The organism is Nocardia sp. NPDC058114, assembly GCF_042884695.1.
Classification (GTDB): Bacteria; Actinomycetota; Actinomycetes; order Mycobacteriales; family Mycobacteriaceae; genus Nocardia.
Map to the genome: position 1 here is coordinate 515,802 of NZ_JBHVTK010000001.1, position 57,493 is coordinate 573,294.

Consider the following 57,493-nt stretch of genomic DNA (forward strand, 5'->3'; position numbering starts at 1 on the left):
CGAGAAGTTCCCGGCCTTGTCCCAGGAACAGCTGCTGCTGGTCATCCGGTGCGACAGCGACGTCGCCCCGGAATCGACGGGCAGGCAACTGGAGCGGTCACTGGCCCAGGTCGGCGCTGGTGGCAGCGCCGTCTCGGTGCCCGCGACCGCGGCGGTCGCGGCGCAACAGGCTGCCGCGGCGGGGCGCCGTGAACTGGCGATTCCACTGCATGTGGCGACTGGATGGAACGGTGCGATCGACGCGGGTCGCGACCTCACCCATCATTTCGATGAGTCGTCGGGCGAGCAGGGTTGCCGGACTCAGGTCGCCGGGCGCGGAGCCCAGGCGGCGGCGCTGCACGACGTCTCCGAAAGCGGTCTGAAACAGGCCGAGATGATCGGCATGCCGGTCCTTCTGATCATGTTGCTGGTCATCTTCGGCTCGTTGGCGGCCGCGGCACTGCCGCTGGTGATCGCGGGCGTCAGCTTGGCGGTCACCGGTGCGGCGATCTACCTGATCTCCCAACACGCGCTGATGTCTGTTTTCGCGGTGAACATGTCGTCGATGATCGGCCTCGGCGTCGCGGTGGATTACGCGCTGTTCGTCGTGGTGCGGTTCCGGGAGGAACTGCGAGGCGGAGCGAGCGTAGCGGAAGCTCGCGCCATCAGTATGCGCACGTCGGGGATGGCGGTGGTAGCCAGCGGCGCGACGGTTGTCGCGGCACTGAGCAGTGTGTTCATCATCGACAACGCGGCATTGCGTTCCATGGCGCTCGGCGCGGTGCTGGTGGTCTGCGTTGCTGTACTGGTGACTGTCACGTTGCTGCCTGTGCTGCTCGAGCTGCTCGCCACCCGGATCGGCCGAGTCAAGGCCGGCGCGGTCGAACGACCCCTGGAATCAACCTTCTGGTACCGCTGGACTGTCCGTGTCGTCGAACGACCGGTCATTGCGACGGTTCTCGCGCTCGGCGTTCTCGCGCTGCTCATCGCGCCGGTCTTGTCCTTGCGGATGGGCGATGACACCTTGCGTCAGCTGCCGGGGCAGAATTCGGCACGCCAGGCCGCTGAAACCGCGCACCGGCTGCTCGGGCCGGGTGCTGACGCGCCTGTCGTCATCACCCTGCAAGCCCGCGAGGGGGGTGCGGTCGATGCCGACACCGGACGACTGGCTGTTGCCCTGCGCGCTGACTCCTTGGTCGAATCGGCAGAGGTTATCGGCGCCGAAGGTGACATCCGTGTGCTGGCTGTCGTGCTGCGCGCCGACTACGAGAGCGATGCCGCGCGCGCCTTTGTGCGATCGCTGCGCTCCGAGATCGTTCCCGCCACCGGAATCGAGAGCACCGCACAGGTCGCTGTCGGTGGCGCCGGCGCCGGCGGCGTCGACCTGATCGATCTCGTTCGTGAGCGGCTGCCGATGGTGGCAGCTCTCGTGCTGGTGCTGTCGTATCTGCTGTTGGCCTTGCTGCTGCGCAGTCTGGTGCTTCCGCTCAAAGCGATTGTCACCAACATGCTCTCGGTGGGCGCGGGATTCGGTGTGATCGTCGCACTGTTCCAATGGGGCTGGTTGAAGGACCTGACCGGCATCGAGCCGCTGGGACACGTGCAGAGCCTGGCGCTACCGCTGGTCCTGGCTGTCGTTTTCGGCCTCTCGATGGACTACGAAGTGTTTCTGCTGTCTCGTATCCGGGAACGGTGGGAAGCCACCGGTGACGATCGGCGTGCGGTCGCCGAAGGCGTCGGGAGCACCGCCGGCGTCATCTCCAGCGCCGCGGTGATCATGATCGCGGTATTCGCCGCCTTCGGGGTGACCGGTATTCCGGTGGTGCAGCAGCTCGGCATCGCCTGCGCTGTCGCGGTCGCGGTCGACGCCACGATCACCCGGTTGATCCTCGTCCCCGCCACGATGACCATGCTCGGCCGCTGGAACTGGTACTTCCCGGCGCCGCTGCGCAAGATTCGGGTACTGCAGGAGGCATCGGAATGATCGGGGCGTTGGGCGGTGGGCTGACCATGCAGGGCGACACCCCGTTCGCCACGTGCTTCCTGCAGGCACTGGCGAACATCCTCGGCAAACGGGGTGTCGCCGAACCGCTGAGTGCACTCGGCCCGGCGCTCGGATTCGGGCGCCGGAGTGCGACTCGGCTCACCGGTGGCGAGCGCACGGTGGCCAACACCGCACGGGTGACCGGCTTGTCGCTGAACTCGCATCACCATACCGATTGGTCGGACGCGATCCGATTCGAGCGCGAGATCCTCGCTGCGGCAGGCGATCTGATCGTTGGGCTGGATTCGTTCGACATCCCGTCGCCGTATGAGAATCTCGAGCACCTCACCCATGCCGTTGTCGTGCTCGAACATCATGACGACTACGTGGTCGTTGCCGATGCCATGAACCATCCACAACCGCGGCGGATGAACCTGGCCGCCTACGCCGCGTCGCGGATGAGCGAGGCTGGAGCAGGCGTATCGATTGTCTGCTCCGGCCTCGACGGTCGGCCCGCTGATCAAGCCGAGATCATCGAGCTGCTGGCTACCGAAGTCGCGGCTCACCGCGGCGAACTCGGCATCGCCGCCGCTTTCGCGGTGGACGTGGAAGCTGGTGACGGCGTCGCCGATGTCGCCGATGTCGCCGCCGAACGGCTCGTGCTCGGGCAATTGGTCGGTGGCCTGGACCGGTCGTGGGCTCCCGATGTGGCCAAAGCATTGGCAGGACTGTCGCGACGCTGGTATCTGGCGCACACCATGGCCAGAGAGATCGCCTCGGGTAACGCGGCACCGCGCCCGGCGCGATTGGCTCGACTGCTCACCGAATTGCACGGTCGCGAAACGGCATTCAACGCCATGCTCACCGACTACCTGGCCGCTGACCGCATCCGCACGTGAGCTTCGCGCAAGTCGGCGTCGACCTGGTCCATCAACCGCAGTTCGAGCAGGTGCTGGCCCGCCACGGTCAGCGATTCCTGTACCGGGTCTTCACCGATACCGAACGCGCCTACTGCGCCGCACAAGGCACTGCGGGTACCGCGTCGCTGGCAGCCCGGTTCGCGGCGAAGGAGGCCACGTTCAAGGCGCTGGCCTCAGCGCTACCGACGCTGCGCTGGCGCGAGATCGAGACCGTCAGCCACGACGACGGCCGGCCGATGTTGCGGTTACACGAGCACACCAGGGCCGCAGCGCTGGCGCACGGGTGTGTCGGTGGCTCGGTCAGCCTCAGCCACGACGGCGACTACGCGATCGCGATGGTCGCCCTGCAATTCACCACCACGATCGACCCCCTCTGAACTACGAGAACCACAGGAGGACAGCGATGGAAGAACGCATCACTTCGCTCGTACTGGCCCACACTTCGCTCGGCGCGGCCGGGACCATCATCGGTACCGACACCGATCTGTGGGCGGCCGGCATGAGTTCGGTGCACAGCGTGAACGTCATGATGGCCGTCGAGGACGAATTCGACATCGAGTTTCCCGAAGCGCTGCTTTCCCGAGCGACATTCACCTCTGTCGCTTCGATCGCCGCCGCGGTGCGGACTCAGATCGACGACGACACGATGGTGTCGGCATGACGACCACGGTCGGTCGTGAGCCGATGACGATCGGCGACCCGATCAGGGTCGCGAAGACAGTTGCAGCACAGGTGCTTTCCGCACATGCCGCCACCGTCGACCGGGAAGCGGTGTTTCCCGCCGAATCCGTCGCGGCGATCCACGAGGCAGGATTGCTAGGCGCGGCCGTCGCACGTCGGTACGGCGGAGCAGAGCTGTCGCTGAACGAGCAAGTCGGCGTCGCGAAGGAACTGGGCCGCGGGTGCTCGGCATCGGCGATGGTGTGGGCGATGCACCAAGTCCAAATCGCCTGCATCGCACGCCACCACGGTGACGGTACCGAACTCGTCGCCACCCTGACCCGCTACGTCACCGACGGCACGCTCGTCGCCTCGATCACCTCCGAGGTCGGTGTGGGTGGTAGCTTGCGCACCTCGACGGCCGCGGTCGAATTCGACGGTGATCGCGCCGCGCTGAGGAAGAAAGCGCCCACCGTGTCCTACGGTGCGCACGCCGGTGCCTACCTGGTGACCGCACGCCGCCGTGCCGACGCGGACGCGGGTGACCAGGTGGCGGTTCTGGCCGATGCCTCGTCGAGCGAGCTCGTCCCGACCGGACCCGGGTGGAATCCGATGGGTATGCGCGGAACCTGTAGTCCTGCTTTTACTTTCAACGCCGTGGTTCCTGCTTCGCATGTGCTGCCCGCCGGGTTCGACACGATCGCGGCAGCCACGATGGTGCCCCATTCACACATCCTGTGGGCCGCGGTATGGATCGGCGTCGCCGCCGATGCCTTCAAACGCGCCCAAACCGCGGTCCGCAAACGCGGAACCACCGATGTGCGACTGGCCGATGCGGCCCGAATCCTGACCCAACTCGAAGCGTTGCTGGCCGATTCGGTCCGCCGGTATGCCCCGATCTGGGATGACCCAGCGGCGCTGGACACCCTCGGTGGGCCTGGGTTGACCATGCAATTCAACGACCTGAAGGTGCTCGTCTCCCGAGGATCGGTCGATGTCGTCGAACTCGCCCTCGAGATCTGCGGGATGGCCGGCTACGCCGAAGCGGGCCCGCTGTCAGTCGCTCGTCACCTGCGTGACCTGTACTCCGCACGGCTGATGATCGGCAACGAGCGGCTCATCGCCACCAATACCCAACTTGCCCTGCTGAAGCGAGGATGACCATGAGCATCGAAACCATCTCCCCGAACACCCTGCTGGCGTCCCCCGACGCCGTGCTGATCGCCTCGGAAACACCGGGTGTCAGCGTGACCAACCACGCCTTCGACACCATCATCTCCGGCATGCGCGCCGCGCTGCTCGAACTCGCCGCTCCCCAGCAGCCGACGCCACTGGCGGTGCCGCCGGTGATTTCGCGATCGCTGCTCGAACGTGTCGGCTATGTCGACACCTTCCCCGATCTGCTCGGCACCATCCACTCGTTCACCGGCTCGGCCAAGCGGTGGCGCGAGCTGGATGCCGCTCGGACGGCCGAGGCCGGCCACTGGCATGACGACCAGCAGATCAGCGATCTGTGCGTACTGCCTGCCACCTGCTATCACGTCTACCCGCTGTTCGAGGGCCAGGACCTCGACGCACCGACCGTGCTCACCGCCGAAGCACACTGCTATCGGCAGGAGGGCACTCACGAACTCGGTCGGCTGCGCAGCTTCCGGATGCGCGAATTCGTGCGTATCGCCGGTGCCGACGACTGCACCGCCTGGCGCGACGAATGGGTCCAGCGGCAGCGTGTTTGGCTGGAATCGTTGGGTCTCGAGGTGTCGGTGGTTCCCGCCAGTGATCCGTTCTTCGGCGCGGCGGGTCGACTGATGAGCGCCACACAGAAGGAACAGGAGCTCAAATACGAGCAGTGCGTCGCCGTCGGAGACGGACTCGTGCAAGCGGTCGCCAGTGCCAACTGCCACAAGGAGCACTTCGGCGAACCGTTCGACATCACCGTCGCCGGCGAACCTGCCCACACCGCCTGTGCGGCCTTCGGACTCGAACGGATCGCTCTCGCCTTGATCCACGCGCACGGCACCAACCCGTCGACCTGGCCTGCCGTCGTGCGCGCCGCGCTGCGACTGGACGCCGCGTGACCCACACAGAACTCGTCAACCGTCTCGTCGAAGTACTGCGCGAGGTCACCGACGGTGCGGTGCCCGCGAACGTCGACACCACCGGCCCTCAGAGCATCCGTGCGCTGAAGCTGACCAGCATGAAACTGCTGGCATTCATGGTCGAGCTCGAAGACACACTCGGCGTCGAGTGGGACGACGACATGGCTCCCGACACCACCGCGTCCTTCGACGCGCTCGCCGACTACATCCACACCCAACTACAGAAAGCTGGTGCGCGATGAGCGAATACCGGATCGCGCTGTTCACCGTCGAGTGCGCGCAGACCGGGGCAGCCATGGCGGAAATCGTGGCGCGCCACCCGGAGGTGAGGATGATCGTCACCTCCGACGTCACCCGCCCGGCCCGGGGAAGTGCCGCCCAACAGGCCGTCCAGCACATTCGCCGCTCCGGGCTCGGCTTCGCGGGCTACCTGCTGTCGTCGTTCCAGTTCTACAACGCATGGCTGAGCCTCGACAGGGTTCGCTCGGCGGTGACCGGTAGCGAACGCGACCGCCTCTCGGTGGCGGAACTGTGCGAGCGCAACGACCTGCGCCATGTTCATTCGCAGAATGTCAACGGCGCGGACGTGATCGAGGCGATGCGTGCCGAAGGCATCGATCTGATCGTCATCTACTGGTTCGACCAGATCCTGAAGCAGCGGGTCATCGATCTGCCTGCCCACGGCGTGGTCAACCTGCACGCAGCTCCGCTGCCGGTGTGCCGCGGGTTGTGGCCGGTGCTGTTCTCGGCCATCGAGAACGACCGAACCTTCGGAATCACCGCGCATCTGATCGAGGACGAACAGATCGACGCGGGCCCGATCATCGGCCAGTTGGCTGTCCCTGACGCGGGCCGGTCCGTCATCTATCAGGACGACGTCGTGAACCGCAGCGGAACCGAACTGCTCTCGGCCGTGCTCGCCGACCTACCGGGCGCGATCGCGGCGGGCAGACACCAGAGCGGCGGAAGTTACTTCTCCCATCCCGAGCGCGCACAGATCGCCGCGGGCTCGCAACGCGGCATCTCCTTGACCGCGTTGCGGGACACGCTCGCGGTCTATCGCAGCAAGGGCCCGCTCGACGCCGAGTTCACCGTCGTGCCCGGTGTCGCGGTGGATCCGGATCCGGTCACCAGGTGATGAACGGGAACGGTATGTCACGGTGGTTGACTGTGCTGTTGGCGATCACCTGCGGAGTGACTTCGTCCAACATCTATCTCACACAACCGTTGCTGCCGCAGATCGGCGCCGATCTGGGCGCGACGGCCGAGACCACGAGCCTTGTGCTCTCGGCAACTCAGATCGGCTATGCCCTCGGCATCTTGCTGCTGGTGCCGTTGGGTGACATCAGGGACCGACGGCCCCTGATCCTGACAATGATGGGACTGACGGGCGCCGCACTCGTCTGCTCCGCGTTGGCACCGTCGATCACGGCACTGGTGGTCGCGGGCTTCCTGGTCGGCCTGTTCACCCCGATCCCGCAAGTCGTGATCCCGCTGGCCGTGCTGCTCGGCGGCGACGCAGCGCGGGGCCGGACGGTCGGAATCCTGCAAGCAGGTCTGCTCATCGGCATCGTGTGCTCCCGCGCCTACGCGGGAGCTATGGCCGAATGGGTGGGCTGGCGCAGCGCATACTGGTGCTCGCTGGCGGCCATGATCGTGGTGACGGTACTGCTCCTGCGGGCGCTGCCCTCCACCGCACAATCGACCGAATCGTTGACCTATCCGCAGCTGATTCGCTCGATGGCCGTGCTGATTCGCAGGCCCGCCGTCGCGGGAATCTGCGTTTCGGGTGGCCTGGTCGGGATCGCCTTCGGCGCCTTCTGGAGCACGATCACCTTCGAGCTCCATTCCGAATTCGGGTTCGGCTCGGCGGCTTTGGGAGCCTTCGGAATGATCGCCGCGGTGAGTGCACTGGCTTCGCCGGTCGCCGGTCGCATCGCGGACCAGCACGGGGTTCGCCTGACCCAGACGGCTTTGATCAGCATGCTCGTCGTGGGCTGGCTCGTCATTGCGGGGCCACCTGGCTGGCCGGTAGTCGTCCTCGGCGCGATACTCATCGATGTCGGATTGTGGGGCAACCAAGTCGTGAATCAGGCCGCACTGTTCGGCGCGGCAGCCCGCGACCACAGCCGACTCAACACGCTGTACTTCTTCACTCGGTTCGCCGGTATCAGTGCCGGTTCGGCGCTGGGCCCGGCGTTGTGGGCTCAGTTCGGTTGGCACGCGGTGGTAGCGCTGGGGATCGGCGCGAGTGTGGTGGCCCTTGGTGTGTTCGCCGCCAGCACCCGAAACCCTTCCACGACTCGTCAGGAGGTACCCGCGTGACTACGGCCGAACAGCAGCAGTGCTCCGCTGACGATTTCCGGTTGGCGATGTCGCGATTTCCTTCGGGCGTCGTGGTCGTCACCGCCGAGGACGAGGACGGCATGCCTTACGGGTTCACCGCCAGTTCGTTGTGCTCGGTCTCGCTCGATCCGCCACTGTTGTTGGTTTGCCTTGCACGCAAGGCTCGCTCGTATCCCGTTTTCGCTCGGGTCGAGCGGTTCGCGATCAGTGTTCTCGCTGCGGACCAGGAGAACACCGCCCGCCGGTTCGCCGGCAGCCTGGGAGAGAAATTCACCGGTGGCGAACTCACACGCGCGCCTGGCGGTGCGTTGGTGGTCGGGGATGCGTTGGCTACCCTCGATTGCCGCGCAGTCAATCGACACGAGGCAGGTGACCATATGGTGTTGATCGGGCAGGTCACCGTTGCTCGAACCAACCCGATACCGGCTCCATTGGTCTATGTCGACCGTGGATTCCGCACTGTCGGCTGAGGCTCGGATCGCACGACGATGTGCCTTCCGTGGTCACGGGATTGCAGGTAGTCGGGTCGGGGGCCGTTGGTCGGAGGCGCTGAGGTCCGATAACGGTGCCTTTCCCAGTGGTCAGTCATTCTTCGTGGGAGTTCGGGCACGTCCCCGAATGCTGGCGCTGACCCGGCTCGGTCGACCTGGCTGATCGGCCGGTCGAGAGCCATCCGATAGGGAGTGCTTGCCCAAGGCGATCGCTACGCGTACCGCACGGTCGTATGTTGTCTTCCGAGATCGATCGCGCCGTCATCGGTGGCGACCGTCGCTTCGATGACGTCACCGTCGCGCAGGTACTTCGGGTTCTTGGCCTGGCGGTCGAAGAAGAGTTTCCACTTGATCTTGGGTGGCAGTATCGCGCCGATGATCTCCACCGGTTTTGGTGGAGCGCTGATCGCGGTTCCCACCGGAGTGCCGGTGAGCAGCAGATCGCCGGCACTCATCCGCTGGAATCGCGACAGCGCCCGCACGGTCTCGAGCGGTTGGTAGATCATGTCGGCCACGGTCATGTCCTGGCGCTTCTCACCGTTGACCCACAGCCGTAGCCGCAAGTCGACGAACCGGTCGAGTTCGCCTGCTTCCAGGAGGACCAGTGCCGGTCCCGTCGGGGTGAATGTCGGATACGACTTGCCCTCGTAGTACTGGGTCTGCGGCAATTGCACGTCGCGCGCGGAGATGTCGTTGGTGACGACGAGTCCCGCGATGTAGTCGCCGAGGTTGCCGGAGTCGATCTCGGTACCGACGGGCATTTCCCTGCCGAACACCAACCCGATTTCGACTTCGTAGTCCAGGAGCCGCACATGGCTCGGACGGACGACCTCGTCGTGGGGGCCACTGATCGATCCCGATGCCTTCCTGAAGAAGGTGAGCGGGACCGATCCGGGATCTCCGCCGGAATCCTTCACGTGGGAGGCGAAGTTCGTCATCTGGGCGACCACCCGGCACGGGACCGTGACCGGGGAGACCAACGAGAGTTCGTGCACTGGGACCGGATCGGTGGTTCGCGCCGCCTGGGTGATCGCGGAGCGGTCGGCGAGAAGTGCCGCGGTCGTGGTGGCGTCGGTGGCGATCCGGGCCGCGCCCGCAGAGGTCAGCAGCCACCAGCCGTCGATCGCACGGAGAACGGTGTGTGCCATGAACGCTACTTTCTTCTAGCCGATCAGCTGCTCATATACTGACGATATCATCACTTAAGACGCATGCATCAGTTGAGATCATCTGGAGGATAGCATCAACTATGAGATAGTGGTCATTTGTGTGATCGGTAATCGACTGGCTCGGTGTGGAGGGCACGATGGATGACGCTGGCGGCACCAATCGGCTGGAGCGGCGGAAAGCCCGGACTCGGGCAGCGCTCGTCGCGGCGGCGCAGGTCTTCATCGCGCAGGGCAGGCTCAACGTGCCCATTCTGGAGATCACCCAGGCCGCGGACGTCGGCATGGGGTCGTTCTACAACCATTTCTCGAGCCGGGAGCAACTCCTGCAGGTGGCAGTAGGGGAGGTGCTCGACCGGCTCGGTGGTGCGCTGGACGAACTGACGGCAGACCTCGAAGACCCGGCGCACGTCTTCGCGCAGAGCTTTCGTTTGGTGGGCAGGGTACATCGGCGTGAACCCACCGCCAGCAAGGTTCTGCTCGCGGAGGGACTGGTCTACGCCGGGTCGGACAGGGGTGTGGCCGCACGAGCACGCCGGGATATCGAGATAGGTATGCGCGCTGGTCGGTTCCGTGTGCGCGATGTCGAACTCGCGCTGGTGATCGTGTCGGGCGCCGCGCTGCGCCTCGGCCAGTTGTTGCACGAGCAGACGGACCGTGACGACGCCGCGGCCGTCGACCAGGTGACCGAAGACCTCCTGCGCATGCTCGGGCTCGGCGCGGAAGAGGCTCACGACATCAGTCGACGTGCCTTGCCGGAGATCTGAGTTCCGGCGGCACGTTCCGCGTCCGCCGCCGGGTCGTAGGTCGGTCCAAGTCGGCCCGGGCCGGGCGCGTGGGGAGCCCCGCGCCCGGCCCGGGTCAGACGTGGAGATCAGCCCGCGTTGACCGCCGCGGCCAGCCTGGGAAGCTGGCGAAGCGGGGCGTGGTGCTCGACTTCCATGCGCTGTTCGGCGTCGAAGATGTCGCTGAGACCCGGGGCGGGGTCGTGGGTTCCGGACTGCGGCAGGGTGGTCGCGCTGAACGGCCAGTCGGAGCCGAAGACGATGTGGTCACGCGTTGTCACGGCCGACACCGCCGACATCGCGGCATTGGAGGCACTGAGAGCCGTGTCGTAGAAGAATCGCGAGATCTGGGTCTTCGTGTCGAGCAGCGACGGCTTGCCCAGGCCCTCGGGCCAGTTCTCGCCGATGGCCGTCTCGGAGGCGACCCCGATCCGCCAGGACAGGAAAGGCAGGGTGCCGCCGGCGTGGGAGAGCTGGAACCGGATGTTGGGGTACCGCTGGGTGACGCCGGTCAGCATCATCATCGTCGCGGCCCTGGTGGTGTCGAAGGTGAACTCTTCGAGGAAGTCGGGCAGGGGCAGCTTCGGCTTGGCGTCGTCCGGGATAGCGGCTGGGTGGACAAAGACGTAGGCCTTGCGGTCGTTCAGCGCGATCATCAAGGGCTCGTAGAGCGGATCGCCCAGATAGGCGCCGTTGTAGGCGGACAGCAGGACGATGCCGTCGGCGTGCAGGACGTCGAGGGCGTAGATCGCCTCGGCGACCGAGGCGGCGATGTCCGGCATGGGCAGGACGGCGAAGGAACCGAAGCGGGTGGGGTGCTGCTTGGTGAGTCCGGCGACGTAGTCGTTGCAGTATCGGGCCATGTCGTTGGCTTCCTTGCCCGCGGGCAGGAAACCGACGCCGGGATCGGACACCGACAGGGCTTGCGCCTGGATGCCGTAGTAGTCCATGAATTCCAGCGCGGATTCGGGCGACCACTGGGGCGTGGGATAGCCGCCGATCGTGAAGTGCCCATGCGAGAGCAGTGCCGCGCGGTAGTCCGGTGGCAAGACGTGGGAATGCAGATCGATGCGGTAGGTACCGCTCGGAGCGGGCTGCTGGGCGCGGGCGGTTCCAGCCGCGCCGAACCGGGTCGACGTACCGAGGGGGAGAGCCGTGGCCGCGGCGACACCGAGCGTGCCTGCGACAGCTCCTCCCAGCATGCGGCGGCGGCTCACGCCGGCGCGCGATGGAGTATCGGATTCGTTCACGAGAATGTCCTTTCCTTCGGTTGTTTCGGTCGCATCGCGAAGTCCCGCTCGGCGCGGTCGGAGTCCGCCCGAACGGGGATGGGCTGCGGGGTGGGGAGTGCTCGATCGAGCTGATCGGGCGAAGCGATGCGCGAATCGCTGATGAAAGTATCAGATGCGATGCGATACGTGACTGAACCGGTCTTCTTGCACCGAGGTCGTTCCGCCGGAGGGTCTGGGCAGGGAGTGCGACCGGCATCATCGGCGGAGGCGCTCACTGCTGCTATAGACCGTCATAGATGATGACATGGTCAGTCAATTGCTGCCAGAGAATTCTCAGGCGATCCGCAGACCTCCGACAGGAAGCGTGTGCGCGACGTCACGCAACATGGAGCTTTGCGTCAGATATGATGATTTCATCATCGCCATGTTGGTGTGGCGATTGTGCCCGGGATCGTCTCCCCGGCCCGCCAGGGGGAATCTGGAGGAGAACTGATGAAGCTTCGAGAGCTGGATCCCGTCGACACCGGCAACGTGCCCGGTGGGAGTGTGCGGCGACGAATCGTGCGCGGCATCACTCTCGGCCTGGTCGTCTCGCTCGTGCTGGCGACGATCGGGATCGTGTCGGTCGAGCTGTATCTGCGGAACCGGATCGAGGGCTGCCTCGCGGCCGGCCTGCGAGACGACCTCGGCTCCTCGGTGGACGTGGATCTCGGTCCGCGACCGGTCGTATTCAGTCTGATCGACCGGCGGATTCCCGAGCTGACCGTGGATGGCGACGACGCGCAGTTCGGTCCGGCGGTCGGGATGGCGGTCCATGCGACACTGCATCAGGTCTCGATGGCGCAGGGCGGGGCTTCGGCCACCGTGGGCAGCTCCGAGGCGCGCGTCGACTGGAGCGCCGAGGCGATCCAGCGCACGCTGCACGGGCTGGCCGGGGAGGTGGGGATGTCCGCTGTCGACGGCACGGTCGATGTCACCGGGGTCATCGGCGTGGTGTCGGTGCGGCTGCGCCCCTACATCGAAGACGGGGTGATCCGCGTCGAGATCGTCTCTTCTCGCGGGGTCCCGCCGCAACTGGCGAACGAGATCGCCGACCTGCTCACGGAGAGCCTGCGCGACTATCCGCTCGGGCTTCGACCGGAGTCCGTGACCGTGGCCGACACGGGAATCCGGGTCGAACTCCGTGGCGGCGCCACCGAGCTCCCGGTATCCGGCGACACGTGCTGATCTTTTCATCAGGAATAGCTTGACCTGCCAAGAGCCGGTGCTCGATGATCGACGTGGTGGGTTGCGACGAAGTTGCCGAGCTGACGGTAGAGGAGTGGTTCCATGGCGATCACCGGTAGGAATCTTGCGAGGTGGCTGCGTCCCGGTGCTGTTGTCGCGGTGCTCGCGGCACTGCTGGCGACCATGTATCTGGGATACATCGTCGACCCGGAGAAGAACATGCACGACTTCCCGATCGGACTGGTCAACCTCGATGTCGGCGACACCGTCGGAGGTGAGCAGGTCAACGTCGGCGATCAGATCGCGGCCTCGATGGTTCAGCAGATCCCCGCCGACAAGGTCGCGCTGCGTGAGATGGGCCTGCCGGAGCTGCATCGGGCCATGCTCAACGGCGAGATCTACGGGGCGATCGTCATCCCGAGTGACTTCACCAAGCGTGTGTCGATCCTGGGCGCGGCCGGTGTCGTGCCCGGCGATGTCGATTGGCCCGTCATCACCGTCGAATCGAATCCGGCGGCGGGTGCCTACGCCACGCAGATCATGCTGCGCATCACCACTCAGGCGACGGACGCGGCGAACAAAGCGGTAGGCGCGCAACTGCTCGAGCGGGTGCAGAACCAGCTCCAGCCGACATCGGACGCACCCGCTACCCAGCTCTCCGGCGTGAGCCGGCTCGCCATGGCCGAGCCCGTCTCGGTGGTGGTCGTGCCCTTCCGTGAGCTCCCCGACGGCGCCGGTGGGGGACTGTCGGCGTTCTTCTACACCCTGCTGTTGCTGCTGGCCGGGTTCACCGGCGCGATGATCATCCACGCGATGGTGGACTCGGCACTGGGCTTCGCGCCGACCGAGTACGGGCCCTGGTACGTCCACTACCCGGCGACGCCGATCTCGCGCGTGCGGACGCTGCTGCTCAAATGGGGCATTCTGGTGGTCGTCGCGCCAGTGGTGTCCGGGATCTACCTGGCCGTCGCGACGATGCTGGGGATGTCGATCGAGCGTGCTCCGATGCTGTTCCTCTACGGCGTGCTCGCGATCGTGGCGGTCGGGATCACCGCGCTGTCCATCCTGGCGATCTTCGGTGCGGCCGGGATGCTCGTGAATCTCATCGTGTTCATCGTCCTCGGCCTGCCCTCCGCGGGCGGAACCGTGCCGATCGAGGCGACGCCGCGGGCCATGGCGTGGCTGTCGACCTTCGAACCGATGCACCAGATCTTCATCGCGGTGCGGGCGATCCTCTACTACGACGCCCGGGCGAGTTCGGGCCTGGCGCACGGCGTGGGGATGGCCCTGCTCGGCCTGCTGATCGGACTGGTCATCGGCCTGGCCGCGACGATCTTCTACGACCGGAAGGGGCTGGAACGCCGGGCTGTCCCGGCGGCCGGAAAGCAGTGAGTTCTGCGCGGACCGGCGCCGACCAGGACATGGTGGGCGCCGGTCCCGCGATCAGAAGGCGGCCTCGTCGAGATCCATGATGGCGGGATCGATATCCGCGATCACGGCACGGTCGGCACCGAGCCGGGGCAGCACGGTTCGGAGGAAGAAGGACGCCACCGCGATCTTGCCCGCGTAGAAGTCACGGTCCGATCCGGCGGACGGGAGTGCGGCCGAGGCGATTTCCGCGGCTACCAGCAGTCGCCACCCGATCAGCAGATCGCCGACCGCCAGCAGGAAACGGACCGATTCGAGCCCGACCTTGTACAGCTCCCGACTGTCGTTCGCGGCCGCGAGCAGGTGCTGGGTCAAGGTGGCGGTCATGGCCTGCACGTCGTCGAGCGCGGTCAGCAGAATTGCGCGTTCGACCTTGAACTCCGGGGTGCCGGATTCGGGCTGGGCGGTCGCCCGGACCTGGTCGGCGATATGGGCCAGGGCCACGCCGCGGTCGCGGGCGATCTTGCGGAAGAAGAAGTCCTGCGCCTGGATGGCGGTGGTGCCCTCGTAGAGGGAGTCGATCTTGGCGTCGCGGATGTACTGCTCGATCGGGTAGTCCTGCAGGAAGCCGGAGCCGCCGAAGGTCTGCAGCGAATCGGTCAGGTACTGGTAGGCGCGCTCGGAGCCGACACCTTTGACGATCGGCAGCAGCAGATCGTTGACCCGCGCGGCCAGCTCGGCGTCCGCGCCCGAGACATGCTGGGCGACTGCGGGATCCTGGTGGGCGGCGGTGTAGAGATAGATCGCGCGCAGGCCCTCCGCGTAGGCCTTCTGCAGCATCAGCGAGCGCCGGACATCCGGGTGGTGGCTGATGGTCACCTTCGGTGCGGTCTTGTCGGCGATCTGGGTCAGGTCGGTGCCCTGGACGCGAGTCTTGGCGTATTCCAGCGCGTTCAGGTAACCGGTCGACAGGGTCGCGATGGCCTTGGTGCCGACCATCATGCGCGCTTCCTCGATGACCTGGAACATCTGGGCGATGCCGTTGTGGACGTCGCCGACGAGCCAGCCCTTGGCGGGCACGCCGTGGCCGCCGAAGGTGAGCTCGCAGGTGGCCGAGGCCTTGAGCCCCATCTTGTGCTCGACATTGGTGACGAACACACCGTTGCGATCACCGAGTTCGCCGGTCTCGGAGTCGAAGTGGAACTTCGGCACCAGGAAAAGGCTCAACCCTTTGGTGCCGGGGCCGGCGCCTTCGGGGCGGGCCAGGACCTGGTGGATGATGTTGTCGGACAGATCGTCGGCATCGGCCGCGGTGATGAACCTCTTGACGCCCTCGATATGCCAGGAGCCGTCCTCCTGCTGGACCGCCTTGGTGCGGCCCGCGCCGACGTCGGAGCCCGCGTCGGGCTCCGTCAGGACCATGGTCGCGCCCCAGCTCTTCTCGACGGCGATCCTGGCCCAGCGGCGCTGGTCCTCGGTGCCGATGCGGTCGACGATATCGGACATACCGGGCCCGGTCAGGTACATGTACGCCGCCGGCTGGGCGCCCAGAATGAGCTCGCTGATCGCCCAGGCGAGCATGCGAGGCGCCGGAATACCGCCGATGGCCTCGGATTTCGCGATGCGCCACCATTCGCCGTCCTGCCACGCCCGTACCGAGCGCTTGAACGCCTCCGGTAGTCGCACGGTGTGGGTCGCGGGGTCGAATTGAGGTGGGTTGCGGTCGGTGTCGGCGAACGACGCGGCGGCGGGACCCTCGGCGATCCGCGCTGCTTCGACCAGCATCGTGCGCACGGTGTCGCCGTCGAGGTCGCTGAACGCGCCGCTGCCCAGCACGTCCGCCAGGCCGAAGACCTCGAGCAGATTGAACTCGAGGTCTCGGACATTGCTCTTGTAGTGGCCCACGGCCGAGTCCCTTCGACAGGCCGGTCGAGACGACCGGGAGTGAGGTGGAATGCGCGGATCCGATGCGCGCCGTGGGCCATTGTGGGTTCGCGCCGAAGCGCTACGCAACCGTAAGTTATTTTCGGCTAAGTAGATTCAATCTGAGAGCCGCTGGTACCAGATCATGAGATCGTCGTTCTCGCATTAAGTTGACCACCGCTAAGCTGATGAGCGAGTCAGTCGTGCAGGGCGATCCGGTCACCGATGGCGATCAACGCGCCCGCGAGATTCCGGTGGCCGAGGGCGCGCGGGTTGCGCACGGCGTCGATCACGACGGTGCCGATCGCCTGGACGAGGATGCGGGCCTGCGGGAGTGGCAGTTCGGCATGGGCCGTCTGCAACAGCCGGGCCCAGTTCAGGATGCCGTCGCGATGGATCCGGCGGTAGCGCGTGGCCTGCGGTTCCGGTAGGTGTCCGACCTCGCTGACGGTGGTACCGAGCAGGTCCGGCTGCTGGAGCGCGAATCCCACGAACGATTCCATCAGCAGATGTACCGCCTCGCGGGCGTCGCGGCCCTCGGCCAGTGCGCGGGAGGTGTAGAGGCCGATCCACTGCTCGTTGCGCACGATGATCTCGTTGAGCAGGTCGGCCTTGCTCGCGAAGTGGTGATACAGCGCGGGTCCGCTCACGCCGACGGCGGCGCCGATGTCTTCGATGCCCACCGCGGCATAGCCTCGCGTGTTGAACAGGCGCGCCGCCGCGCCGATGAGGCGCTCGGGCCGGGTGATTCGTTCGAACTCAGGGGACAGCGGCGGCGCCGGACGCGACGTGCGGGGCGAGGTCCCGCCCGGAGGCAATTCGGTGGCGAGGAGTCGCAGGATCGCGGCGTCGAGCACCGAGGTGAATGTCGTCGGCGGCAACTGCTGGCGGTGGTACGACGGGCTGACCGCCACCGAGAGAACGCACCAGCTCAGCAGCTCGACATCATGGTCGGATAGTTCTGGGCGCCGCGCGCGCACTGCCCGGCGCAGGTAGCCGGTCAATCGAACCGCCCGGATCAACACCGAAGAGCGGTGCGCGGCGGTGAGGTTGCGGAACTCGAGCTGCCACAGCCTCGGCAGCCCGCGCAGCTCGAGCGCGATGGCGACGAGTTCCTCGAAGACCCGATGCCCGCTCGCGTCCTGGACCGCGGCGGCCTCCAGCCGGGACACCGTCGCGTCCATGCCGGACATCAGGCAGTGGCCGAGCAACTCCTGCTTGTTGCGGAAATGGCGGTACAGCGCCGCCGAGGAGATCCCGACGGCGGTGGCGATCTCGGCCATGGACGTGCCGTGGTAGCCCGCCCGGGCGAAGGCGTCGGCGGCCGCGGTGAGGATCGTGGCGCGGCGGTCGCGTGGACGTCGGCGAATCGCGTGGCCGCCCGGGGTGCTGGTGCTCATCGTCTCCCAGTCTGGCGTACCGGGGCTGTGCCGTCGGGGGTGGCCACCGCATGGCCTCGTCGTCCGATGGCGGGCACGACCGGCCCCAGTGGGTGAACTCACAGTCATATGAATGTGTTGATCAAATATGATCAAAATATCAATGTTGCGATCATTGATAGGAGTGCTGTCCGGTGTTCGTGTCACAGCGCGGCGACAAGCGCGGGAAGTGAGAAGTAGTGCCTGACAGTGGTGTTCAGCCGCTTCACGATGAGCCGTTCGACGACGCGCCGCAGGGTGGGAAGGGGGTCGAATCCGGGCGGGCACCGGCTGCCGTGAGGATTCTGCTCGGGGCGTTCCGGTGGTATCACCGCCACGAAGTAGGGGGCGTGCTCGAACCGGCATCGGGGCCGGCGTTGTTCGTGGCCAACCACGGCTTCGGCGGTGTCTTCGATCTGAATGTCCTGGCCGCGCGATCGGCCTATGTCCGCATCGGGGATCCGCGACGGGCGGTCGTCCTGACGCATCACATGGTCTGGGCGATGGGGCTCGGCCCGTTGCTCGCCAAGATGGGGGCCGAGCCCGCGACCGGTGATAACGCCCTGGCGGCCCTCGCGCGTGGCGAGCATGTCCTCGTGTTTCCCGGGGGTGATGTCGACGCGTTCAAGTCGTGGGGCGAGCGCAACCGGATCATCTTCGACGGGCGGACCGGTTTCGCGCGGCTGGCGATCCAGGCGGGGGTGCCGATCGTTCCGGTGGTCACGTCGGGGGCGGGGGAGTCGCTGATCTGCCTGTCCGATGGTCGTGCGCTGGCGCGCTTGCTTCGCCTCGACAAGGCGCTGCGGCTCAAGCGGCTCCCGATCACGCTGTCGTTGCCGTGGGGGCTCACCGTCGGAATCGCGGGGTTGTTCCCCTACATCCCGCTGCCGACCAAGGTTCGGACCGCGGTGCTGCCTGCGATGGGGCCGGAGGGTGGGGAGTCGCCGGGGGAGTTCGCCGAGCGGGTGCGCCGGGTGATGCAGGACGAGATGGATCGCCAGACCGCGAACCGTGTCCTGATGCTCGGATGAGAACCGGTCAAACCACCAGTTCTGAGTATTTCATCAGAAACACTTGACGTGGATTCGATCGGAGGTGATGATATTATCAACTGCATTGGGAGGTACATCGTGACAAGCATCGACAAGGGAGTCGACACCGGGCGCACGGTCCAGGTCGGCAACCGCGAGATCTACTTCACCGAGTTCGGATCAGGACCCGCGGTCGTGCTGCTGCACGGCGGCGGCCCCGGCGCGACCGGGCTGTCGAACTACTCGCGCAATATCGAGGCGCTGGCGCAGCACTTCCGGGTGCTCGTGCTCGACATGCCGGGCTACGGACGGTCGTCGAAGTACGTCGACCAGTCCGATCCCTTCGGCGACCTGGCGCGTGTGCTCGGCGAGTTCCTCGACGCCTTGCAGATCGACTCGGCACACCTGATCGGCAACTCCTACGGCGGGGCGGCGGCGCTGCGGCTGGCGATGGACCGCCCCGGCAAGGTCGGCCGCCTGATCCTGATGGGCCCCGGCGGCGTCGGTTCCACGCGCGCCCTGCCGACCAAGGGTCTGCAGGAGCTCCTCGCGTACTACCCCGGCAGCGGCCCGAGCCGCGAGAAGATCATCCGCTTCATCCGTGAGTTCCTGGTGTACGACGGTGCGACGGTGCCGGACGAAGTGATCGAGGAGCGCTACCGGGCCAGCATCGACCCCGAGGTCGTCGCCAACCCGCCGCTGCGCCGGCCCTCGGGCCTGTTCGCTTTGCGCACGCTCTGGCGGATGGACTTCACCCGGGATTCGCGCCTGAGCGAGGTGGCGCACCCCACGTTGGTGGTGTGGGGCGAGGACGACAAGGTCAACCGGCCGTCCGGGGGCAGGATGCTCGCCGAGACCATGCCCAACTGCGACCTCTACCTGGTCGCGCGCACCGGGCACTGGGCGCAGTGGGAGCGGGCCGAACTGTTCAACACCCTCGCGATCGCGTACCTGAAGGCCGAGCGATGAGCGGCCTCGTACCCGGCGACGGGTCGGTCTTCGGGGCGGTGCACCTGGGCTACGTCGTTGTGGAGTCGGCGCGGCTGGGCGAGTGGCGTCGCTTCGGCGCCGACGCGATCGGCATGCACGCCGACGACGTCGACAGCTCCACGGTGCGGTTCCGCCTCGATGAGCACGCATGCCGTTTCCTGGTGGAGCAGGGTCCGCAGGAGGACGTGACGGCCGTCGGCTGGCAGGTCGACGATCACGAAACCTTCGACCGGATCATCGCGCGGGTGTCCGATCGTGGCGTGCCGATCGCCGAAGGCAGTGCCGAGGACGCGGCCCGTCGTGGCGTGGAGCGTCTGTGGCGGTTCGCCGGCCCCAAGGGGATCCGGCAGGAGATCTTCACCGTCCCGGTGACCACGCCCGAGCCGCTGCGCATGCTCAGCTCCGGGTGGGTGACCGGCGAAGCCGGCATGGGACATGTCGCGATCGTGTCGAGGGAACCGGAATCACTGCGGGGCTACTACGAGACGGTCTTCGACTCCCGGCTCAGCGACTACATCGACGAGAACGTCTCCGGCCTCAAGCTCAAGATCCGGTTCCTGCGGGTGAACGAGCGGCACCACTCGATCGCGATCGCCAACATCCGCGGTGTGAAGATCGATCCGATCCGAACCCGGGTGCAGCACATCAACATTCAGTCCGGTTCGCTCGACGACGTGCTGGCCGCCTATGGGCGGGTCACCGATCTCGGCTTCCGGATGGCCTGGTCGGTCGGCCAGCACACCAATGATCGTGAGCTGTCCTTCTACTGCGTCACCCCGTCCGGATTCGAACTCGAGGTCGGCTGGAATCCGATCGTGTTCGGTCCGGAACGCGAATCGACGTGGGAGCCGACCACCTACCAGGGCATCAGTATCTGGGGTCACACGCCGGTCGGCGAGACCGTGCTGGACAAGTTCACGCAGTTCCGGCAGGTCGTTCGGACCCTGCGGACCCCCGAGATCACTGTTCCCCAACTCACCGGAGGCATGGCGCGATGACATCGTTCGACTACGACGTGGTAGTCGTCGGACTGGGGCCCACCGGGCTGACCCTGGCGAACCTGCTAGGCCGTCGCGGCGTGCGGGTCCTGGTACTCGAGCGCGAACCGGAGTTCTACGGCTTGGCGCGGGCGGTGTACACCGACGACGAAGGCATGCGGATCTTCCAGACCGCCGGTGTCGCCGACGAAGCCTCGGCGCAGATGAACCTCGACTGCACCGTGCAGTGGGTGCGCCGCGACGGCTCGGTGCTCGCCCAGTTCAACCAGGTCTCGCGCCCGCTGGGCTGGCCGGTGGCCAACTTCCTGTACCAGCCCTACCTGGAGAACACGCTCGAGAACGCTCTCGAGCGCTACCCGCACGTGACGGTTCGCCGCGGCCGGGAAGTCCTCGGTTTCGATCAGGACGCCGACGGTGTGCTCGTGCGGCATGCCGAATGCCAGGGGACCGGGTACGGCAAACACGCCGCCGACACCGATGCGGCCACCTCGGAAGAGGTACGGGCGAAGTTCCTCGTCGGCTGCGATGGCGGCCGCAGCGTGGTCCGCACGCAGCTGGGTATCGATATGACCGGTACGAGCTACCCCGAACGCTGGCTCGTGGTCGATCTGCTCGCCAACGACGGTGTCGACGCGTTCCGGCATCTGCCGTACTTCAACTTCGTCTGTGATCCCGAGCTGCCGACGGTGTCGTGTCCGCAGCCTGGTGGGCATCACCGTTTCGAGTTCATGCTCAACGATGAGCAGAGCAAAGAGGAGATGGAGGACCCCGACCAGGTCCGCAGTCTCATCGCCCACTACGTCGATCCCGACGAAGTGACGGTGCTGCGCAAACTGGTCTACACCTTCAACGCCGTGGTCGCCGACCAGTGGCGTGAGGGACGCGTCCTGCTCGCCGGCGACGCCGCGCACATGACGCCCCAATTCATCGGCCAGGGCATGAACGCCGGTGTCCGCGACGCCGACAACCTGTCCTGGAAGCTCGGCGCCATCATCGGGCACGGTGCGAGTCTCGATCTCCTCGACACCTACGAGACCGAGCGGCGGCCCCACGCCAAGGCGATGATCGATCTGTCGGTGCTGAACAAGAGCCTCGTCTCGATCGACAACAAGCTCGCCGCGGGTGCCCGCGATATCGCCCTGGCCACCGCACTGAAGGTCCCCGGACTCAACACCTGGATCCGGGAGGCGAAGATGAAGCCGTCCCCGCGGTTCAAGCGCGGTGCCTACTTCGGGCTCCCGCGCAAGTTGACGCGCGGCGTCGAGGGCACGCTGGCACCGCAGCCGGAGATCCGCACCTTCGACGGCCGCCACCAGCGCCTCGACGAAGCGCTCGGCCTCGGCTTCGCCGTCGTCGGCTACGGTGTCGATCCGCGTGCGGGACTCAGTGTCGCCCAGCGCAATGCCCTGCAGATACTCGGCACGCAGTTCGTCACCGTGTACGCGACCGGTGGCCGTCCGCAGGGCGAGCCGGGCGAGGCCCGGGTCGCCGCCACCGACTACGCCGACGTCGAGGATTACACCGGGGACATGGCCCGGTGGTTCGCCAAAGCCGGTGTCGCCCAGGGCGGCACGGTCCTGCTCCGCCCGGACCGATACGTGTTCGGGATCAGTGCGAAATCCGACGCGAGCGAGCTGGTCACCGCGCTGCTGGCCCGCCTCGCCGTCACGCCCGCGATGTTGACCGCGAACCACAGCCCCCTGCGCGTCGTGGCGTCCGCCGCGCCGAGCCCCCTGGAGGAAGCCCGATGACCACGACCACCAGCGAACTGCCCGCCGTCCTCGCCGCCGCCGAGCGACTGGCGACCGCGACGCAGCTGGGCGTGCCCGTGGCCGCGGTGCGTGACCTGATCGGCGCCGACGACGTGGACCTGGCCTACGCGGTGCAGAGGCTGGGCACTCGCCGACGGATCGACGAGGGCGCCCGCGTCGTCGGGCACAAGATCGGATTGACCTCCACGGCGGTGCAACGTCAGCTCGGTGTCGATCAGCCCGACTTCGGCGTGCTCTTCGGCGACATGGACGCGGGCACGACGCCGCTGTCGCAGCGGCCGAGGCTGCTGCAGCCCAAGATCGAGGCCGAGCTGGCCTTCGTCCTCGGCGCCGACCTGACCGGTGACGACCTCGATCCCATCTCGGTGCGCGGCGCCATCGACTACGCCGCACCCGCACTCGAGATCGTGGACAGCCGAATCGCGGGCTGGGACATCACCTTCGGCGACACCGTGGCCGACAACGCCTCGAGCGGCTGGTTCGTGCTGGGCGAACAGCGGCTCTCCCTCGATGACTTCGAACCGCGTGAGATCACGATGGCCATGCGCATCGATGGCGAGATCGTCTCGCGCGGAAAAGGCGTGGACTGCCTCGGCGACCCACTGCTGGCGCTGGCCTGGCTCGCGCGCACCGCTCAGGCGCTGGGAGATCCGCTGCGCGCGGGCGAGATCGTGCTCTCCGGCGCGCTGGGGCCGATGGCGCCGCTGGTGCCCGGCGCGCGGGTCCACGCCGAACTGACTCAGCGTTCGGGGCCGCTTGGCACCGTCGACTTCACCCTGGAGGAACAGCGATGAGCCGCACCAAAGTCGCCGTCATCGGATCGGGCAATATCGGCACCGATCTGATGATCAAAGTCTTGCGCCTGTCCGACACACTCGAGATGGCCGCCATGGTCGGCATCGACCCGGATTCCGACGGGCTCGCCCGCGCCGGCCGGTTGGGTGTGCAGATCACCTCCGATGGTGTCGAGGGTTTGATCGGGCTACCGGATTTCGAAGACATCGAGATCGTTTTCGACGCCACCTCGGCGGGCGCGCACAAGGCCAACGCCGCCGCCCTCGCCCCCTTCGGCAAACGCCTGATCGATCTGACTCCCGCCGCGATCGGCCCGTTCGTCGTTCCGGCGGTGAACCTCGATGAGCATGTGGCGGCCGACAACGTCAACATGGTCACCTGCGGTGGTCAGGCGACGATTCCGGTGGTCGCTGCCATCGCCCGGGTCACCGCGGTGCCCTACGCCGAGATCGTCGCCTCGATCGCGTCGAAATCCGCGGGCCCCGGCACCCGAGCCAATATCGACGAGTTCACCGAGACCACCTCGACCGCGATCGCCGCGGTGGGCGGCGCCCAGCGCGGACGCGCGATCATCGTGCTCAACCCCGCGGAACCGCCGCTGATCATGCGCGACACCGTGTTCGCGCTCATCGACACCGCCGACGCCGAGGTCCACACGCGGATCAAGGAGTCGATCCTGGCCGTGGTGGCCGACGTCGCCGCGTATGTGCCGGGCTACCGGTTGAAGCAGGGTGTGCAGATCACGCCCGTCGAAGCCGGAGCTCCGCTGCGCACCCTGGTCGGCGACACTCCGGTCACCCACCAGGTCAGCGTGTTCCTCGAGGTCGAGGGTGCCGCGCACTACCTGCCGGCCTATGCCGGGAATCTCGACATCATGACCTCGGCCGCCGTGCGCGTCGCGGAGCGGATCGCGGCATCCACGAAGGAGAGTGTCCGATGAGCGCCGAAATCTTCCTGCAGGACGTCACTCTGCGCGATGGGATGCACGCACTGCGGCACCGCATCGATCCCGCCGGGGTGGCCCGGATCGCCGCCGCGCTCGATGCCGCGGGCGTGGACGCGATCGAGGTCGCCCACGGTGACGGGCTGCACGGCGGCAGCCTCAACTACGGGCCGGGCAGCCACACCGACTGGGAATGGCTCGAAGCCGCCGCGGGCGCGGTGCGGTTCGCCCGGCTGACGACCCTGCTCCTGCCCGGCATCGGCACCATCGAGGACCTGCGTCGCGCGTTCGATCTCGGCGTGCGCTCGGTGCGGGTGGCCACTCACTGCACCGAGGCGGACATCTCCGCCCAGCACATCGCCTACGCGCGCGAACTCGGCATGGACGTGTCCGGCTTCTTGATGATGAGTCACATGAACAGCCCGGAAGGTTTGGCCGACCAGGCGAAACTCATGGAATCCTATGGTGCGCACTGTGTCTACGTCACCGATTCCGGCGGGCGGCTCACCATGAACGGTGTCCGCGACCGAGTCCGTGCCTACCGGAATGTGCTCGAACCCGGCACCGAGATCGGCATCCACGCCCACCAGAACCTCTCACTGTCGGTGGCGAACAGTGTCGTCGCGGTGGAGGAGGGCGTGACCCGGGTGGACGCGTCCCTGGCCGGACTGGGCGCCGGGGCGGGCAACACTCCGCTCGAAGCGTTCGTCGCCGTCGCCGACCTGACCGGCTGGGAACACGGCGCGAACCTGGATCAGCTGACCGATGCGGCCGACGATCTGGTCCGGCCGCTGATGGACCGGCCCGTCCAGGTCGACCGCGAAACGCTGACGCTCGGCTACGCGGGTGTCTACTCGAGCTTCCTGCGCCATGCGGAGAACGCCTCGGCCACCTACGGCGTGGACGTGCGCACGCTGCTCACCGTCGCCGGTCGGCGAGGGCTTGTCGGCGGACAGGAAGACATGATCGCCGATATCGCGCTCGACCTGGTCGGTGATCACTGAGACTTCCGGCTCGCGCGGACCGGAAGGTGACGCGGTCCCGGCCTTTGTCACAGGAGGCCGGGACCGCCGTCCCCACGAGTCGGAACACGGGTGTGCCACGACCGCTGCCGATGTCAGGCGGTACGGCGGCCAGACCATCGCGACGCGCAAGGCGCGACGACGGCGTCAGTTCCTCGACGCGGCCACCCGCGTCTGCGCGGAGCGCGGCTGTTTCGGCTGCTCGCTCAGCGATATCTGTGCGTCGGCGTCGCTGTCGAAGCGGCAGTTCTACGAGGAATTCCACACTCTCGACGAGGTGCTCGTCGCGGCCTATGCCCGGATCCAGGACAGGGCGGCCGCCGCGGTGGCACGCGCGCTCGCGGACCAGACCGGACCCGTCGAACCGGTCGTCGCACTGCGCGCCGCCCTGATCGCCTATTTCGCCGCGATCGAGAGTGAGCCGTACGGCGCGAGGTTCGCCCTGCTCGAGGTGAGCGGTGTCGGTGAACTCGCACAGCAGCAGTGCCGCGCGCACGCCCACCGATGGGCGGGACACGTCCGGAGTTTCCTGGCGGCGAGAGGTTCACGTCCGGCCGACGACACCGTCGGGCTGCTGACCGCGACGGTCAACGCTGTCGCGCGCGAAGGCCTGTCGTGCGTCCCCGAGCTGCCGCCGTCGAGCCTGATCGAGCTCCTGACGAGTATGGCGATGCTGGTGGTTACCCGAGGGGCTTCGGCAGATCACGGGGCAGCGGATTCGTAGCCAGCCTCTCGGCGGCCTCCTTGGACATCCCGAACATGCGCAGCACCCGGCTGGTCACCTGATCGGTCAGCTCCCCGGCATCGGCGTCGGGCGTGCGATCCAGTAGCTGGAGCAGCCCGAGCAGCGCCCCACCAGCAGCCATCATGGCCATCTCGATATCCATCGGGTCGAACCTGCCCGCCTGCTGCGCGGCCGCGATATCGCGGCGCGCACGGGGAGCGAGGCCCTCGTCGCGAACGAGGATCGATGTGCCCGAGTGCAGGATCACGCGGACGCCTTCGGGAAAGTCGCGCTGCATGCGGCCCGTCATCCGGAAACTCACCGCGAACACCTCCGCCGGATCCTCGTATGCCGCGACCACGCCATCGCGTAGCACGCCGTAGGTGTTCAGCACCGCGCGGACGGCTTCCTCGAACAGCTCGTCCTTCGAGGAGAAATGGTTGTAGAACGACCCGAATCCGACATCGGCGGAATCGGTGATCTCCTGGATGCTGACCGCGGTCCGCCCCTCGGCCAGCAGTGCGGTCGCCGCGGCCAGCAGCGCGTTGCGCGTGCGTGCCCGTCGCCGGTCCACCCGATTCCGTGTGATGGGTTCGGCTGTCATCGAACCTTCCTCCGGCCTACGCTCGTGGACCGATCGCCCGTGCGATGCCACGGAAAGCTTGGCGCCGAATCGTGCTCCGAACCCGGTTCAGCACCGGCGTCGACGGTGCGATGGTCGGGGCGGCACCGAAACGGGGGAACAGGGTGAGTGCGTTGACGCGCTCGACGGCACGGCGCTGGGCGTCGTCGAAACCCGCGTAGGCGTCGAGGCCGCCGCCGAAGTAGAGCACCGCCGGATCGGGGGCGAACGGCCAGTCGCTGCCGTAGAGGACGTGGCCCGGCCGGGCGAACGACAGCAGGCTCGGCAGGGCCGACGCGCTCGAGGACAGCGCGGTGTCGAAATAGAACCCGGCGAACTCGTCGATCAGGTCGGCCGGGCTCACTCCGGTTTCGCTGAAGATGGTGAGCGCCAGCCGGTGGGCCGCGTAGGGGACGAAGCCGCCACCGTGCGACAGGATGAACTTGATGTTCGGGTACCGACGTCGAATCCCGTTGCGCACCAACAGGTAGGCGGCCCGGGTCGTGTCGAGGAGGAAGTCCGCGGCGAAGGGCAGGATTCCGGGAACCGACTCGCCGGGAAGATCCGCCGGGTGTACCAGAACGACCGCGCGACGGTCGTCGAGCGCGCGGAAGAGTTCGTCCTGGCCCTCGGCGCCGAGATAAACCCCGGCGGAGTTCCCGAGCAGCACCACTCCGTCGGCGCCGAGAGTATCGAGGGCTCGTTCGGCTTCCAGCCGGGACGCTCGCACGTCGGGCATGGGCAAGGTGGCCATGAATCCGAGCTGTCCCGGGTGGGCGGCCGAGATCTCGCAGGAGTAGTCGTTGAGGGCCTGGGCGAGCGTCGTGGCCTCGGCGGGATCGGTAAGGAAGGTGGTTCCGGGTGTCGACACCGACAGAATCGCCGAGCCGATCCTCGCAGTCGCCATCAGGCTCAGAGCCGAGTCCGGCGACCAGTCCGGCAGATCCCGGCCACCCGAGGCGGTGATGCCGTGGCGGCGCAGCGCGTCGCGATAGACCGGCGGGATCATGTGCTGATGCACGTCGATTCGGTCCGCGTTCATCGGGTCCTTCCGTTCATGGTGGAGAGATCTGCGGCCACACCATCGGCACTTATGTGATGATAGTATCAGTTACGACGACTCTCTAGCTATAGTGATGAAAATGTCAGCAGCTTCGCGCTGGGTGCGGGCTACTTCGTCAGCCCCAGCAGGGCGGCCGTGAGTCCGTAGTCGGGACCGAAGTCCTGCATGTTGCCGGTGCGGCAGCCGTCCGCGCGCATCTGGATCCGCTCGCAGAAGACGCTGATGATCTCGCCCGACAGGGCGGTTCCGATCAGCACGTTCTGGCGGAAGTACCTTCCGTCTTTGTCCATCGTGCGGTCGATGTTCTCCATGAGCAGCGGAGTGAGGTCAACGATCTCGGTGAGCGCGCCGGAGTTCGCACGTAGTTGGTTGGTGACATTGGTCAAACCGGCGAGTGAGGCGGCGAGCTCGTCCTGGTGCCCGGCGAATGCGATGCTGGTGTTGGCCAGGAAGGCGTTGAGCTGGTCCAGTGTTGCCTGCAGGCCGGGCGCCTGCTCGGCTAGCAGCCCCGACATGGCGGTCATCCGGTCGCTGAAGTCGCGCACCGACTGGTCGTTGTCGGCCAGCATCGTCGTGAGCTCGTTGAGCTTGATGATGATGTTGGCGATGGCGTCTTTGTTGTCGACACCGACCTTCAAAGCACCCGAGAGCGCGTCGAGGGTTTCGCGGATCTTCTGGCCGTTGCCGTTGAGCACCGGGTAGAGCGCCCGGCCTGAGAGCGGGCCGAGACCCTCCTGGCCTTCCTCGGGCTCGAGCGAGGCTGCGAACTGGTCGATGGTCTTGATCATCGTGTCCAGCTCGACCGGGGTCCTGGTCCGCGTGAGCGGCAGGTGATCGCCGGATTCGAGGGTGTCGCCGCCGGTGTAGGGCGGGGTGATCTCGATGTGGCGGTCGGTGACGATCGAGGGCGAGATGATCGCCGCGATGGCGTCTTTCGGGATCTCGATGCCTGCGTCAACGGTCATGTGGACCTCGACGTAGGTGCCCTTGGGGACGATCTTGTCGACCTTGCCGACCGCGAGGCCGAGGACCATGATCTCGTTGCCCTCGTACATGCCCGCGATGTTCTCGAAATCCGCGGTGATCTTGGTGGGAGGCGTCGATGTCGGCAGGGCGGAGCAACCGCCGAGGGTGAGGGCGGCTGCTCCGCCCGCGACGCACAGCCAGTGGAACCCGGCCTTCTTTCTGCCCAGCATGAACGGGTCCCTTCGCGCTCCAATAAATGATGATGCGATCACAAATGATAGAAGCATCGGCACGATCTGGTGATGAAATCATCAAATACGCCCGGAGCGTCGGGCTCGGATCGGGATGACTCCCGTCACTCTCGGTGCGGCGTCGTTGCAGTTTATAGAACTGACCATCATTATTGATGAAACAGTCATAAACTATCGCCCGGTCGGCGCGCTGCTCCATGCCCCGCACCGGCAGAAGGGACCGGGTTGAGATGTCGAACCTGCAGCGCGTAGTCGCCCTGCCTGTGATCGGAGTCATGTGCTCCGCGTCACTGTTGATCTCCGGGTGTGGAATCGGCGTACCGGGAGGATCGCGGGAGTCCGGTGCGAGCGGCACGGTCGCGACGTCGCCCCGGACGACGAGTCCCGTCGCGGCGGAGGTGGTCACCCCGGAAGACGCCGGTCATCGGTGGGCGGCCGCCGGTTCGGCCGTCCTGACCCCCGGGATCCAAGCGAACACGCACGGAGGCGGGCAGTGCACGACGAACTACGTGTTCGTCGACGACACCGACAGGGTCTACCTCGGCCAGTCCGCGCACTGCGCCGGAACGGGCGGATCCACCGAAACCGACGGATGTACGGCCACCGGTCAGCCGCTCGACACCGCGGTCGATTTCACCCGCCGTGGCTCACTCCGTTCCGACGGCACCACCATCGGCACCGGCCGGCTGGCCTACAGCAGCTGGCTGACGATGCGGCAACTCGGCGAAGCGGACCCGAATGCCTGCGCGTACAACGACTTCGCGCTGATCGAGATCGACCCCGGCCTCGTCGATCGGGTCAATCCGAGCGTGCCGTACTGGGGCGGTCCCACCGGTCTCAACATCACCGGCACGCCCGAGGGCGAACACGTCTACAGCTATGGCAACTCGAGAATCCGGGGTGGCCTCCCCGGGCTGTCGCCGCAGCGAGGTGAGAGCTTCGCCGATGACAGCTCACTCGGCGGGTGGACCCACGCCCTGAAATCGCCGACGCCCGGCATTCCGGGTGACAGCGGAAGCGCCTTCCTCGACGCCGAAGGACGAGCGGTGGGCACGCTCTCGACTGTGGGGCTCGGGTTGCCCATCATCAACAATGTCGGCGACATCAGCCGCGAACTCGCTTACGCACGAGCGCATTCCGGGATTTCCGGACTGCGCCTCGTGCTCGGAACCGAAGAGTTCGACCCGAACCGGTGACGCCTGTCCGCATCTGTCCCGGCCGGACCGAGTGTGGGTCTACTCGCCGGCCCCGAGGGGCAGATCGGGGTCGGCGGGCAGCTGGGGGAGTGGTCCGGAGCTGAGGCGCTGCGCGGTTCGCTTGTTCACGCCGAACATGCGCAGGGCTCGATATGCCATGTCGTCGGCGAGTGCCGCCGCGTCCGCATCCGGATCGGCGTCGAGCAGTTGCAGCAGTCCCAGCAGCGTTCCGCCCGCCGCCATGACGGCCAGATCGGGATCCATCGGTTCGAAGCGCCCTGCCTCCTGCGCGGCCACGATGTCCTGACGGGCACGGGGCGCGAGCCCCTCGTCGCGCAACATGACCCCCATGCCGGAATGCAGGACCACGCGCACCATCTCGGGAAGTCGGCGCTGTAGCCGTCCGGTCAGCCGGAAGCTGACCGCGAAGACCTCGGCCGGGTCGTCGTAGCGAGCCACGACCTGGTCGCGCATCGTGCTGTAGACGTTCAGCGCGGACCGCACGGCCTCGTCGAAGAGCTGTTCTTTGGAGTCGAAGTGGTTGTAGAAGGAGCCGAAACCGACGTCCGCGGCGTCGGTGATCTCCTTGATGCTGACCGATGACTTGCCCTCGGACAAGAACTTCCGCGCAGCGCCGAGCAGCGCATTGCGCGTGCGTTCCCGGCGACGATCGGTACGCGTGGGTGTGGTCTGCTCGGCTGTCATCTGCCCTCCACCTCGAGTTGCCGCAGCAATCATAACTGATCGGATATTCAGTACCGATGCGTGCGACTCGTGGCGTGGGTGTGGCGGTCGCTGTGGGCCCGGCGTCGCACCCACAGCGACCGACCGGCGCGAAGGGTCGGCTCAGCCGATGGCGCCGGACAGGACGGGCAGCATCTTCACGACCTGGGCTTCCCAGTACTTCCAGGCGTGGACACCCGAGGAAGGGAAGTCGTAGGTCACGGTGGTGGCGCCCAGTAACTTCATGCGTGTCTGGAACGACCGTGAGTTGGTCAGGGACAGCGTCTCGAGTGCCGAGCCCTCCGCGGCCTGCTTGCTCGGCTCCCCGGCCTCGGACGGCACGCCGTTGGCGGCCGACACCCACAGCTCGGTCCCGTTCCGGATGAGGCCGGGGGCGAGGAACATGGGATCCATCCACTGCCATTTGTCGGAGGTCGGCGAGCTGATCATGCACGAGATGTTGTACCCACCAGCCTTGGCCATGGCGGCCGAGATCGCTCCGCGCATGCCCGGAGCCGACGGGTTCAGATATCCGGACAGGGAAGCGGCATAGCTGAACTGGGCGGGATGATGAGCGGCGAGCGCGAACGCGGCGCTACCACCCATCGAGAGTCCGATGACACCGTTGCGGGTCGGGGACAGGCCGAGCCGTTCGTGCAGGGCGGCGGGCAGGACCCGGGTCAACAGTGTCTCCCAGGTGTAGGTGTAGGACTTTCCCGGCCCGGTGTCGGGTGCGGAATCACCGGCGATTTCGGATACGGCGCCCTCCGGAAGGTACGACGGGCGATCCCAATCCATATAGAAACTGGATTGTCCGCCGACCGGCAGCACGACATTGATGTTGTTCTCGGTCAGTGTCCTGGCGACCTCGGTTTCGATCTCCCAGCCGTTGAGGTCCTCACGTGCCCACATTCCGTCGAGGGCATAGACCACGCGCTGGGTGTTGCCGTCGGCCGCGCGGAATACGCGGGTCTTGACGGGGCCCATATCGGAGTCGACCCAGAAGTCGACGCCGACCGGATCGAACGCGGCGTTCGACCGAGGTGTCGATACGAGCAGAAACGTGAGCAAGGAGAACAGGGCAAGCCACAATGTCATTCGGGAGAGCGCTATCAACGCTTCGTCTCTTTTCATGGGTTGTCGGAGCCAGTTCGATACTGGTCACCGGGCGGAGGCTCAGCTCGAAGTGGAAGGCCACGGGCGCGCGGGGCCCACCGCGCGCCCGGCTTTCCGACCGCTACTTCGACTGCTGCTGGCTCTGCACCGACGGCTGGTTGATCGTGGTGTAGTACTGGACCGCGGCGTAGATCGCCACGGGCGCGGCGATGAGCAGCTGTCCCGCCAGCACGCCGAGGAAACCACCGGCCGCCACACCCGCGATGCAGCCCTGCACCTCGGACGGGAGTCCACTGAACATGGTCGCGAGCGCGCCGGTCAGTGTCGCGCCGGTCGCGCCGCCGATGACGCAACCGACCGCCGCGCCGCCGATTCCGCCGACCATGGCGCCGATCGAGGCGCCGAGTCCGATCGTGCTCGTCATGCGGGCCCAGGCGTCGCGCTCACGGTCGTAGTCGTTCTTCCAGGTGGCCTGCTCCTCGTAGGGCAGGGCGACCGGCTCATAGTGGGCCTTGTCCAGGGTGAACTGCGGAGTGAGCGTCGCAGTCCGCTCGTTGATCTCAGCTCCGATGGGGAAGACGAATTCGTCGACGCGGAACTTCAGTTCGGTGCCGGCGAGAACCTTGCCGTCCGGTGCCTTCACCTTCAGGGCGCCGTCCTCGACGACCAGGGAGCCCGCGTCGATCTGGACGAGCGTGGACGTGTCGGTCGTGGTCGTCGTGTAGTTCACGACGCCGAGGTCGTCGGCCGGGTCGGCGTAGGCCGTCCCGGTGCCGGTGGCCAGCGCGCCGATCAGGATCGCTGAGACGGCGGTGAAGTGCTTGATGCGCATTTCTGTTCCTTCTTCGTGGCGGAGATTTCCCGGGGAGGGTCTGGTGGGTCGGATCAGCCGAGCGCGGACAGCCAGTCGTGCAGCCAGGTGACGGCGGTGTGCCGGCCGTCGACGGGGTAGCTGCCGTAGGACATGTGCGTTCCGGATCCGTAGAAGTGCGCGAGCTGTCGCGCGCGTTCATCGCGGGCCTGGTCGGTGAGCTCGCCCTGTTCGTCGGCGGATCGCAGGGCGGTCAGCATTTCCGCTGCTCTGCTGCGGTAGCGGGGCAGATCGTCGGGGTGGTCGGCGGAAACTCCGGCCAGGGCGCCGGCGATGGCGATGACGAAGTCCTCGTCGTCGGTCGAGCAGTACAGATCGCCGACAGCGCAGATCGTGCGGACTCGAGCCGTGATCGAGCCGAACCCGTCGGGGCGCGGCCCCCGGACGCCGACGCCGCGGGCGGGCGGGCCGACCTGGGCATCGGCCCGCGACCGCTGGGGATCGGAGAGCAGGCCGACGGCCTGCACGCGATCCGGCGACACGACCCCGCCGCCTCTGCCGATCTCCGCCGCCAGATCACCGGCGGCGTCGGCACCCTGGCTGTAGCCGACCAGAGCGAAATCGGTGCCGGAGCAGCGGTCGGCGATGGTTCGCATCATCTCGCGCGCGGTGTCGACGGCGACCCGCTGCGAGGCGCCGTAGACCTTGCCCTCCCAGGGGAAGGCCGTCGCGGGATAGTCGACATAGGCGACCTGTTGGCTCGCGGGGAGGCCGTCGGTGACGCCGGCGAGCATGCCGGGGCCCGGGGTGTGCCGGGCTTCGCCGGTTTCCCAGGTGCCAGGGATCGCGATGACCGTGAGACCGGGGCAGCCCGGATCCGCGGCGGCGCTGCCCGTCACCGTGCCGGGCGCGGTCGTGAGCGCGATGGCCGCACCGGCCGCCAACGCGATGGCCGCGGTGTGCATGTTCGTCCGCACCGGTCTGGCTCCGTTCGTCTCGGGGAGGTCGGCAGGAGCGTGACCGGCGTCATCGGCGGAACTGCGCCCTGGTGGTATAAAACGTCACAGATGATCATCTGATCAGTCAATCGTCGTCAGAGAACTCTCAAGCAATCGGTAAACCTTCGACAGGAAGCGTTTCGACCGGCAGAGGAAGTGAATTCAGGTGCACGTAGCAACCACGGCGCGAACGGTGCGGCCGCGCGCCGTGGACGCCCGCGAGGGTTCCGCCGCCCCGGGTGCGAGCGGGATGGTGCTGGTCGTCGACGACGACGCCGACGTTCGTGAATCGCTGGAACGTGGTCTGCGTCTCAACGGCTTCGCGGTGTGTACCGCGGCCGACGGCGCGGCCGCGCTGGCGGTGACCCGCGAGCAGACGCCCGACGTGGTGGTGCTCGATATCGAGATGCCGGGACTGGACGGGTTGGCCTTCATCACCGCGCTGCGAGCACTCGGCAACGACGTGCCCATCTGTGTGGTGAGCGCTCGCACGCGGGTATCGGACCGGATCGAAGGGCTCGAGCTGGGCGCCGACGACTACCTGACCAAGCCGTTCGACTTCGTCGAATTGACCGCGCGGTTGCGTGCGCTGCTGCGCCGCCGCGGCAGTGGCTGGAGCACCGCGCAGGACTCGGTGACCATCGGGGTGTTGCGGGTCGAGTTCGCGGCGCTGCGGGTGACGGTCCGTGGCCGCGAGATTCCGCTGACACGGCGGGAATTCGAGCTGATCAGTGTCCTGGCCACCCATCACGGGGAGGTCGTGACCCGCGACCGGCTGCTGGAGACGGTGTGGGGTTACGACTTTCGGCCGCAGACCAATGTCGTGGATGTCGTCGTGGGGCACATTCGCCGCAAACTCGAAGAAGACGGCGTGCCCCGCCTCCTGCACACGGTGCGCGCTGTCGGGTTCGTCCTCCGGGAGGAAGGGCCGTGAGGGGGAATCTCTCGCTGCGAACGCGGGTCGCGGTGGCGGCGGCGACGGGAACGACGCTCGTTGTCGGCGCGCTCGCCGTCTTCCTGTTCGTCGCGATCGAGCGGAACAACATCAGGCACGTCGACGAGCAACTCGACATCATCACCGGCCTGGTCGAAGCGAATGTCGGTACCGCGCAACTGTTCATCGGCAGCGTGCGCGACGGCGGCGTCGCCGCCATCACCCTGCACCAGGACAGCGCCGTTCTCGCCAGCACGTCCACGCGACTGCCGGAGCTGCCCGAGGGGCACCAGACCCTGGTGCTCGACGATGCCGGCTACCGCGTCAAGACCATGATGGTGGAGCAGTCTCCGATCGGCCCGCACCTCGTGTCCGTTGCCGCGCCCCTGTCCGCGGCGGAATCGGTGACCCGGGAGCAGCGCCAGCACGTCCTGCTCGCCGGGGCGGCGGCGATCGCGGTGGCATCGGGATTGGGATGGCTACTCGGCGGCCGGGCGATCCGGCCACTGATCGACCTGACCCGCAGGATCGATGCCGGTGACGAATTGCCCGAGGCGAGAGGATGGTTCCGGGTGCGGGAAGCCGATCGACTCGCCGGTTCGGTCCGGTCGATGCTCGCGCGGATCGACTCCGCGCAGCAACGCACGATCTCGGCTCTCGAGACAGCGCGCACGTTCGCGAATACGGCCGCCCATGAGCTCCGAACCCCGCTCACCGCCATCCGCATGGACATCGAGATCGCGCGGGATGTCGAACTGGTGCCCGCCGAGCGCGCGCAGATCCTCGACGACGCGCTCCGCAAACACGGCCGGGTCGAATCGACGCTCGTGGCGCTGGAACTGCTCGCCGCCGGTGAACTGACATCGCGCCACAGCAGTGAACCGTCCGACGTGGTCGAGCTGGCCTACTCGGTCGTCGCGGACACGGCACGGACCCATCCGGAACTCCACCTGGCCGTCTCCGGCGAGCAACGAGCGGACTGCCACTGTTCCCCGGCCGGGATCCGCCTGATTCTCGACAACGCGATCACGAACGCGGTCCGCCACGGCCGCGCCACCCGAATCGAGATCTCCGTCCACCGAACCGGTGACGGATTCCTGCTGGCGGTCGACGACAACGGCACCGGATTGCCCGAGAACGAACGCGACGTGGTGTTCGGTCGATTCCGGCGGGGCTCCGGCGCGGCCCGCGAAGGATCGGGCCTCGGCCTCGCCCTGGTCGCGCAGCAGGCCGAACTACACGGCGGACGCGCGGAACTGATCACGAGCCCACTCGGCGGCCTACGGCTCGCCGTCGTCCTCGCCTGCTCCGATCCCCGAGGTGCCGACGGAGCTGAGATGTCCGACCGAGTCGAGTAGCGGGCATGACACTCTCACGACGCCACTTGACTGATGTTTGCATCGCATGTGATTCTCTCATCAACTGATGGGAGTGGGCAATGAAAGACCAGCTGGAACGGAAGGAATCGAACGCGCGACGAGCCGGCGCCGCCCGCTTCCGGCGCACACGGGGTGGTCGGACCCACACTCCGATCCGCCACGACCCTGCCGCGCGCCCGGCGAAATCGAATCCGCTGACCGGAATTCGCGCACGGGTGATGGCCATCGTGCTCATCCCGAGCATCGTGTTCGCTACTGCGGTGATCGTGGTAGGCCTGCACCTCATCGAGGAGAACCGGCAGAACCGGGCGTGGGCCGAACTCATCCTCCGAGTGGCGCCGCAGGCGGTGGACTTCAGTGAAGCCATGCTGCGGGAACGTCGATTCGCGATGGCTCGCGTCGCACGGCCGGAACTCGGCTCCGACGAGCTCAACGCCCAGCGCCTTCGCGTCGACGCCGCCGGCACGGCACTGCTGGAGGCCGCATCCTCACTCGGCGAACTCACCACCGGAGCGTTCGACGATTCCGCTCACCAGCTGCGTGACACGGTCCGCCGACTCGGCGCCGTGCGCGCGCGTACGGTCAGCGGTACCTCGACAGTCGACGAGGTGTACCAGGCCTACAGCCTGCTCACCGCGACCGGGACGATCGCGGTCGAGGCATTGGTCCCCAGAGCTCCCGACGTGGACAGCACTATCGCTTTGACCACGACCGCGACCTTGCTGCGCACAGCTGACGCCATCTCCGCGGTGCACGCACTCGTCGCGGCCGCAGACGCAGAGACCGCACTCGACCAGGCCGCCTTGCAAGCGTTCGCCACCAGGGTCGGCGCCTACCACGCCGACCTGGACTCACTGGCACACAAGGACGATCCCACTATCCGGCAGAGGCTCGTGCAACTGACCTCCAGCCCACAGTGGAGACAATTGGTCGAGTTCGAGAACGCCGTCGTGGCCAGAGGCGCTGCCCCCGCCCCGTCGGACCGCGACGACCCCACCGAGCCGCTGCCCACCGATTCCGCGGCGGCACAGCAGATTCTGGGACTGATGGTGAACGGCCTGTTGACGCTGTGGCGCACCAACTTCGCCGGTGTCCAACAGCGAGCGACCGACATCGCGGACAACGCCGTGCGCACCTCCGCCCTGACCATGCTCGCAGCGCTGATCATCGCCGCCGTGGCGTTCGTTCTGACCTCATGGTTGGCGAGTGGACTCATTCGACGACTCCGACGCCTTCGACTGCACACGTTGGCCGTCGCGGACACCGAGCTGCCTGCGATCATGTCCCGGATCGGTGCTGGTGAGGCGATCGATCTGACCTCGGCTCTACCTCCATCCGACTTCGGTGACGATGAAATCGGGCAGTTGGCACAGGCTTTCGACACCGCACAGCGCGCGGCGGTGTCCGCGGCGATGGCCGAAGCCCGGACCCGCGGCGCGGTCAACGCGATCTTCTTGAACCTCGCACACCGCAGCCAAGCCATGGCATCTCGCCAGCTGGAAGTTCTGGACGCCGCGGAAGCTCACGAGGAGGACCCGGACAAGATGGAGCTGCTGTTCGAACTCGACCATCTGGCCACTCGCGAACGTCGCAACGCCGAGAACCTGATCATTCTCGGCGGTGAACGTCCCGGACGGCAATGGCGATATCCGGTGCCGCTCAGCGACGTCGTGCAGGGGGCGATCACCGAGTCCAAGGACTACACGCGCGTCACACTCAACCGCTTCCCTGATGTCTCGGTCAACGGCGGCGTCGTCGCCGACACCATCCACTTGCTTGCCGAGCTGGTCGAGAACGCCACCTACTTCTCATCCACGACCGCACCCGTCACGGTCTCGGGCGGACTCGTCGAAGGTGGCGCCGTCGTCGAGGTCGCCGACCAAGGGAGGGGACTGTCCCCGCGGGAACTGAACCGAATCAATCGAATTCTCGACAGCGCACCGGATTTCGGCATCATGCACCTGTCCAGTGATGCGCGCATGGGGTTGATCGTGGTCTCGATCCTCGCCGGCCGCAACGAGATCAAGGTCCGACTCACCGAGTCGGACCACGGCGGAGTCACAGCGCACGTGTTCTTACCTCTCACCTTGCTCGATGACAGATCGCCTTCGGAGCTCGCCGGCGCCGGTGATGCACGCCCGCTGCTCCGGTAGGCATCACAGGCGCGCACGCGCGAGATGTGCCGACGGCTCGGTCCTGCTCGGATCCGGGACACGCCGACGCGCAGCCCCCGAGGCGCGGGAAGAGTGCCGCGGTCGATCGATTGCCGCAAGCGACGTTGTTGACCGGGTTGGTGTCGAGGACGTTGTGTAGGACGGCGATGTCGCGCATGGCTTCGGCGAGCTTGTTGCTGCCGATCCCGGTCGACGAGAGCGAAGTCGGACGTCTCCACGCCCAGTAAGTCGTTGGCGAGCTGGCCGGTCGTCGAGCGTGTGGATGGCGCCATGACGGGTCCGTAGCGAGTGATGGCCTCGCGCATTTCGGCGAGCAGTACGCTCAGTGACGCGTCACAGAGGACCAACTCGCCCACTAGGCCGCCCCTGGTCGTCGACTCTTCCCTGCTCGGGGTGGAGGCAGCTCGATGGTGGCGGGCGAGTTGACGGAGGGCTCCCGGAGGAGTCATCGACTAGTGCCATTTTTGTGCAATATGCGTGAAGAAATGTTGGTTCCCTGCCTGCGGCACGGGAGGCGTGGCAGACGGATCCAGGTCGCCATGGGTTGATTAGACCACCCGGCTGAGCGCGCGCAGGTCCGCGTCCAGCTTCCGGAACAACCAATACACGGCGACGAAGGCGAGCCCGCCGGCCGCGCACAGCCCCAGTACCGAATCGCGCACGAGCCACAGCTCCTCGGGTTCGAGAAAGCTGAATCCGGCCAGCACCCCGACCACCGGCACCGACGCCGTCACCGCGAGGTAGACCGTGGTCCTGCGGCGCAGCCAGCGCAAGTCGGCGGAGTCGCGCTCCGTCGTGCGCCCGTGGCGCAGGTAGCGGGGATAGACGCAGCGGACGAGATAGAACGTGGAAAGGAAGAAGGTGTAGGCGACCGAGATGGTGCCCGCCACCAGAACAGTCATCGCCGCATGGACCTGCAACCGCACCGGAAGATCGGTGAACCAGCGCAGCAGCAGCACGGCCGTCCCGGTGGCGAGAAGCGCGGACAGCAGGGTGTTGAGCGCACACAGGTCGCCCCACAGCAGTGTCCGTGACCGCACCCGCGCGAGCCTTGCCTCGTCGTAGCGTCTGCCCTTGCGCAAGCCGCGAAGAACCTCGAGCTGATCACGTGAAATGCAGACGTAGATGACAACGGCCAGCAGAAAGCCGCAGAGGATGCACACCATCACGCCCCTGTTGATCTGCGCGTTCGCGGCATCGGGCAGGCGCTCTCTGATCAGTTCCTGGGCGTGCACAGCCAGGTACAGCGTAGCCAGGCCGACACCGACCATCGATGACAGCCAGAGGGTGAGGGTGGGCCATCGCGACAGTCGCGTTCGCCAACTGTCCGGCGGCGGATCGACGAGGTCGCGGGCCCTCTTCTCGAGGCACAGGTCGAACTGCTGGGCCACCTCCGAACCGGACGAATAACGGTCCTCGCGGTCGGGCGACAGGCATTTCAGGAGCACGCGGCGCAGCGCCATGGGGCAATCCGGCGGAAGCTCCGACAAGAATGCCGCCTCTACCGGTCGGCGCCGCAATTCGAGCATGCGAGCCAGCGACGTCTCCGACTCGCCGGCGGAGGTCTCGTCGGGGAAGGGCCGCCGCCCCGTGAGCAATTCCCACAGCATGACGGCCAGCGCGAAGATGTCGCTGCGAGTGTCGAGATCGAAAGCGGTCGCGGGCAGGTCGGGATGGCAGGCTTCGAGCTGTTCGGGCGACATGTACGCCAGGGATCCGCCGAAGTAGGCCAGGGGGCTGGTGCCCTTGACGCGTTGGCTGAAGCTGACGTTGAAGTCGGCCAACTTCGGCACTCCCTCGGCGCTCAGCAGCACATTCGCAGGTTTGATATCTCGATGCAGCACCCCTCGCTCGGACGCGTGCTGCAGCGCGTCCGCGAGTCGGCGACCCAGCCAGGCGACGGTCTCCGGCCAGGTCAGTGCCGAGGTCCTGGTCCGGATCGCCGATTCGGTCGGCCGGACCTCACCCTTCGCGGCGAGGACCTCGTCGACGGCGTCGAGCAGCAGTTGCCCACCGTGGCGTTCCGGCGGCGTCGAGCGCCGCAACCGCAGCACGTCGAGCAGCGTCCCGCCCGGTAGGTACTGCATGTAGAGCAGCTTCAGCTGGCCGTCGGCGATGAGCCGCTGGTCGAAGATGCGCACGATGTATTCGTGGTCGAGCTGGGCGAGAGTCTGCGGTTCGATGCCGTGGTTGTGGGAGATCTTGACCGCGACGAGTCGCTGCATCGATTGTTGCCGAGCCAGATAGACCTGGGCGAAGGCGCCGGCGCCGATCCTCATCAGGAGGTCGAAGTCGTCGACGTGGTCGCCGACATCGACGGCGTCGAGCAGAACCTGCGCGCCGGGACGCGCGATGATCGTGCTGTGGTAGTCGCTCACGAGGTCGGGGCTGGTCGCCCCCGCGGTCACCGCATCCGCGGTGGGAGCCGCATCGGTTGCCTCCGATCCGCGGCGCACGGCATGGAATTCCTCGTAGACGAGCTCGGCGGGCAGCGGACCATCCCGCAGCTCGGCGAATTCCGCGCGGTATTCGATCAGTCGTTTGGGAAAGTGATACCGAAGCCAGCGGTATTCGAGGTCGATCTTGATCAGTTCGACCAGAACGGTGTGCCGCGCTGCGGGTTCCCTGGGTAGGAACGCCGAGAGGTCGGGTGGAGAACCGGACGCCCAAGCCTGCGAGAGTTCCGCCACGGCACTGGCGAGCGCGGTGCGGGTTCGTTCGGCTGCATCGACCAGGTCGATCGGCTCGGGCATCGGCAGCTCGAGATCAGCCTCGGGCGATCACAGAGCGGCTATACGCGATGCGGCCCAGTTGCCCCACGTCAGCTCCTTCCATCAAGACTCCCTTGCTCAAGGGTATCGCTCCGATTCGAGCAAATGGTGTGCCTCGGGTCCACTGCGCCGGCGGTGTAGCCGGACTGTTCTGTGCCATGCCGGTGGAAGTCCGTCCCCGGGGTGGCCGGCCGGTGCGAACTGTGTCCGCTCTGGTGAACCGGGCGCCAGTGAGCGGTCGTCGGCACCCGAGACCCTGGAATCGATGCTTGCGGGATTATTGCGATAGTGAGAAAGAGCGGTGGAACGGGTCGCCTTTCGTGCCGACTCAATTGGTCATAGTCCCAGTTTGCCGGAGGTATTGTCGCGCCATGCCGGTGGACCGAAGGTCGGTTTGCTGAAGGTGTGCTGTGTGTATCCTTTGCGCGTCTTGGTCGACAGAGGCGAGCGGGTGGCCGTTCGCCTCATGAGGGTCGGAGGTTTGTGCACACATGGTTTGGCATCGCTCGGTTCCGCGTCCGGCGGCACTCACGCCCGGCGCCGCGACGTCGCATTTCCGTCCCGAGCTGCTCGATGCATCGAGCCCGGAAGGGCTGCGTGATCTCGAAGCGCTGACGGCGTCGGGTTCGGTCAGTGCGGTGCACGACACGATCGAGGATCAGCTCGACGAACTGATCCGCTGCGAGGACCCTGCGGTCGCGCAGTCGACCGGCTCACTGGTGGCGTCCCGTCGTCGGATCTGTGACGGGACTCCGTTGTGGCAGTGGGGGACGTGGGTGTTCTATCCGTGGAACGGCAGTTTGGTACATGTGCTGCCGCGCAAGGTTTTCCAGCGGGTGCGGACAGATCGGAATCGCAACAAGATCGACCGAGTGCAGCAGCGAGTCCTGCGCGAGCGCCGGATCGGTGTGATCGGGCTGTCGGTGGGCAACAGCGCGGCTGTGACGCTGGCGATGGAAGGGGTCGGCGGATCGTTCCGATTGGCCGACTTCGACACCGTCGGGCTGTCGAATCTGAACCGGCTGCGGGCCGGGGTGGGCGATCTCGGGGTCTCCAAGGCCGTGCTGGCGGCGCGTCAGATGTTCGAGATCGACCCCTATCTCGATATCGAGGTGTTCACCGACGGGTTGACCGAGGAATCGATCGGGCCGTTCTTCGACGGGGCGGAGGGCACCCGTCCGCTGGATCTGCTGGTGGAGGAATGCGACACGGTATGGGCGAAAGTCGCTGCCCGTGAGTACGCGCGGCGCCGAGAGATCCCGGTACTGATGGACACCAACGATCGCGGCTTGCTGGATGTGGAGCGTTTCGATCGCGAACCCCATCGCCCGCTGTTCCACGGCCGCATCGGTGGGTCGACCTCGTCCGATGTCGCGGGGATGAACCGGGGCGAGCTGCTGGCTCTTCTGCTGGCAGTGGTCGACGAGCCGCGGCTGAGTCCGGCGATGCGCGACGCTGTCGGTGAGATCGGCCGAAGCCTGTGCAGCTGGCCGCAGCTCGCCTCCGGGGTGATGCTCGGCGGCGCCTTGGTGGCGGACACGGCTCGCCGGATCCTGCTCGGCGAGCTGATCCCGTCGGGGCGAACCTATATCGACCTCGACGAGCTGATCCCCGCGGTAGGCCCACAGATCGCTCCGGCATTCGTGCGGGCGATGGAGGAAGTCCGTTGACGATCGATCTGCGCAATGTGGAACTGGTCGGTCCGCGGCTGCGGTTGCGTGATCTCCGTGCCGGTGATCTGGGCGTCTATCAGCGGATCTTCACCGACCCGCACCTGACCCGATATATGGGCACCGACAGCATGGGCGTGCGGGCGGCCGCGACGTCGTTCGACGCCGCCCTGCGTTGCCGAGGCGAGACTCCGCGGCGCAAGTACACCTTGGCGATCACGGCGCCGGGCGAGGACACCATGGTCGGCACCATCGGCCTGCTGGTGGAGGATTTCGGCAGCAACGCGATGATCGGCGGTCTGGTCGTGGTTCCGGAGGGGGCGCTGCGCGCGGGCGGTATCGAGGCGGGGCGGCTGTTGGCGGCATTCGCCTTCGGGCCGCTCGGGATTCACCGAGTATGGGCGGGGCACCGCCACGATCATCCGGTGATGGACACGGTGATGTCGGGAGTGGGCTTGACGCCGGAGGCGCGGCTGCGCCAGCTGTACCGAACCCAGGGTCGGTGGCGCGACGTGTGCATCTATGCGGCTATACGGCCGGAATGGGCTGCGACGGCGACACCTGCCGAACGTCGAATCCTGGCGTTACGGCCAACCACGGCAAGGGAACACGCCACCGTGGGCCGGTGAAGTCGGTGCGGCAACCCTGCCGAATCGGGCTCCGGGCGCGCCACGGCGCGATAGCATCGCCGACTACAGGCCCCCGAATCGCCACCACCCGAATACGCGCAGCGGTCGGCGATGGGAGGGACACCACCGCCGACGAGAATCCGAAGTAGAGATCACAAATGGCAGTGCTGATCGACTCCGACTACTTCACGCCGGCGGACCGGCGGGAGGCGGTCACCGCAATCCTGCAGGAAGCCGATATCGGGGCCACCCTGCAGATGTGGGATTCGCCGGCCGAAGTGGTCAGCCGTCACCAGGCCTGGATGCTGGGTCCGATCGCGCTCACTCGCTCGGAGGTATCCGGTCATCAGGTCTGCCGAACCAGTCGGCATGAGCGAACCACGCCCAGCGACACCCTGACGGTGACCGTGCAGAACGGACAGGTTCGCAGGCACGAACAGTTCGGTGCGCAAACGCTGATCGAGCCCGGCGCCTGCGAAGTGATCGACCTGGCCACGACGTTCGCCTCCGGCTGGCACGGTCTCGGCGGAACGCTGTGCCTGCAGCTGTCCAGGGAGCGTCTCGGCATTTCCGCGGAAACGGTCGTCGCGGCGCACGGGCGACTGGCGGCGTCGCCGCTGTACCCGATGGTCACGGCGCAGATCCAGCATCTGGTCGGGATCGCCGACCAGCTCGAAACGGATCCGGCCGCTGCTTCCGTGGGTGAGTCGTGTCTGGAAATGGTTCGGGCGCTACTGATCTCGGCGGCCGGCCGGGGGCCGGGTGACGGCGCCGCCATCCCGGAGCAGCTGCTGATCGAGCAGATCCTCGGGTATGTGCGGACCCACCTGTCCGATTCGGACTTGAAGATCCCCGATATCGCCGCCGGCAACAACATCTCTGTGCGCCACCTGTACAAAGTCTGCGCACAGTCGGGTATCAGCCTCGAGCAGTGGATCATCGAACAACGCCTGGTCCGGGGCCGCGACATGCTGATCGACAGAGGCTATGCGCACCGGTCCATCGCGTCTGTGGCCGGCGCCGTGGGTTTCCGCGACGCCGCCCACTTCGCCCGGCGATTCCGCGAGGCATTCGGGATGACGCCCCGTGACTGGCGCCGCAGCGCCACCGATGTGGGCAACCCACCGAAGTAGCCGGAGTTCCGCGCCCGGATGCACGCACGTTTGTGCGTGCACAGTCAGTTGCCGTGCAGTCACAGCCTCCTTCGCAGGCCGATTCGCCGATACCTTTCGAATGTGGCTGCGCGAGACCGCATCAGGAGTACGAGGGTTCGCCGACGGGCACCCGCGCCGATGCGGTCCGCGCGGAGGGCATCGAGAGAAAGGGGAGACCATGTCCACGATCGGCAAAGCGATTCGGGCGGCAAGGATGGCCTCCGGGTTCACCCAGGCGGAGTTGGCCGACTGGATCGGAATCGCGGACGGAAACCAGATCAGCCGGTGGGAGCGCGATGTGGTGACACCCAGTGCCGACAATGTCGGCGAGTTGTCGAGAGTTCTGGGGGTGCGTCTCGACAACTCGGTCGGCGATGCCGTGACGTGCTGATCTGAATGCTGGTGTGTCGGCTCGATGCAGGTCGAGCCGACACACCAGCGAGGCTACGAAACGACCTGGGAGCTCAGGTAGTTCAGGAGGATCAGGACGTCGTCGCCGTAGTGGACGTGAGCCTCGGAGGCGTAGAAGTTGGCCATGTCCACGCCTTGGCGGGCCAGCTGGACGAGTTCGTCGATGGTGGCGGGGTCGGCGATGCTCAGCAGGGTTCGGGTGGTCGCGCGGAGGTCTGCTCGGAGCCCGGCGGCGACAGGGCCGAGCACGGAACCCGTGAGGTCGGCGCCGGTGGCGGCCAAGGTCGCCAGGTCGGTGGCGGCGGCGAGGGGGTCGTTGCGATCGAGGGATTCGACCGCACGCCACAGGATTTCCTGAATTCGGCCCACCCTGTCGGCGATGCTCAGAAAATCGATGGGCACGAGGGCGTCGGCGATGACGCTGACGGCTGCGGTCCAACCAGCGGGGTCGACGGCGGCGGCCGCGCGGATGACCTGGGCGACCAGGACTCGGTCCACACCCGCGGCGGCCTCGACCAACGGGGACAGGGCAACGTTCAGGGCATTCGCGGTCCGGTGCGCACCGCGAATGTCACCCGCCGCGATGAATTCCGAGAGGTGGGTGAGGTTGTCGAGAATGGTAGGCAGGTTCGCCGCGGTGGCGGTCCAGCCGGCGCCCATGGTGACAGCCTGAGCGATCAGGCTGCGGGGATCGACCGTGGCGGGGATGACATTCGCGATCGGTTCGGGATCACCGCTCAGGACCCGGCCCAACACAGCGAGGAATGGGGAGGTGCTGGCATCGAGGGAGCAGTACAGGTCGCCGTCGGTGCACAGGGTGCGAACCCGGTCTGTCAACGCACCGAAATCCCGGCTTCGCGTTCCGGCTATGCCGAGGCCGGGCTGCGGATTGCCCAGGGAGAGTGTGGTCTTCGGGTCGCGGTGTGGATCGGCCAGTAGTCCGACACCGACCACTCGATCGGCATCGATGGGGCCGTCGCCATTGCCGATCTCGGTGGCGAGATCGCCGATGCCGTCCGCGCCCTGGCTGTAGCCGGCGAGGATGACCCGCGTCGAGCGGCACAGGCCGCGCATCATCTGGTGCAAGCGGGATTCCAGCGTGCCCAGGGACTCCGCGTAGCTCAGACCCAGGTCGAAAGCGCTGGCGGCATAGGGCACATAGCGCACGGTGATGTCCCGGCCGAACTGCCGTTGCAGGCCATCGCCGACGGGCTGGAGCATCCCGACGGGCACCCCGGGATCGGCGCCCGGCGTGGTCTCCCAGGTCCCCGGCGCGAAGATTGCCGTGTACGGGGTGCAGGGCTGCGTGCTGGGTGTCTCCGCCCGCGCGACGCCGACCGCCGCGGTCCCGACCGCGACGACGGCGGCAACCAGCATCGCCGCGGCGGATCTCGACAACCTGTCCATCGTCCAATTCCTCTGTTGCCGAAGGGAATTCGTGACGTACGGCAGGTGCTGAGTTGCGCCGAACCGTCCGTCGGGGCCAATTCTCGCCACTCGCCGTCGGTTTCGCCGAGGTTTTCAGACACAGTTTCATTTCAGATTAGCTGCCGGGGGCCGCGCGGTGTGACGGTCGAGCCTTGGTCTGCGGCTTTCGCGTTGTGCGGTTTTCGGCATCATGCCCGGTCGTGGCGAGCGGGCTGCCAGGCGGTGACGGCCCAGATGACCACCACACTGATCGCGATGATCACGATGGACCACGCGGGATAGTAGGGCAGGGACAAGAAGTTCGCGATGATCACCAGTGCCGCGATGCCCACCGCCGCGTATCGCGCCCACGCGGTGCCCGACATCAGACCGATCGAGCAGACGATGGCGATCACGCCGAGGACGACATGAACCCAGCCCCAGGTGGTCGCGTCGAATTCGTAGACGTAGCTGAAGCCGGCGACATAGAACTCGTCCTCGGCGATCGCGGAGATGCCCTCGAGGATGGAGGCCGCCGCGGCGATGAACAGCATGATCGCCGCCAGCACGGAGATCCCCTCGGCAGCGGCTTGCCGCGCGAAAGGCTCTTCTTCGGGAACGGGACGATTTGCGGAAGGATTGCGCTCGGTCATGGCAAGCCCCTTGCTGCGGCGATATTCCGCCATCGCGGATCTCCGAGACTCCGACAGGTCGCAATGACAGGCAATCGCGTACTTCGGTAGGGACGGCGGATTGCGCGGCACGCCTCTGCGCAGCGCCGACTGAAGGGTGGTGCTCGCGATCGGAGTTCGATCGCCCACGATCCGTCTAGCTCGACACGCAGCGAGTTTACCGGAGACTCGCCGCTTGATGCGGCGATGTTTCAGGTTCGCAATCTGCGCTCGCGGCCTTCCTCGAACCCCGGCTGACTGACGTGGTGGCCACTCGTAATAGCGGTGGGCCGCCGGATCGGTGGCGCATGCAGGCCCGAAGCGCGACGACACCCCGGCTCGACCGAGACCGCCTGCCGAACGGCTCGATTGCCGGATGATTGCCGTTGCTGGTGGGGCGGGGACAAGTCGCGTGCGCGCCGGTCGGAGTGAACTCCCGAGTCCGGAAGCAAGCGAATCATGCGCGGCCGTTCCCGAGCATTGGAGGAGTTCACGGTATGACCTGGCCCAATTCGATTGTCCGGGTGGTGATTCCGTGGGCAACAGCGTCGTCTTCGGCGCACCCCGGACTCGGCCGTGGACCGCCGCGGTGGTGAAGGCGGAAGGGGTCGTTGTCGACCGCTCCGCTCGCGAATTCAACCGGGGTCGTGTCGCCGCATTCAGCGCGCATTCTCCTCGGATACCGGATCGGGTGCCTCCCCGCGAGCACGGGGAGACACCCGAAAACAGCTCTGCACGGCGGTCGCCACCGCCCGCAGAGCAGATGCAGACACTTGGAGACCTCTGCGATGACCACAGTAGATGTACTCGTCATTCTCGCGCGCCCCTATGGCGTCCGCCGATGACCGGGCCCACGATCACCCACGAAGTAGTTGTCGTCGGGGCGGGCTTCGGTGGGCTCACCATGGCCGCGCAGCTGAGACAGGCCGGGGTGCGCGACTTCCTGATCCTCGAAGAAGGACCGGAGGTCGGCGGGGTGTGGCGGGAGAACACCTATCCGGGCTGTTCCTGCGATGTGCCCGCGCACCTGTACTGCTTCGCCTTCGACCCTTATCGAGACGTGCGCGTGCGTTATCCGGATCAGCAGGCGATCTTGACCTACATGCGGGAGGTCACCGATCGCAACGGTCTGCGTGCGCATCTGCGCTGCGATACCGCCGTGATGGCCGCCGACTACAGCGACACCGACCGCACCTGGACACTGACCACGACCACCGGGGAGCGGATCCGCACCGACGCGGTCGTGTGGGCGCTCGGCCAACTGCATCGACCCGCGATTCCTCGGTTGCGGGGAGCGCGGACCTTCGCTGGCCGTGCGTTCCACTCCGCACGGTGGGATCACACCGCGGACCTGAGCGGGCAGATCGCCGTCGTCGGTACCGGTTCCTCAGCGGCGCAGATGATTCCCGAGCTGGCTCGCGTCGCGGCCGGTGTCACCGTGTATCAGCGTTCCCCGTCCTGGGTGCTGCCCAAGCCCGCCGCCTCGTTCGGTCCGCTGTCGCGGTGGGCGCTGACGCGTGTGCCCGGTCTGCACGACCTGTATCGGGCCGGGATCTACCACGCGGCTGATCTGGTTCTCGCGCCGATCATGCGCGCGGGGTGGTCGGCGGGACCGGCCGAACTCGTTGCGCGCGCCCACCTTCGGTGGCAGGTGCGCGATCGTGAACTGCGCGCGAAGCTCACACCGAACTACCGGATCGGGGAGAAACGGATCCTGCTCGACAGCGGATACTATCCGGCGCTGACCCGGCCACACGTCGAACTGGTCACCGACCGCATCGACCGGCTCGGCCCGGACGGGATCCGCACTGTCGACGGCACCGAGCGCCGCGCCGACGTCATCGTGTGGGCCACCGGGTTCCGTGCGCCGGAGTTCCTCGCCGGGGTGCGGATCCGTGGCCGTGGTGGAGTGGATCTGCACGACCGGTGGCGGCGCCGAGGTCGACCGGCCGCCTTCTACGGACTCGCGGTGCCCGGCTTTCCGAATCTCTACATGATCGCGGGGCCGCACTCGTTCACTCCGTCGAACAGCAACCCCGCGGTCAAGCAACACCAGGCCCGGTACATCACGCGCTGTCTGGCCCTCAGCGCGGACTGGGGTGCGCCGGTGGAGGTGACCGAGCGGGCGATGGCGCGCTACCTCGACCGTCTGGATCATGCTCTCGCCCGGACCATCTGGTGCGACGGTGCGGCGACGGCATGGTGGAAACGCGCGGACGGCACGGTCACCAATGCCTGGCCTGGAACCGTCAGCGAGTTCGAACACGAGATCGTCGGCAGCGGTCCAGCCGAGTCGTTCGCGAAGGTGGCCGCGATCACCGGAGCACGCGACGCCGATCGAGAGGTCGCGGAGCAGATCACCTGACCGCGCTGCGGCGGGCCTCGGCACTACCGGCCGAGGCCCGCCGAGGAGCGGCGCCGCACAGGGGGCGCTGCACCTCGTCGCCAGGTCACGGCGACGGGCGAGCGCCGACGCGTTCGGCTCAGGCCACCGGCGGGTGTTTGCGGGCGCCCATCGACTCGGCCGCGAACAGCAGCACCACCGCCGCGATGACCGCGAGGACGAAGCCCCAGAAGTTGAGCTCGGTGATGGAGCCGACGCCGATGAGGCTGGCGATCACGCCCGCGATCAGCGCCGCCACCATGCCGAGCACCAGGGTCATGCCCATGCTCATGTTCTCCTTACCCGGCTTGAGCACCCTGGCGAGCACGCCGACCACGGCGCCGATGATCAAGAATCCACAGATCTGAACAATCGCGTTCCACATCGCTCGAACCTCCACGTTGTGCCGATGGCCGGGGAGTGCCGGTCAAGTTCGATCATTTCTCCCCTTCGCCCGGAGAACCAGGGTCGTGTCCTCGGCGTTGTCGAAGCGTGTCCGCGCCGACGCCGGATCACCCCGTCGCCGTCGATGTTGCTCAGAACTGAGGATCCACCCGGCACTCGCTCGCGGACCGGCCCGCCGGGGCAGTGCCGTCGCCCTGATCGAAACGCCACTGTGTGATCGGACCCGCCTGCCGCCAGCGCAGGCCGCGCCCGTCCGGCACGGCTTCGTAGACGGCTTCCCGACCGCTGACGAGCTGCTCACCCACGCAATAGTCGTTGTATCCGGTGCCCGGCTGGACCGCCCCCGCGCTGAAGCGGCCGGTGGGCTCGGCGGCGGCGCCCGGATTGGCGACCGTGCTCGTCCGATGCGTCGATGCTCCGCGATCCCAGCGTGCGTCCCCGGCCTGCGATCGGCCGCAGGTGAAGGTCCAGCCACCGGCGACGACGGTGGCTCCCTGTGTGTACGGGGTGCCCGCCCACGAACAGCTGACAGCGGTGTCCGCGGACGCGGTTGCCGTCGAGAGCCCGAGCAAGCTCGCTACCGTGACAGCCGATGCCAGCGCCGCGACACCGAGACGCCGTCGAACGGTTCCTGAAATATCCTGATTGCCAACGGTTTCCATTCTTCGATGCTCCCGTCGGGACGGGTCGGGCACATCAGGTCCCGACCCGGAGCTTCAGCTCAGGGATTTCCCTCGGTCCAGGGTCGGCGCAGGCTCAGCAGCACGGTCCGAGGCGCGCGCTCGGGCGCGGGGTCGTGTCGCTGTTCGGCACTGCTGCCAGGAACGCGTCGAGGTCGACCCGGCGCCCACCCACCCACGTGCCGTTGACCCGGACGGTCTCGCCCAACGTGGCCGGGTCGACCTCGTAGGGGTCACCGGACAACTCGACGAAGTCGGCCAGCTTGCCGACCGTGATGGACCCGATCAGGTGATCGCGGCGCAGGGTGCGGGCGGCGTTGATCGTCTGCGCGCGGATCGCGTCATCGAGCGGAATCGCCTGATCGGCGCCGTGTACGGTGCCGGCGCGGGTGCGTCGGGAGGCGACGGTCTGGATGTTGACCAGCGGCGACGGTGGCGAGACCGGCCCGTCGTTGTGCAGGGACACGCACGCCCCCGAGGCCAGCGCGTCGGCGGTGGGCTGCCACCGGCTGCCGTGTTCGTGGTCGAAGATCGCGCCGTCGAGCAGATCGCCCCAGAAGTAGTACTGGAACGGTGACAGCGACACGTGCACGCCCAGCCGGGCCGCTCGGTCCATCTGCGCGCGGCTCGCTCCGCCCAGGTGCTCGATCCGCCACCGGTGATCGGTGCCGGTCAAGCCGTGGCGCTGCAACGCCGCCTCGTAAGCGTCCAGGGCCAGCTCGACGGCCAGATCGCCGTTGGAATGGAACGACATCTGCCAGCCCGCGGGCGCGGCCTTGTCCAGAATCTCGTCCAGCTGCGATCGGGTGTAGTTCAGCGAACCGGTGCCGCCCGCGGTCGCCGGGTCGATACCGGCGCGCCGAGTCGCCTCGGTATCGAGGTAGGGAAACGACGTCGCCGCACTGCCCACCCAGACCGCACCGTCGGTCCAGAGTTTGACGCCGGCCTTGCGCAGCATCTCGTCGCCGGCGGCGAAGGTCTCGGGCTCGGTGTAGGTGTCGGTGGTCGACATCTCCCACAGGTTGACCCGCAGCGGGCACGATGTGGTGGCGGCCAGTGTTTCGTAGTCGTGTGCGGTCTGCGGGTCGTAGGCCATGTCCGAGGTCGTGGTGTACCCGGCGCGCGACATCGCCGCGAAGAACCCGGCGCCGCTGAGCAGCGGGCTGGGCATCTCGGCGATCAACGGCGTCATGACCGCGGTGAGCACCGGCACTTCGAAGCCCTGACCGTCGAGCGAGCCGTCCGGATTGCGGCCGTAGTGACCGCCGTCGGGGTCCGGTGGCGGGTTGTCGGACCAGCCGTACCGCTCGATGAGCGCGGTGTCGAAGTAGATGCCGTGCGCGGAGTTGTCCAGGACCACGGCCACCCGATCACCGAAGATCGCGTCCAGGTCCGATGCTGTCGGTGCCGCGTGTTCCTGGAGCAGTGCGTCGAACCCGTTGAACACCAACGGCGTCGACGGGTCGGTCGCGGCGATGGCCGCTGTGAACACGGCCACCACATCGTCCCAGGTCGGCGCTACCCACGGGGTGATCTGCGCGATGGGTGGTTGGGTGAGGACCCCGCCCAGGAACGGATGCCCGTGCGGTTCGACGAACCCCGGCAGCAACGCTCGCGCGCCGGCATCGATGACCTCGGCGTCCGGGGCCACTGCGGACACGCACTCGGCCAGCGACCCGACCGCGACGATGCGTGAACCCGAGACCGCGACGGCGTCAGCGCGGGGGCGGTCCTCGTCCATGGTGATCACGGTGCCCGCGGTGAGAATGAAATCCGACACAGCCAACTCCCTCGCTTGTGGTGTTCGAGGCGGAGAAGAATTCGGCCGACCGTGGACACCGATTCGGCGGCAACAAAGGTCGGAAATGCTGCTGACCAGCCCAGGCTATTCCCTGAGGGCTACCGGCGGAGAGGGCGACACGCGTGTCCGATCGCAGATCGAGCGGGCCCGTTGGACGTCGGCGCCGTGTCGAGCCGAGCGGTCGCGTATGCCGGTTCCGGACACTTTTATTCGGCGGTTCGCCCTGGCTCCGGCAGCTCGGCGTAGAACTCGCGCAGTGCGGCCGTGACGCTCACGAGCACGCGGTGCGCGGCCGTCAGGTCGCTGTCGGGCAGGGCGGACAGCGCGTCGCGGGTGCGGGAACCGAGTGGTCCGAAGAATCCGGCGGCGACCGACATGCCGTGGTCGGTATAGGTCAGGTTGACCCGCCGTCGGTCCGCCGGATCGGGCACGCGGTCGAGGTGCCCGGATTCGATCATGCGCTCGACCAGGTAGGTGACGGCGGGCGCGGAGACGCCCATCAGCTTGCTCAACTGGCCCGCGCTCACCGGTGAGCCCTCGGCGTCGGCCGTGGCGACGTGCATCAGGGCGCGAAAATCGTTCGGGCGCAGATCGTTCGATCGCGCGAAGACATGACCGATCTGTTCGGAGATCGCGGTCAGCGCGCGCAGATCCCGGGCGATGCCGGTCTCGAGCGCTGTCCGGTCGGCGGCCGGGTTCGTGTCGGCGGTGTCGTCATCCACGCGCGGCCTCCTCTCTGTCCGACAGGCAGTTTAGCCGTCGGAGCCGCCGACATTGCCAATTAGTTAAGTTTCTGAAATAGTTTCGGCGTGATGCGAGTGAGTGACGGAAACGGTTGGGACCGGTTCGCCGGGCTGGTCACCGGTCGGCGATCGTGGGCGGTACTGCTCGCTGTCGTCGCGGCCGCCATGGCGGTGATGGCGCTGGCGGGGAGCAACGACAGCGCGGGCCAGGCCCCGGTGTCGTTGCCGCGATCGGCGGAATCCGCCCTGGCCGCCGAGGCCGCGGCACGGTTTCCCGATGCCGGAACCGCCGCCGCGATCATGGTGGCGACCCGCGACGACGGCGGTCCGCTGACACCGGCCGATCTCACGGCAGTGGACGCGGCGCTCACCCGCGCGGGTGGTTCGCCCACCGACGATCCCCGGGTGATGCTCGCTCCCGACGGGCGAGCCGCGCTCGCCCAGATTCCGGTGTCCGCACAGCTCAACGGCTTCGCGCTCACCGATCGGGTCGACGAACTGCGCGCCGCCGTCAGCACCGATCTACCCGATGCGCTGCGCGTGCAGATCACCGGCGGACCGGCCTTCGGCGCCGATATCGCCGACTCCTTCTCCGGTGCGAACTCGCTGCTGCTCATCGTCACCGCGATCGTGGTGATGGCCCTGCTCATCGTCACCTATCGCTCGCCGGTGTTGTGGCTGGTGCCGTTGACGGTGGTCGGGCTCGCCGACCGCGTCGCCACCAGTGTCGGCACGCTCCTGGCCCAGCTCACCGGACTCGCCTTCGACGGTTCGACGTCGGGCATCACCAGCGTGCTGGTCTTCGGGGCGGGAACGAACTACGCGCTGCTGTTGGTATCGCGGTATCGCGACGAACTGCATCGCCACACCGATCATCGAGTGGCGTTGCGCGCCGCGGTGCGCCATGCCGCGCCCGCCATCGTGGCCAGCAATGTCACCGTTGTGCTGGCTCTGCTGACGCTGTTGCTGGCGCTGCTCCCCAACACCCGCAGCCTCGGCGCGTTCGCCGCCGCCGGACTCGTGGTGGCGCTGATCTTCGTGCTCGCCGCGTTGCCGTCGGCGCTGGCACTGTGCGGTCGGCGGGTCTTCTGGCCGTTCGTGCCGAAGGCGGACGGTCGCGACGCGGCCGAGCAGGGCGTCTGGGCGGTCGTCGCGAAGCGGGTGGTGCGCCGCCCTGCCGTCGTGGCCGGGGCGGCCTCGGCGGTGCTGATCGTCTTCGTGACCGGGCTCGCGACCACCGATATCGGGCTCTCGCAGACCGAGCAGTTCCGCGTCGAGGCCGAGTCCGTCGACGGGCTCGACACGATGGCCGACCACTTCCCGTCCGGCTCGTCGGATCCCGCCGTGGTGATCGCGCGCAGCGAATCCACCACCCGGATCCAGTCGGCCCTCGACGGCGTACAGGGTATTTCGCGCGCCACCGCTACCGGTACTTCCGCCGACGGTGCGACACGGTGGTCGGTCGTTCTGGAGGCGCCGCCCGGCTCGGCGGAGGCGTTCACCACCATCGAGGCGATCAGGACGGCGGTCGGCACCGTCCCCGGCGCCGAGGCCCTCGTCGGCGGTACGGACGCCGAAGCGCTCGACATCCGCGACGCCGCCCGCCGTGACCAGGCGCTGGTCATTCCGCTGATCCTCGCCGTTGTGCTGCTGGTGTTGCTGGCACTGCTGCGCGCGGTGCCCGCCGCCGTGCTGCTCGTCGGCGTCACGGTGCTCAGCGCGCTCGCGGCGCTCGGTGCGGGCAGCTGGATCAGCGGCACGATCTTCGGCTTCCCCGCCCTGGACACGAATGTGCCGCTGTTCGGCTTCCTGTTCCTGGTCGCGCTGGGGGTGGACTACACGATCTTCCTGGTCACCAGGGCCCGCGAGGAAGCGGGCGCGCACGGCACCACCCAGGGCATGGTGCGCGCGGTCGCCTCGACCGGAGCCGTGATCACCAGCGCCGGTGTGGTGCTGGCCGCGGTGTTCTGTGTGCTCGGTGTGCTGCCGTTGATCACCCTGACCCAGTTGGGCATCGTGGTCGGGATCGGCATCCTGCTGGATACGTTCGTGGTGCGCACGCTGGTTGTCCCCGCGCTGTTCGCGCTGCTGGGCGACAAGGTGTGGTGGCCGGGATCGCTCGCGAAAGCCGAAGCGGCACAGCCTGCTTCGACCGAAGCGGTGGCCGTGGACTGAGCTCCGCGGTGAAATCGGTGGACTCCGCTGCGTCGTCGAACATTGCGCGGAAATCGGCGCAGGCGTGCGGGAGAATCGCGGAATGCGTATCCGAATCGTGGGGACACAGCTGCCGGGGTCGTCCTGTCGACCGCCCGGGATCGAGACGGCGTACTCGAACATTCATGTCGGCGTGCAGCGCAGGAACCGGCCACAGGAGCTGCTCGACCTACAGCGTGGTGACTCGGAAACCGTCACGTGGACGGTCGAGTGCACCGTCCACGAGACCGACGTCCGAGGGCCCTACGTCCAGGGCCGACCGGGGGAGCGGTTCCTCTACCTCAGCTGGGTCAGCGACGATGACACCGCAACGCTCACGATGTTCCGGCGCGCCAAACTGATGCTCGCCGACGTTCCCGCAGAGACGCTGGCGGCCGCGACCGAATCGGGCGTGCTCGAGGCTCGTCTCGGCCTCACGGACGCGACCGGAAACCCGTTGTGCGCGAGGGTGGAACCCGCGTCGATCCGCTGGGCTGCCGCGACCTGACCACAGCATCGACCCGCGGTGCTGGCGTGCGCCACACTCTGTCGGACCGCGGTGGCAGGATGCGAAGGGTGGGTGACAACTTCGAACGGATCGTCGATCTCGATGTGGCCGCGGCGGATGCCGAGGCGTCGGCGGAGGCGACGATCGACTGGATGGTGTCGCGGGGGTGGCTGCTGCGGGAGACCTCGGCGGACGCGATGTACAGCCTCCACGTCGACGAAGGGTATGTGGCAGGGCCCGCGTGGGCGGAGATCGCCGAGGATTGGGGCGCCGAGTGGATTCCCGCCCCGGTAGGGGTCATCGTCGGCCGCCACGCCCACTACGGCGGCCAGGGCGAGATCGCCCCGGCCGACGCGACGTGCCCGAGCTGCCGGGCAAGCACGGTGATCATCGACTACCCGCGGGCCTGGGAACCTGATCCCGCAGTGTGGCAACCGTTTTCGGACGCGATCGAAGGGTGGGAGCAGACGGGCACCGGTGCGGTGGCCTGCACCGCGTGCGGTACGGCCGGCGCGATCACCGACTGGCAATGGCCGTGGGGCTTCGCCCTCGGCGCCCTTGCCTTCGACTTCTGGGGCTGGCCACCGCTGACCGACGAATTCATCGCCGAGTTCACCGCCCGGCTCGGCCACCGCGTCGAGCACCACACCGGCAAGTTCTGAGCCGTGTTCGGTGCCGCGGGTCACAGTCGCCCGATCGCGGGCATTCCTCTCAGCACAGTGCGCACGATCTCACCGGTGGGGAGTGGCCCACGGTGAAAATTCGGCGCTCACTAGCATCGATGCAGCGGAAGTATCGATGAACCCAGAGGACGTGTGTTGACTACCGAACAACTTGATCGCTGGAACGCTCAGGAAGCTGCGGCGGAGGCGATGATTCCCATCATCGGGACGTTGTACCGCAGCAAGGGTGTGACGATTCTGCTGCACAGCCGGTCGCTGGTGAACAAGTCGGTGATCAGCATCCTGCGGACGCATCGGTTCGCGCGCCAGATCGGCGGCGAAGAGCTGTCGGTGGACGAGACCCTGCCGTTCCTCGAGGTGATCAGCCGGCTGGATCTGGGGCCGTGCAAGATCGACCTGGGCCAGCTGGTGATGGCGTTTCACGCCGACGAGCGGGGCCTGTCGGTCGAGGAGTTCACCACCTCGGTGCTGGCCGAGGTGAGCGACGGCAACAAGGCCGTGTCGCAGGGACCGCGTGATGTGGTGCTCTACGGGTTCGGGCGGATCGGGCGGCTGGTCACCCGGCTGCTGATCGAGAAGGCCGGGTCGGGCAACGGGCTGAGCCTGCGCGCGGTGGTGGTGCGCAAGGGCGGCGACGACGACCTGGCCAAGCGGGCGTCGCTGCTGCGGCGCGACTCGGTGCACGGGCACTTCAACGGCACGATCAAGGTCGACACCGACAACGACACGATCACCGCGAACGGTAACGTCATCAAGTTCATCTACAGCGATGACCCGACGACGATCGACTACACCGCCTACGGCATCGACAACGCGATCCTGATCGACAACACCGGTCGCTGGCGTGACCGCGAGGGCCTGGCGCAGCACCTGCGTCCCGGCATCGCGAAGGTCGTGCTCACCGCGCCCGGCAAGGGTGACGTGCCCAACATCGTGCACGGCGTCAACCACCGCGACCTGGACCTGTCGCAGCAGATCTTCTCCTGCGCCTCCTGCACGACCAACGCGATCGTGCCGCCGCTCAAGGCCATGGACGACGAGTTCGGCATCGTGCGTGGACACGTGGAGACGGTGCACTCGTTCACCAACGACCAGAACCTGCTGGACAACTACCACAAGGCCGATCGGCGCGGTCGTTCCGCGCCGTTCAACCTGGTGCTCACCGAGACCGGCGCCGCCTCCGCGGTGGCCAAGGCGATGCCGGACTTCAAAGCCAAGATCACCGGCAACTCGATCCGCGTTCCCACCCCGGACGTCTCCGTCGCGATCCTGAACCTG

General features: G+C 67.1%; 52 protein-coding genes (2 of these 52 only partly in view). 34 read left to right on the plus strand and 18 right to left on the minus strand.

All coding sequences use genetic code 11. From position 1 onward, the window contains the following. The 10 genes in view from ACFVVI_RS02305 to ACFVVI_RS02350 are tightly spaced (at most 26 nt apart) and all read left to right on the plus strand, a layout consistent with a single transcriptional unit that may run on beyond the window. A protein-coding gene (locus tag ACFVVI_RS02305; protein WP_387442597.1) for an MMPL family transporter crosses the window boundary here: on the plus strand, positions 1-1,963 show its 3' portion. The gene continues 170 nt to the left of window position 1, outside the view; only the last 1,963 of its 2,133 coding nucleotides appear in the window; the start codon falls outside the window, past its left edge; it ends in the stop codon at positions 1,961-1,963. Next, positions 1,960-2,862: a hypothetical protein gene (locus ACFVVI_RS02310; protein ID WP_387442598.1), complete on the plus strand. Its 903-nt coding sequence runs from the start codon at positions 1,960-1,962 to the stop codon at positions 2,860-2,862. The genes ACFVVI_RS02305 and ACFVVI_RS02310 overlap by 4 nt, the downstream gene beginning before the upstream one ends. Then, positions 2,859-3,260, plus strand: coding sequence for a holo-ACP synthase (gene acpS, locus ACFVVI_RS02315; protein ID WP_378988749.1), 402 nt, complete (start codon positions 2,859-2,861; stop codon positions 3,258-3,260). Before ACFVVI_RS02310 ends, acpS begins: the two co-directional genes overlap by 4 nt. Positions 3,261-3,286: 26 nt before the next feature. After that, a complete protein-coding gene (locus ACFVVI_RS02320; protein ID WP_387442600.1) occupies positions 3,287-3,544 on the plus strand; it encodes an acyl carrier protein in 258 nt (85 codons plus the stop codon). Continuing rightward, positions 3,541-4,704 (plus strand): acyl-CoA dehydrogenase family protein, encoded by a 1,164-nt coding sequence (locus ACFVVI_RS02325; RefSeq protein WP_387442602.1) that lies wholly within the window; start codon positions 3,541-3,543, stop codon positions 4,702-4,704. The genes ACFVVI_RS02320 and ACFVVI_RS02325 overlap by 4 nt, the downstream gene beginning before the upstream one ends. Positions 4,705-4,706: 2 nt before the next feature. Next, entirely contained in the window at positions 4,707-5,621 is a 915-nt protein-coding gene (locus ACFVVI_RS02330; protein WP_387442604.1) for a hypothetical protein, read from the plus strand. After that, positions 5,618-5,884, plus strand: a complete 267-nt coding sequence (locus ACFVVI_RS02335) for a hypothetical protein (protein ID WP_387442606.1) — start codon at positions 5,618-5,620, stop codon at positions 5,882-5,884. The genes ACFVVI_RS02330 and ACFVVI_RS02335 overlap by 4 nt, the downstream gene beginning before the upstream one ends. Beyond that, positions 5,881-6,780: a formyltransferase family protein gene (locus ACFVVI_RS02340; RefSeq protein ID WP_387442608.1), complete on the plus strand. Its 900-nt coding sequence runs from the start codon at positions 5,881-5,883 to the stop codon at positions 6,778-6,780. Before ACFVVI_RS02335 ends, ACFVVI_RS02340 begins: the two co-directional genes overlap by 4 nt. 14 nt (positions 6,781-6,794) lie before the next feature. Further along, positions 6,795-7,967, plus strand: coding sequence for an MFS transporter (locus ACFVVI_RS02345; protein WP_387442611.1), 1,173 nt, complete (start codon positions 6,795-6,797; stop codon positions 7,965-7,967). Beyond that, positions 7,964-8,458 (plus strand): flavin reductase family protein, encoded by a 495-nt coding sequence (locus tag ACFVVI_RS02350; protein ID WP_387442613.1) that lies wholly within the window; start codon positions 7,964-7,966, stop codon positions 8,456-8,458. Before ACFVVI_RS02345 ends, ACFVVI_RS02350 begins: the two co-directional genes overlap by 4 nt. A 233-nt stretch (positions 8,459-8,691) precedes the next feature. Here the strand turns inward: ACFVVI_RS02350 and ACFVVI_RS02355 are convergent, their stop codons facing one another. Beyond that, complete coding sequence (locus tag ACFVVI_RS02355) at positions 8,692-9,627, minus strand: fumarylacetoacetate hydrolase family protein (RefSeq protein WP_378988766.1); 936 nt, start codon at positions 9,625-9,627, stop codon at positions 8,692-8,694. 158 nt (positions 9,628-9,785) lie between these two features. On the opposite strand from ACFVVI_RS02355, the gene ACFVVI_RS02360 reads away from it, so the two are divergent. After that, a complete protein-coding gene (locus ACFVVI_RS02360) occupies positions 9,786-10,412 on the plus strand; it encodes a TetR/AcrR family transcriptional regulator (protein WP_387442616.1) in 627 nt (208 codons plus the stop codon). A gap of 107 nt (positions 10,413-10,519) precedes the next feature. On the opposite strand, the gene ACFVVI_RS02365 is transcribed toward ACFVVI_RS02360, so the two are convergent. Then, positions 10,520-11,680, minus strand: coding sequence for an amidohydrolase family protein (locus tag ACFVVI_RS02365; RefSeq protein WP_387442618.1), 1,161 nt, complete (start codon positions 11,678-11,680; stop codon positions 10,520-10,522). Positions 11,681-12,154: 474 nt separating this feature from the next. Here ACFVVI_RS02365 and ACFVVI_RS02370 point away from each other — a divergent pair, with 474 nt between their 5' ends. Then, positions 12,155-12,889: a DUF2993 domain-containing protein gene (locus ACFVVI_RS02370; RefSeq protein ID WP_387442620.1), complete on the plus strand. Its 735-nt coding sequence runs from the start codon at positions 12,155-12,157 to the stop codon at positions 12,887-12,889. 102 nt (positions 12,890-12,991) lie between these two features. Continuing rightward, positions 12,992-14,281 carry a YhgE/Pip domain-containing protein gene (locus ACFVVI_RS02375; protein ID WP_387442622.1) on the plus strand — a complete coding sequence of 430 codons (1,290 nt, stop codon included), beginning with the start codon at positions 12,992-12,994 and terminating at the stop codon, positions 14,279-14,281. A 51-nt stretch (positions 14,282-14,332) separates the two neighbouring features. Here ACFVVI_RS02375 and ACFVVI_RS02380 read toward each other — a convergent pair whose 3' ends face one another. Together ACFVVI_RS02380 and ACFVVI_RS02385 are read right to left on the minus strand one after the other, a co-directional pair. Continuing rightward, entirely contained in the window at positions 14,333-16,162 is a 1,830-nt protein-coding gene (locus tag ACFVVI_RS02380) for an acyl-CoA dehydrogenase (RefSeq protein WP_387442624.1), read from the minus strand. A 215-nt stretch (positions 16,163-16,377) separates the two neighbouring features. Further along, positions 16,378-17,580 carry a TetR/AcrR family transcriptional regulator gene (locus ACFVVI_RS02385; protein WP_387442626.1) on the minus strand — a complete coding sequence of 401 codons (1,203 nt, stop codon included), beginning with the start codon at positions 17,578-17,580 and terminating at the stop codon, positions 16,378-16,380. A 368-nt stretch (positions 17,581-17,948) separates the two neighbouring features. On the opposite strand from ACFVVI_RS02385, the gene ACFVVI_RS02390 reads away from it, so the two are divergent. From ACFVVI_RS02390 to ACFVVI_RS02425, 8 genes are all read left to right on the plus strand, one after another. Beyond that, positions 17,949-18,629 carry a lysophospholipid acyltransferase family protein gene (locus ACFVVI_RS02390; RefSeq protein WP_387442627.1) on the plus strand — a complete coding sequence of 227 codons (681 nt, stop codon included), beginning with the start codon at positions 17,949-17,951 and terminating at the stop codon, positions 18,627-18,629. Positions 18,630-18,737: 108 nt separating this feature from the next. Further along, positions 18,738-19,598, plus strand: a complete 861-nt coding sequence (locus ACFVVI_RS02395; protein ID WP_387444433.1) for an alpha/beta fold hydrolase — start codon at positions 18,738-18,740, stop codon at positions 19,596-19,598. Continuing rightward, a complete protein-coding gene (locus ACFVVI_RS02400; protein WP_378988780.1) occupies positions 19,595-20,617 on the plus strand; it encodes a VOC family protein in 1,023 nt (340 codons plus the stop codon). Before ACFVVI_RS02395 ends, ACFVVI_RS02400 begins: the two co-directional genes overlap by 4 nt. Beyond that, a complete protein-coding gene (locus ACFVVI_RS02405) occupies positions 20,614-22,368 on the plus strand; it encodes a bifunctional 3-(3-hydroxy-phenyl)propionate/3-hydroxycinnamic acid hydroxylase (RefSeq protein WP_387442629.1) in 1,755 nt (584 codons plus the stop codon). The genes ACFVVI_RS02400 and ACFVVI_RS02405 overlap by 4 nt, the downstream gene beginning before the upstream one ends. Further along, positions 22,365-23,183, plus strand: coding sequence for a 2-keto-4-pentenoate hydratase (locus ACFVVI_RS02410; protein WP_378988784.1), 819 nt, complete (start codon positions 22,365-22,367; stop codon positions 23,181-23,183). The genes ACFVVI_RS02405 and ACFVVI_RS02410 overlap by 4 nt, the downstream gene beginning before the upstream one ends. Then, positions 23,180-24,124: an acetaldehyde dehydrogenase (acetylating) gene (locus ACFVVI_RS02415; RefSeq protein WP_387442631.1), complete on the plus strand. Its 945-nt coding sequence runs from the start codon at positions 23,180-23,182 to the stop codon at positions 24,122-24,124. The genes ACFVVI_RS02410 and ACFVVI_RS02415 overlap by 4 nt, the downstream gene beginning before the upstream one ends. Further along, positions 24,121-25,131, plus strand: coding sequence for a 4-hydroxy-2-oxovalerate aldolase (gene dmpG / locus ACFVVI_RS02420; protein ID WP_378871398.1), 1,011 nt, complete (start codon positions 24,121-24,123; stop codon positions 25,129-25,131). The genes ACFVVI_RS02415 and dmpG overlap by 4 nt, the downstream gene beginning before the upstream one ends. Next, on the plus strand, positions 25,121-25,873 hold the full coding sequence (locus tag ACFVVI_RS02425) for a TetR/AcrR family transcriptional regulator (RefSeq protein ID WP_387442634.1): 753 nt from the start codon (positions 25,121-25,123) through the stop codon (positions 25,871-25,873). Before dmpG ends, ACFVVI_RS02425 begins: the two co-directional genes overlap by 11 nt. Here ACFVVI_RS02425 and ACFVVI_RS02430 read toward each other — a convergent pair. The 3 genes from ACFVVI_RS02430 to ACFVVI_RS02440 form a co-directional block, all read right to left on the minus strand. Continuing rightward, positions 25,830-26,477, minus strand: coding sequence for a TetR/AcrR family transcriptional regulator (locus tag ACFVVI_RS02430; protein ID WP_387442637.1), 648 nt, complete (start codon positions 26,475-26,477; stop codon positions 25,830-25,832). The two genes, ACFVVI_RS02425 and ACFVVI_RS02430, sit on opposite strands and share 44 nt — an antisense overlap. Before the next feature lie 16 nt (positions 26,478-26,493). Next, positions 26,494-27,537 carry an amidohydrolase family protein gene (locus ACFVVI_RS02435; protein WP_387442638.1) on the minus strand — a complete coding sequence of 348 codons (1,044 nt, stop codon included), beginning with the start codon at positions 27,535-27,537 and terminating at the stop codon, positions 26,494-26,496. Positions 27,538-27,665: 128 nt separating this feature from the next. Next, positions 27,666-28,754 carry an MlaD family protein gene (locus tag ACFVVI_RS02440; RefSeq protein WP_387442641.1) on the minus strand — a complete coding sequence of 363 codons (1,089 nt, stop codon included), beginning with the start codon at positions 28,752-28,754 and terminating at the stop codon, positions 27,666-27,668. 251 nt (positions 28,755-29,005) lie between these two features. Here ACFVVI_RS02440 and ACFVVI_RS02445 point away from each other — a divergent pair, with 251 nt between their 5' ends. Next, entirely contained in the window at positions 29,006-29,971 is a 966-nt protein-coding gene (locus ACFVVI_RS02445; protein ID WP_387442644.1) for a hypothetical protein, read from the plus strand. Positions 29,972-30,010: 39 nt separating this feature from the next. Here the strand turns inward: ACFVVI_RS02445 and ACFVVI_RS02450 are convergent, their stop codons facing one another. The 4 genes from ACFVVI_RS02450 to ACFVVI_RS02465 form a co-directional block, all read right to left on the minus strand. Next, on the minus strand, positions 30,011-30,676 hold the full coding sequence (locus ACFVVI_RS02450) for a TetR/AcrR family transcriptional regulator (RefSeq protein WP_378871194.1): 666 nt from the start codon (positions 30,674-30,676) through the stop codon (positions 30,011-30,013). A gap of 141 nt (positions 30,677-30,817) precedes the next feature. Further along, positions 30,818-31,792 (minus strand): alpha/beta hydrolase, encoded by a 975-nt coding sequence (locus ACFVVI_RS02455; protein WP_387442647.1) that lies wholly within the window; start codon positions 31,790-31,792, stop codon positions 30,818-30,820. Between the two features lie 139 nt (positions 31,793-31,931). Beyond that, positions 31,932-32,642: a hypothetical protein gene (locus ACFVVI_RS02460; protein ID WP_378871200.1), complete on the minus strand. Its 711-nt coding sequence runs from the start codon at positions 32,640-32,642 to the stop codon at positions 31,932-31,934. A 53-nt stretch (positions 32,643-32,695) separates the two neighbouring features. Further along, positions 32,696-33,598, minus strand: coding sequence for a cutinase family protein (locus tag ACFVVI_RS02465; RefSeq protein WP_387442648.1), 903 nt, complete (start codon positions 33,596-33,598; stop codon positions 32,696-32,698). A gap of 271 nt (positions 33,599-33,869) precedes the next feature. On the opposite strand from ACFVVI_RS02465, the gene ACFVVI_RS02470 reads away from it, so the two are divergent. The 3 genes from ACFVVI_RS02470 (at position 33,870) to ACFVVI_RS02480 (ending at position 38,085) form a co-directional block, all read left to right on the plus strand. After that, positions 33,870-34,553, plus strand: a complete 684-nt coding sequence (locus ACFVVI_RS02470) for a response regulator transcription factor (protein WP_378989128.1) — start codon at positions 33,870-33,872, stop codon at positions 34,551-34,553. Continuing rightward, a complete protein-coding gene (locus ACFVVI_RS02475) occupies positions 34,550-35,911 on the plus strand; it encodes a sensor histidine kinase (protein WP_387442650.1) in 1,362 nt (453 codons plus the stop codon). Before ACFVVI_RS02470 ends, ACFVVI_RS02475 begins: the two co-directional genes overlap by 4 nt. 80 nt (positions 35,912-35,991) lie before the next feature. Then, positions 35,992-38,085 (plus strand): nitrate- and nitrite sensing domain-containing protein, encoded by a 2,094-nt coding sequence (locus ACFVVI_RS02480; protein ID WP_387442652.1) that lies wholly within the window; start codon positions 35,992-35,994, stop codon positions 38,083-38,085. Positions 38,086-38,654: 569 nt separating this feature from the next. Here ACFVVI_RS02480 and ACFVVI_RS02485 read toward each other — a convergent pair. Then, positions 38,655-40,859 (minus strand): serine/threonine-protein kinase, encoded by a 2,205-nt coding sequence (locus tag ACFVVI_RS02485; protein WP_387442653.1) that lies wholly within the window; start codon positions 40,857-40,859, stop codon positions 38,655-38,657. Positions 40,860-41,368: 509 nt separating this feature from the next. Between ACFVVI_RS02485 and ACFVVI_RS02490 the strand changes: the two genes are divergently transcribed. From ACFVVI_RS02490 to ACFVVI_RS02505, 4 genes are all read left to right on the plus strand, one after another. After that, positions 41,369-42,547 carry a ThiF family adenylyltransferase gene (locus ACFVVI_RS02490; RefSeq protein WP_387442655.1) on the plus strand — a complete coding sequence of 393 codons (1,179 nt, stop codon included), beginning with the start codon at positions 41,369-41,371 and terminating at the stop codon, positions 42,545-42,547. Then, entirely contained in the window at positions 42,544-43,176 is a 633-nt protein-coding gene (locus tag ACFVVI_RS02495; protein WP_387442657.1) for a GNAT family N-acetyltransferase, read from the plus strand. Before ACFVVI_RS02490 ends, ACFVVI_RS02495 begins: the two co-directional genes overlap by 4 nt. 158 nt (positions 43,177-43,334) lie before the next feature. Continuing rightward, entirely contained in the window at positions 43,335-44,309 is a 975-nt protein-coding gene (locus ACFVVI_RS02500) for a helix-turn-helix domain-containing protein (protein ID WP_378988839.1), read from the plus strand. Positions 44,310-44,508: 199 nt separating this feature from the next. Beyond that, positions 44,509-44,721 carry a helix-turn-helix domain-containing protein gene (locus tag ACFVVI_RS02505; RefSeq protein ID WP_378988841.1) on the plus strand — a complete coding sequence of 71 codons (213 nt, stop codon included), beginning with the start codon at positions 44,509-44,511 and terminating at the stop codon, positions 44,719-44,721. Positions 44,722-44,774: 53 nt separating this feature from the next. On the opposite strand, the gene ACFVVI_RS02510 is transcribed toward ACFVVI_RS02505, so the two are convergent. Then, a complete protein-coding gene (locus ACFVVI_RS02510) occupies positions 44,775-46,148 on the minus strand; it encodes a cutinase family protein (protein ID WP_387442660.1) in 1,374 nt (457 codons plus the stop codon). 209 nt (positions 46,149-46,357) lie between these two features. Next, positions 46,358-46,801, minus strand: coding sequence for an acetyltransferase (locus ACFVVI_RS02515; protein ID WP_378626797.1), 444 nt, complete (start codon positions 46,799-46,801; stop codon positions 46,358-46,360). Positions 46,802-47,660: 859 nt separating this feature from the next. On the opposite strand from ACFVVI_RS02515, the gene ACFVVI_RS02520 reads away from it, so the two are divergent. Then, positions 47,661-49,184: a flavin-containing monooxygenase gene (locus tag ACFVVI_RS02520; RefSeq protein ID WP_387442662.1), complete on the plus strand. Its 1,524-nt coding sequence runs from the start codon at positions 47,661-47,663 to the stop codon at positions 49,182-49,184. Positions 49,185-49,302: 118 nt separating this feature from the next. Here the strand turns inward: ACFVVI_RS02520 and ACFVVI_RS02525 are convergent, their stop codons facing one another. The 4 genes from ACFVVI_RS02525 to ACFVVI_RS02540 form a co-directional block, all read right to left on the minus strand. Then, a complete protein-coding gene (locus ACFVVI_RS02525; RefSeq protein ID WP_378988847.1) occupies positions 49,303-49,587 on the minus strand; it encodes a GlsB/YeaQ/YmgE family stress response membrane protein in 285 nt (94 codons plus the stop codon). Positions 49,588-49,738: 151 nt separating this feature from the next. Further along, a complete protein-coding gene (locus ACFVVI_RS02530) occupies positions 49,739-50,179 on the minus strand; it encodes a hypothetical protein (protein ID WP_387442664.1) in 441 nt (146 codons plus the stop codon). Positions 50,180-50,363: 184 nt separating this feature from the next. Next, positions 50,364-52,067 (minus strand): amidohydrolase, encoded by a 1,704-nt coding sequence (locus ACFVVI_RS02535; RefSeq protein WP_387442666.1) that lies wholly within the window; start codon positions 52,065-52,067, stop codon positions 50,364-50,366. Positions 52,068-52,294: 227 nt separating this feature from the next. Beyond that, the gene (locus ACFVVI_RS02540; protein WP_387442669.1) at positions 52,295-52,810 is read right to left on the minus strand and encodes a MarR family winged helix-turn-helix transcriptional regulator; all 516 of its coding nucleotides are present in this window, start codon (positions 52,808-52,810) and stop codon (positions 52,295-52,297) included. 90 nt (positions 52,811-52,900) lie between these two features. Here ACFVVI_RS02540 and ACFVVI_RS02545 point away from each other — a divergent pair, with 90 nt between their 5' ends. The 4 genes from ACFVVI_RS02545 to ACFVVI_RS02560 all read left to right on the plus strand — a co-directional run. Continuing rightward, positions 52,901-55,006 carry an MMPL family transporter gene (locus ACFVVI_RS02545; protein WP_387442672.1) on the plus strand — a complete coding sequence of 702 codons (2,106 nt, stop codon included), beginning with the start codon at positions 52,901-52,903 and terminating at the stop codon, positions 55,004-55,006. Between the two features lie 82 nt (positions 55,007-55,088). Continuing rightward, positions 55,089-55,532, plus strand: coding sequence for a DUF5990 family protein (locus ACFVVI_RS02550; protein ID WP_387442675.1), 444 nt, complete (start codon positions 55,089-55,091; stop codon positions 55,530-55,532). A gap of 59 nt (positions 55,533-55,591) precedes the next feature. Then, entirely contained in the window at positions 55,592-56,194 is a 603-nt protein-coding gene (locus ACFVVI_RS02555; protein WP_387442678.1) for a hypothetical protein, read from the plus strand. A gap of 210 nt (positions 56,195-56,404) precedes the next feature. Further along, on the plus strand, positions 56,405-57,493 hold the 5' portion of the coding sequence (locus ACFVVI_RS02560; RefSeq protein ID WP_387444435.1) for a glyceraldehyde-3-phosphate dehydrogenase. Its footprint extends 330 nt past the window's final position; 1,089 of the gene's 1,419 nt are visible here — the first part of the coding sequence; the start codon lies at positions 56,405-56,407; its stop codon lies beyond the right edge, outside the window.

Coding starts and splice junctions, on each gene's coding strand:
- ACFVVI_RS02310 (WP_387442598.1), top strand. CDS start 1,960: ATGATCGGGGCGTTGGGCGGTGGGCTGACCATGCAGGGCGACACCCCG.
- ACFVVI_RS02320 (WP_387442600.1), top strand. CDS start 3,287: ATGGAAGAACGCATCACTTCGCTCGTACTGGCCCACACTTCGCTCGGC.
- ACFVVI_RS02325 (WP_387442602.1), top strand. CDS start 3,541: ATGACGACCACGGTCGGTCGTGAGCCGATGACGATCGGCGACCCGATC.
- ACFVVI_RS02330 (WP_387442604.1), top strand. CDS start 4,707: ATGAGCATCGAAACCATCTCCCCGAACACCCTGCTGGCGTCCCCCGAC.
- ACFVVI_RS02340 (WP_387442608.1), top strand. CDS start 5,881: ATGAGCGAATACCGGATCGCGCTGTTCACCGTCGAGTGCGCGCAGACC.
- ACFVVI_RS02345 (WP_387442611.1), top strand. CDS start 6,795: ATGTCACGGTGGTTGACTGTGCTGTTGGCGATCACCTGCGGAGTGACT.
- ACFVVI_RS02355 (WP_378988766.1), bottom strand. CDS start 9,627: ATGGCACACACCGTTCTCCGTGCGATCGACGGCTGGTGGCTGCTGACC.
- ACFVVI_RS02360 (WP_387442616.1), top strand. CDS start 9,786: ATGGATGACGCTGGCGGCACCAATCGGCTGGAGCGGCGGAAAGCCCGG.
- ACFVVI_RS02370 (WP_387442620.1), top strand. CDS start 12,155: ATGAAGCTTCGAGAGCTGGATCCCGTCGACACCGGCAACGTGCCCGGT.
- ACFVVI_RS02375 (WP_387442622.1), top strand. CDS start 12,992: ATGGCGATCACCGGTAGGAATCTTGCGAGGTGGCTGCGTCCCGGTGCT.
- ACFVVI_RS02385 (WP_387442626.1), bottom strand. CDS start 17,580: ATGAGCACCAGCACCCCGGGCGGCCACGCGATTCGCCGACGTCCACGC.
- ACFVVI_RS02400 (WP_378988780.1), top strand. CDS start 19,595: ATGAGCGGCCTCGTACCCGGCGACGGGTCGGTCTTCGGGGCGGTGCAC.
- ACFVVI_RS02405 (WP_387442629.1), top strand. CDS start 20,614: ATGACATCGTTCGACTACGACGTGGTAGTCGTCGGACTGGGGCCCACC.
- ACFVVI_RS02410 (WP_378988784.1), top strand. CDS start 22,365: ATGACCACGACCACCAGCGAACTGCCCGCCGTCCTCGCCGCCGCCGAG.
- ACFVVI_RS02415 (WP_387442631.1), top strand. CDS start 23,180: ATGAGCCGCACCAAAGTCGCCGTCATCGGATCGGGCAATATCGGCACC.
- dmpG (WP_378871398.1), top strand. CDS start 24,121: ATGAGCGCCGAAATCTTCCTGCAGGACGTCACTCTGCGCGATGGGATG.
- ACFVVI_RS02430 (WP_387442637.1), bottom strand. CDS start 26,477: ATGACAGCCGAACCCATCACACGGAATCGGGTGGACCGGCGACGGGCA.
- ACFVVI_RS02435 (WP_387442638.1), bottom strand. CDS start 27,537: ATGAACGCGGACCGAATCGACGTGCATCAGCACATGATCCCGCCGGTC.
- ACFVVI_RS02440 (WP_387442641.1), bottom strand. CDS start 28,754: ATGCTGGGCAGAAAGAAGGCCGGGTTCCACTGGCTGTGCGTCGCGGGC.
- ACFVVI_RS02445 (WP_387442644.1), top strand. CDS start 29,006: ATGTCGAACCTGCAGCGCGTAGTCGCCCTGCCTGTGATCGGAGTCATG.
- ACFVVI_RS02450 (WP_378871194.1), bottom strand. CDS start 30,676: ATGACAGCCGAGCAGACCACACCCACGCGTACCGATCGTCGCCGGGAA.
- ACFVVI_RS02455 (WP_387442647.1), bottom strand. CDS start 31,792: ATGACATTGTGGCTTGCCCTGTTCTCCTTGCTCACGTTTCTGCTCGTA.
- ACFVVI_RS02460 (WP_378871200.1), bottom strand. CDS start 32,642: ATGCGCATCAAGCACTTCACCGCCGTCTCAGCGATCCTGATCGGCGCG.
- ACFVVI_RS02470 (WP_378989128.1), top strand. CDS start 33,870: ATGGTGCTGGTCGTCGACGACGACGCCGACGTTCGTGAATCGCTGGAA.
- ACFVVI_RS02480 (WP_387442652.1), top strand. CDS start 35,992: ATGAAAGACCAGCTGGAACGGAAGGAATCGAACGCGCGACGAGCCGGC.
- ACFVVI_RS02485 (WP_387442653.1), bottom strand. CDS start 40,859: ATGCCCGAGCCGATCGACCTGGTCGATGCAGCCGAACGAACCCGCACC.
- ACFVVI_RS02490 (WP_387442655.1), top strand. CDS start 41,369: ATGGTTTGGCATCGCTCGGTTCCGCGTCCGGCGGCACTCACGCCCGGC.
- ACFVVI_RS02500 (WP_378988839.1), top strand. CDS start 43,335: ATGGCAGTGCTGATCGACTCCGACTACTTCACGCCGGCGGACCGGCGG.
- ACFVVI_RS02505 (WP_378988841.1), top strand. CDS start 44,509: ATGTCCACGATCGGCAAAGCGATTCGGGCGGCAAGGATGGCCTCCGGG.
- ACFVVI_RS02510 (WP_387442660.1), bottom strand. CDS start 46,148: ATGGACAGGTTGTCGAGATCCGCCGCGGCGATGCTGGTTGCCGCCGTC.
- ACFVVI_RS02515 (WP_378626797.1), bottom strand. CDS start 46,801: ATGACCGAGCGCAATCCTTCCGCAAATCGTCCCGTTCCCGAAGAAGAG.
- ACFVVI_RS02520 (WP_387442662.1), top strand. CDS start 47,661: ATGACCGGGCCCACGATCACCCACGAAGTAGTTGTCGTCGGGGCGGGC.
- ACFVVI_RS02525 (WP_378988847.1), bottom strand. CDS start 49,587: ATGTGGAACGCGATTGTTCAGATCTGTGGATTCTTGATCATCGGCGCC.
- ACFVVI_RS02545 (WP_387442672.1), top strand. CDS start 52,901: ATGCGAGTGAGTGACGGAAACGGTTGGGACCGGTTCGCCGGGCTGGTC.
- ACFVVI_RS02550 (WP_387442675.1), top strand. CDS start 55,089: ATGCGTATCCGAATCGTGGGGACACAGCTGCCGGGGTCGTCCTGTCGA.
- ACFVVI_RS02555 (WP_387442678.1), top strand. CDS start 55,592: ATGCGAAGGGTGGGTGACAACTTCGAACGGATCGTCGATCTCGATGTG.